Genomic DNA, 55,202 nt, shown 5'->3' with positions numbered 1-55,202 from the left:
ATCCGGTGGCGCAGGTCGGTGGCCTGCCGCCGAGCGAAGGTGAGCACCAGGATCCGCTCGGGGTCGACCCCCTCGGCCACTCGGGCGGCGACCGCCTCGACCAGGGTGCTGGTCTTACCGGTGCCCGGGCCGCCGATGACCAGCATCGGCCCGTCGGTGTGGCCGACGATCTCCGCCTGGAGCGGGTCGGTCAGCCGGGCACCGGGCTGCGCGCCATCGACCGCCGACCCCTCGGACCGCGGCTCCCCCTCGACGCCCGCGCCCGCCCGGCCGTGTCCCTGAATCGCTCCGCCGGCTGGCCGGTCCCCCCGAACCGTCGCGGCGGACCGCTCCGCCCCCGGGCCCGGTCCGGCAGGCCGGCGCACCAGCCGGTACCCCTGCACCCCCACATCCCACCACGCCCCTACGACACCCACCCCGCCCCCACCCCGCCGGACATTTGTCGATCATGAAGTTGTCGCCACGACACGCCGGCATCGAGGGCAACAACTTCATGATCAACGGGCGGACCCGGGATCAGGTGAGGTGGGATTCGAGGAGGTCGAGGGCGGCGGGGACGGTGTCGGCGACCAGGAGGAGGCCCAGGCCGGCGGGCTTGAGGAAGGTCTGGTCGGCGAGGGTGGCGAGCCAGTCCAGCAGCGGACGGTAGAAGCCGTCGATGTCGACCAGCACCATCGGCTTGGCGTGCAGGGCCAGCGTGGCGGTGGTCCAGACCTCGAAGAGCTCGTCCAGGGTGCCCAACCCGCCCGGCAGGGTGAGGAAGGCGTCCGACTTGTCGACCATCAGCGTCTTGCGGCTGGCCATGCCATCGGTGACCAGCAGCTCGTCGGAGGCCAGGTCGGCGACCTCCAGGTCGACCAGCGCCTGCGGGATCACCCCGACGGTGCGCCCGCCGGCCGCCCGCGCGCCGTCGGCCAGGGCACCCATCATCCCGACGCAGCCACCGCCGCTGACCAGGGTGTGTCCGCGCCGGGCGAGCTCCGCGCCCGTCTCGGCCGCCAACTCCAGCCAGCGCCGGTCGAGGGTACGGGAGGAGGCGCAGAAGACGCAGATCGCCGCCACGGCTCAGCCCTTCCGGCCCGCGCCCGACCCGGTCGGGCCGGCCGGCCCGCCGCCCTGTTCGCGGCTGCCCGCGCTGTCCGCGGCGGCCTGCTGGTCGGCGGCGGTCCGCGCGACGGCCTCCTCGCGTACGGCCTCCTGCTCGACGGAGAGGGCGGCCTCCGCCTCGACGATGTGCCGGACCGCGGCGTCCACGTCGTCGGTGAGGCAGATCAGGTCCAGGTCGACCGGCCCGATCTTGCCCTCGGCGGCCATGCTGTCCCGCAGCCAGTCCAGCAGCCCCCGCCAGTACGCGGTGCCCATCAGCACCACCGGGAACCGGGTGACCTTGCCGGTCTGCACCAGGGTGAGCGCCTCGAAGAGCTCGTCCATGGTGCCGAAGCCGCCGGGCAGCACCACGAACGCCTGGGCGTACTTGACGAACATGGTCTTGCGGGCGAAGAAGTACCGGAAGTCGATGGCCAGGTCGACCCAGTCGTTGAGCCCCTGCTCGAAGGGGAGTTCGATGCCGAGTCCGACGGAGAGTCCACCGGCGTCGCTGGCCCCCCGGTTCGCCGCCTCCATCACGCCCGGCCCGCCACCGGTGATCACGGCGTAGCCGGCGCGGGCCAGGGCGGCCCCGAGCTCCCGGGCCAGCCCGTACTCGGGGCTGTCCAGGGTGCTGCGGGCGGAGCCGAAGACGCTGACGGCGGGCGGCAGGTCGGCCAGGGTGTCGAAGCCCTCCACGAACTCGGAGAGGATCCGCAGCGCGCGCCAGGCGTCCTTGGTCTTCCAGTCGCCCCGGCCCCGGGAGTCGAGCAGCCGCTGGTCGGCGGTGCTGGTCGGGATCGCGCCGCGGCGCAGCGTGACCGCGCCCCGGTGCCGCTCCGGATCGCGGCCCGGCTGCCGCCCGTTGCTCTGGCTCATGGGAGCAACCGTAATGGAGCGGCACCGGCCGGGTGCGGTGCCAGGCGAGCCGGAGAAAAAGTTCGCGATCTTGGGCAACTAATTCTGTCGCCCGTACGTCTTACTATTCACATACCGGGTATGCCCCGGCGCGCGCCTTCGGGGGAGGAGCAAGCGTGATCAACAACAACGAGCGGATGCGGATCCGCCGGCAGATGCAGCGGCGCATCCGGGACGTGGTGGCCGAGCGCCGCCGTGCCCGACAGTTGGAGTCCCCGGCGGCACCGACCGCCGACCCCGAGACCACCGACTCCCCTGCCCTCACCACCGCCTGACCACCCACCGCACTCCGCACCCACTGCCGAGGCCCGGGCGCGCCTCGCCGGCCCGGGCCGCCCGGTGCTTGGTGGCGATCAAGAGGTTTGCGTCACCTGAAGGGCCTCTTTAGACGCAAACCTCTTGATCACCGAGGCGAGCGGACCGGGAGCGCGGGCCGAGCCGGACGAGAAGCGCGGGGTCAGGCGGAGGCGAGCCAGCGGTGCAGGGTGGCGGCACCGTCGCGGATCTTGGTGATCTCGACGTGCTCGTCCTTGTGGTGGGCCAGGTTGGGGTCGCCGGGGCCGAAGTTCAGCGCCGGGATGCCCATCGCCGCGAACCGCGCCACGTCCGTCCAGCCCAGCTTGCCGATCGGCGCGGCGCCGACGGCGGCGAGGAACTCCTGCGCCGCGGGCGACTCCAGGCCGGGGGCCGCGCCCGCCGCCGCGTCGGTCACCGTCAGGTCGAAGCCAGCGAAGACCTCCCGCAGGTGCGCCTCGGCGGCGGCCGGGTCACGGTCCGGGGCGTACCGGTAGTTGATCTCGATCTCGCAGCGGTCCGGGACGACGTTGCCGGCCACCCCGCCGGCGATCCGCACCGCGTTCAGTCCCTCGCGGTAGTCGCAGCCGTCGATGGTGACCCGTCGGGCCTCGTAGCCGCCCAGCCGGCGCAGCACCTCGCCCGCGCCGTGGATGGCGTTCACCCCGTGCCAGGACCGGGCGGCGTGGGCGCGCTCGCCGTACGTGGTGACGACCGCCCGCATGGTGCCCTGGCAGCCGGCCTCGACGATCCCGTACGTCGGCTCCAGCAGCACCGCGAAGTCGGCCTCCAGCCACTCCGGGTGCGCCTGCCCGACCAGGGTGAGCCCGTTGTACCTCGACTCGATCTCCTCGGCCTCGTAGAAGAAGTACGTGACGTCGTAGCGCGGGTCGGGCAGGGTCACCGCCAGGTGCAGCGCGAACGCCACCCCGGACTTCATGTCCGAGGTGCCGCAGCCGTACATCAGGTCGCCGCGCATCGTCGACGGGAAGTTGTCGTTCAGCGGCACCGTGTCCAGGTGGCCGGCGAGCACCACCCGGGACGCCCGGCCCAGGTCGGTACGGGCCATCACCGTGTTGTTGTGTCGGAACGTGGCCAGGTGCGGCACGCCCCGCAGCACCTCCTCGACGCAGTCGGCGATCGCCTTCTCGTTGAGGGAGACGGACTCTATGTCGACCAGGGCACGGGTCAGGGCCACCGGATCAGCCAAGACCTCGGGGGTCAGCGGGTTCTCCATGCTGGGCACGGTACCGTCAAATTCGGTGCACGCGGGCAGTGAGCCCGCCTGCCCCGCAGCCGCGAACGAGAGGTGTAACAGTGACGTCCGCAGTACCCGCCTGGGGCATCGGCCTGGCCACCGTCACCGCTGACGACCAGGTGCTCGACACCTGGTACCCGACCGGCAAGCTCGGACTCGGCGAGCTGCCGCTGGTCCCCGGCGAGGACCAGGGCGACGTGCTCGACCTGCCGCCGGGCGCGATCGGGGAGCGGGCGCTGCCGGGTCTGCGTACCGTCGAGGTCACCACCGTGCTCGGCTCGCTGGACGACCCGATCAAGGACGCCGCCGACGCGTACCTCCGGTTGCACCTGCTCTCCCACCGCCTGGTGCGGCCCAACGAGGTCAACCTGGACGGCATCTTCGGCAAGCTGGCGAACGTGGCCTGGACGTCCGCCGGGCCGTGCCCGCCGGAGCGGGTCGACGAGCTGCGGGTGATCGAGCGGGCTGCCGGCCGGTACCTGGCGGTGTACGGAGTGGACAAGTTCCCCCGGATGACCGACTACGTGGTCCCCTCCGGGGTCCGGATCGCCGACGCGGACCGGGTCCGGCTCGGCGCGCACCTGGCCGCCGGCACCACCGTGATGCACGAGGGCTTCGTCAACTTCAACGCCGGCACGCTGGGCACCTCGATGGTCGAGGGGCGGATCGTGCAGGGCGTGCTGGTCGGTGACGGCTCCGACATCGGCGGCGGGGCGTCGATCATGGGCACCCTCTCCGGCGGCGGCAAAGAGAAGGTCAGCATCGGCGAGCGGAGCCTGATCGGCGCGAACGCCGGCGTCGGCATCTCGCTCGGCGACGACTGCGTGGTCGAGGCGGGCTGCTACATCACCGCCGCGTCGAAGATCACCCTGCCGGACGGGCGGGTGGTCAAGGCCCGCGAGCTCTCCGGCGTGGACGGCCTCCTCTTCTGGCGCAACTCCGTCACCGGCGCGCTGGAGGCGAAGCAGCGCACCGGCAAGGGCATCGAGCTGAACGCCGCCCTGCACGCCAACGACTGACGGACCGGTCGGGGCCGGGGCGAACCGCCCCGACCCCGACCGGCGTCCCGGCCCACGGCGGTGAGACCGCGGGCCCGGCGTCGCTCACCGCAGGCGGTACGCCTGGACGATCCGCTCGGTCACCGTGTTGCCGGCGGTGTCCCGGGCGGTGGCCCGCAGGGACACGTGACCGGGGCCGGCCGGGTGCCGCAGCAGCGCGACCCAGCCCTTCCCGGGCACCCGCAGTACGGCGGCCTTGCGCCAGGTCTTCCCGCCGTCGTACGAGGCGTCGACGGTCAGCTTCTCCACCCCGGCGGCCGGCGCCCCGGGCTGCCGCTGCACCTGCACCGGCACGGCGAAGAGGCGGCCGGCCGGCGCGCTGTTGTCGACCCGCAGCGGCGGGGCGAAGCGCACCGCCATCAGCGGCAGCCGGGCCGGGGTGTCACCGGCGACGTGACCGGACCGGAAGGTCCACGTCGACTCCACCTCGGTGCTCAGGTCGGTGAAGCTCCGGGTGGCCGACACCGTCAGCTTGTAGTCGGCCGCCGCGGGCGGCACGGTGAACTCGCCGTAGCCGGCGTACTCGCTCTCGCCGACCAGCTTCCCGTTGCGCCACAGGGCGGTCCGGGCGGTGTCGGTGACCGACCCGCCGGGGTGCCCGGCGGCGTCGCTGTGCACCGGCAGGCCGACGAAGATGAGGTCACCGGTACGGCTGACGCTCTCCTCCGGCCAGCGCGGGGCCGGGAACGACGGCCCGTACGGAGCCTGGTTCCAGGTCTCGTGGACCGTCCGCCCCGCCTTGTACGCGGTCGGCACAGAGAACAGCGCCGCCTTCGGGTCCAGCCAGCCCTCCTCGTCGACCACCCCGAAGTCGATCTCGGACTCCCAGCGCACGCCCCTGGTGTTGTAGTGCTCCACCCGCTCACCGGGCACCTCGGTCGGCAGGATGATCGCCGAGGCACCGGTGTTGTACTCCAGCTCCGGCACGACGAACCGCTCGGCGACCATCCCCGGGTAGCCGCCCCGGAACCGGTGCACCACGGTGGCCAGGTCACCGGCCCGGTAGTGCCGGACGAAACCGGTCGGCATCCGGCCGGGGACCGCCTCGCTCAGCGCGTACAGGTAGGGGCTGCTGGCGGCCTCCCGGTCGGCCCACTGGCTGCTGACCGTCGAGACGAACCGGTCCGCGGAGACCGGGCTGCCGAGCTGGGCGGTGGTCAGGCCGGCGAAGCTGTCGGCCCAGAGCCCGAAGCCGTAGCTGCTGCCATCGTCGCCGAAAAAGACCGCGCTGACGTCGATCAGCAGCGGCGTCGCGTCCCGCTTCGGGATCGTGGTCAGGACCGGCTTGCCCCGCCGGGCGTCCACGGTGACCGAGAGGTCCCGGTCGACGGTCAGCTCGGGCTGGGCCAGCATGGTGAGCCCGCCGGCTTCGCCCTCGGGGGCGGGCTCGAAGATGAGCGTGCTCAGGCCGTAGCGCCCCTTGGGCAGCCGGACCTGGGCCACTCCGTCGGGGTCGTAGGCGTCCCGGACGTCGAAGCGGTCCAGGCTGGCCAGGCTGGTGTAGTAGTCCGCCGTCGTCGCGCCGGACCGGTCCAGGTGGGTCAGCGTCAGGGTGTAGCTCTCCACCTCCCGGTTCACCGCCACCGGGGTCACCGCGACGGTGGCGCCGGAGCGGGCGACGACCCGGCCGGTCCAGTAGCCGTCGGCGGCCCCGAGCCGGGTGTCGGCGGTGACGGTGGTCTCCGCCCGACCGCCCGCGGGCACGGTCACCCGGGTCGCGCCGAGGCGGAACATCCCGGCCGGCGCCGGCTGGCCGCCCGGACCGGTGATCTCGGTGCTCAGGTCGAGCGTGACGGCGGTCGGGCCGGCGTTGCGCCAGGCCACCGTGCGGGTGATCGGCGCGTCGTCGCCGTGCGGCCAGAGCGCACGGCCGAAGGAGACGCTCACCGGGTCACTGGTCACCTGCTGGCCGATCGCGCGGGTCAGGTCGACCCGGCCGGCCCCCTGCTCGTACGCGGTCTGCGCCGGGTGCGGCTTCGCGGCGGCCATCAGGGTCGCCTTGAACTGGCCGGCCTTCCAGTCCGGGTGCTGCTGGGCCAGCAGCGCCACCGAGCCGGCCACGTGCGGGGTGGCCATCGAGGTGCCGGAGAGCGCGACGTACTTCTCCCCCACCGGGTCGCCGATGCTGCCGCTGGCGGACCGGGCGGCGACGATGTCGACGCCGGGCGCGGTGATGTCGGGCTTCACCGCGTCGTCGCCCACCCGCGGGCCCCGGCTGGAGAACTCGGCAAGCTGGTCGTCGCGGTCCACCGCGCCGACGGCGAGCGCCGCGTCGGCGCTGGCCGGGGAGCCGACGGAGGCGTCCGACCCGGCGTTGCCGGCGGCGGTGACGAAGAGGGTGCCGGTCTGCGCGGTCAGCGTCTGCACCGCCTCCTCCAGCGGGTCGACCTCGGGGAAGTCCCAGCCGCTGAGGCTCATGTTGACCACGGCGGCCCGCTTGTCGACGGCGGCCCACTGCATCCCGGCCAGGATGGCCGAGTCGGTGCACCCGATGTCCTCGCAGACCTTGCCGTTGAGCAGCGTGGCGTCCGGCGCGACGCCCTTGTACCGGCCGCCGGAGGCGGCGCCGCTGCCCGCGATGGTGGAGGCGACGTGGGTGCCGTGGCCGACCGTGTCCCGGTCGTCGGTGACCTCGGTGAAGTTGCGCGACTCGGCCACCTTGCCGGCCAGGTCGGGGTGGCTCGTGTCGACGCCGGTGTCCAGCACCGCCACGCTGACGCCCTTGCCGGTGAAGCCGGCCGACCAGGCGGTGGGCGCCCCGATCTGGGGCACGCTGTGGTCCAGGGTGACCCGACGTCGGCCGTCGAGCCAGATCCGCTCGACGCCCCCCGCCGCGCCGAGCCGGGTGCCGGTGGAGCCGGTGGTGACCGCCGCCCACGCCTGACCGGCGGTGGACTTGCCGGTGGTGAGGGCGGCGCCGCGGATCGCCGGCAGGTCCCGGGTCACCCGGGCGCCGGGCAGCGCGGCCACGCCGCGCCGGGCCTCCCCGGAGGCGTACGACACCAGCAGCGGCAGGTCGTCGCGGCGGGCGTCGTCGTAGCCGGCGGAGATCAGCTCGGTGACGTCGAAGAGTCGGCGGTCGACCCGGCCGGCGCGGATCAGCGCCAGCGCATCCTGGGGCACCACGGTGAGGTGCCCGCGCTCCCGGCGTACCACGAATCGCACATCGCTCCGGCCGGCGGCGGGCCGGACGGCGGCGTCGCCGGAGCCGGTGACGGTGACCCGGTCCCCGGTGACCAGGGTGACGGTGGTCGACCCGCCGGTCGGGGCGGACGGTTTCCCGGCCGGCCGGGACGCCTCGGCGCCCGCCGGTGCGGTCGGTGCGGCGGCCGATGCGGTGGCCGGGGCGCCGAGCGCCAGGCCGAGCACCAGCCCGAGCGCGACGGTCTTCCTTCTGGTTCTGTGCAACGGATCCTCCTCGGGAAGCGTCTTCATAGACGGGAGTCGCATTGACGGGGACCAGAATTACATACCGGGTATGCACAAGGAAAGTCCGGAATATGACGGTCCCCGCCCCTGGCGGGGACCCGGCCAGCGATGATCGCCCGGTGACGTCCATGCGGGAACGAATGCTGGCCGGCGAGCCCTACATCGCCAACGAGCCCGAGATCATCGCCGACCTCGACCGCGCCGCCCAGCTGATGGAGCGCGTCAACACCACCGCCGCCACCGACCCGCAGGGCCGCCTGGCCGCGCTGCGCGAGCTGCTCGGCTCGCTCGGCGAGGGCACCTGGATCCGTCCACCCTTCTACTGCGACTACGGCTGGCAGATCCACCTCGGCCCGCGCTGCTTCGTGAACTTCAACGCGGTCTTCCTCGACGTCGCCCGGATCACCATCGGCGCCGACGTCCAGATCGGACCCAACGTGCAGCTGCTCACCCCCACCCACCCGATCGAGCCGGGTCCGCGCCGGGAGAAGTGGGAGGCGGCGAAGCGGATCACCATCGGCGACAACGTCTGGCTCGGCGGCGGGGCCATCGTGCTCGCCGGGGTGACCGTCGGCGCGAACACCGTGGTCGGCGCCGGCGCCGTCGTGACCAAGGATCTGCCACCGAACGTGGTCGCCGTCGGCAATCCCGCCCGCCCGGTGCGCACCCTCGAATAACCCGGTTGACCTGCTAAAACAGCAGACGTGCGGGTGGCCGGAACCGGGCACCAGGGTGCACTCTGGGTAGTGAGCGCGACACCAGGGGGCACGGATGGGCGATCGGGTGCTCGAACTACGGGTGCACGGGGTGTCCAACACTCCGCCCGACCAGCTCCTCGGGCTGCGGCCCGAACCCGCCGAGGCCGGCCCGCAACCCGCCCGGTCGTCGACCCGGAGGCGCTGCACCCCAGCGGCGGCGAGGTCGCCGACCCGCCCATCCGCAACCACAGCGGATACCCGGAGGCGGTGGAGTTCCAGCGGGAACGAGCCCTGGTCGCCCGGCTGCTGCGGCGCGGTGTCCCGTCACCCCGGCGGGGGGTCGGTTAGGCGTACCACCAGGTCGGCGTAGTTCGCGGTGTTGCGGACCAGGGCGGCGTTGGTCTCGTCGCTGCCGTACGCCCAGGCCGCCGCCTGCTCCGGCGTCCGCCCGTACGCCTCGTGCCGGGCGACGAGCCGGCGCAGCCGCGACTCCGCGTCCAGGTCGACGAACCACGCCTCGTGCAGCAGCGCCCGCACGTCGTCCCACGGCGGGTCGCTGAGCAGCAGGTAGTTGCCCTCGGTCACCACCAGCCGGACCGAGGGCGGCACCTCGATCGCCCCGGCCACCGGCTCCTCCAGATCCCGCCGGAACAGCGGCGCGTAGACCGCGGTCGGCTCCAGCCGTCGCAGTCGGCGCAGCAGCGAGACGTACCCGTTGGCGTCGAAGGTGTCCACCGCGCCCTTGCGGGCGGCGCGGCCCAGCCGCTCCAACTCGGCCTGGGCCAGGTGGAAGCCGTCCATCGGCACCAGCCGGGCGCTCGGGCCGATCGCCGCGACGATCCGCTCGGCGAGAGTGGACTTGCCCGCCCCGGGCGCCCCGGCGATGCCGAGCAACTGCCGGGGCCCCGCCTCGGCCAGGGCACGAGCCCGGGCCACCAGGTCGTCGAGCGGGAGCGGGGTGGCCTCGGGCATCAGGGCAGCACCGGGTCGCTGACCGTGAACCGGGCCCGCACCACGGCGTGCACGGTCTGCAGCTGCGGGTCGAGTTCCAGCTCCGGCGGCGCGCCCGTCTCCATGCGGTGGGAGAACGCCGCGCCGGCCATCGGGGCGAACCCCTCCTCCGCGTCGGCCAGCTCCAGCAGGGCGGTGACCCGGGCGCCCAACGCCTCGGCGTACTCCCGGGCCCGATGCAGCGCGTCGGCGATGGCGGCGTGCCGGGCCTCCCGGTGGGCCGGGCTGTCCGGCCGCAGCGACCACCAGGGGCCGGCCACCTCGACCTGCTCCTGGTCGGCCAGGCGGAGCATCAGTTCGGCGAGGACGGCGAAGTCGGTGACGGTGACGCTGGTGGTGACACTGCCGTGGTAGCCGACCACTCGCTCGCCGGAGCGGTTGGTCTCGGGGCGTACGCGCAGGTCGCCGGCCTCCCGGCGGTCGAGGGCGGCGGCGTGCTCGTCGAGCAGCACCCGCACCGCGGCGGCCCGCTCGGCGAGCCGGGTCAGGGTGACCTCCCGGTCCCGCTCGCGGGCCGTCGCGGTCACCTGGAAGCGGGCCAGCTCGGGCGCGACCTCCCGGTACGCCTCACCGCGTACCGCCACGACCGGTCCGTCCGTCACGCCCTCACCCTAGCGGCGGGCCCGGTGCGCCGTCCGGTTCCACGGCCAACCGACGGGCCAGGTACTCGACCTGGTCGCCGGTCGTCCGGCACCCGTCGAGGTACCCGCCGGCCGCGCCCAGTTCGAGCAGGAAGCGCAGCTCCGCGTCCCCGCTGCCGGCCAGCGGGAAGGCCCGACGCAGCTCGACCGTCGCGCGGCCGGCCAGCGCGGCCCGGGCGTCGCGGCCCTCGCCGTGTCGGGCGGTGAGCGCGGCCCGGTCGTCGTCACGCAGCGCGGCCGCCAGTTCGTCCAGGAAGGAGGTGACCGAGGTCAGCGCGGCCAGCACCGCCGCCCGGTTGGCGAGCAGCATGTTCGCCGTCCGCTCCGGTGGCGTGCCGGCGACCCGGGTGCCGTCGCGGAAGCTGCCGGCGGCGAGGCCGAGGACGGCGTCGCGCAGCGGGGAGCGCTCGGCCGCGCCGGCGAGGGCGCCGGCGAGCAGGTGCGGCACGTGCGAGGCGAGCGCGACGACCGAGTCGTGCCGATCGGCCGCCATCGGCACCACCCGGGCGGCGAACACCTCCATCACCAGCACGGTGAGCCGGCGGAAGGCGGCCAGGCCGGGACCGGGCGCGGGGCAGAGCACCCAGGCCGCGTCGTCGAAGAGCCCCGGCACCGCAGCGGTCAGGCCGGCCCGGTCGGTGCCCGCCATCGGGTGGCCGGGGACGAAGCGGTGGGTCAGCCCCTGCGCGGCGGCGAACGCGGCCAGCTCCGCCTTGGTGCTCCCGACGTCGGTGAGCAGGCAGTCCTCGGCGGTCACCGCGGCCACCTCGACCAGGGTCCGCGGCAGGGTGGGCAGCGGCCCGCAGAGGAAGACCACGTCCCGGTCGGCCACCGCGTCGACCAGACGCTCCGGTGCCGGTACGCCGGCCCGCCGGGCCTGCCGCCGGGTCGCCTCGTCCGGGTCCCAGCCGGCCACGTCCAGCCCGGCCGCGTGCAGCCGGAGCAGCACCGAACCGCCGATCAGCCCGGTGCCGACCACCGCCGCCCGGACCACCCCGCCGGCCCCGCCCATCGGCGCGTCAGGCCCGTGCGAGCCGCGCGGCGACCGCCGCGACGTGCGCGTCGGACTCGGTCAGCGCGGCCCGGACGTGCTGCGCCCCGCCGGGGCCGTAGAAGACGCCGGCGGCGACCAGGATGCCCCGGCGGGCCAGCCAGTCCACCGTTGCCCAGCAGTCCTCGCCCCGGGTCATCCACAGGTAGAGCCCGGCCTCCGAGTGCTCCACGGTGAAGCCCGCCCCGGTGAACGCGGCGAGCAGCGTCTCCCGCCGGGCCCGGTAGCGTTCCCGCTGCTCGTCGGCGTGCGCCTGGTCGGAGAGCGCGGCCACCATGGCGGCCTGCACCGGCGCGGGCACGATCATGCCGGCGTGCTTGCGGATCTTGAGCAGCTCGGCCACCGGCGCCGGGTCGCCGGCGACGAAACCGGCCCGGTAGCCGGCCAGGTTGGAGCGCTTGGAGAGCGAGTGCACCGCCAGCACCGAGTCGTACGACCCGCCGCAGACCTCGGGCGAGAGCACCGAGACCGGCTCGGCGTCGGCCGTCCAGCCCAGCGGCAGGTAGCACTCGTCGCTGGCCACCACGGCGCCCCGCTCGCGGGCCCAGTCGACCACCTTGCGCAGGTGGGCGGTGGGCAGCACCCGACCGGTCGGGTTGCCGGGCGAGTTGACCCAGACCAGGCGTACCCGGGAGGTCGGGCCGACCGCGGTCAGCGAGTCGGCGCGGACGGTGGTGGCGCCGGCGAGCCGGGCCCCGTCCTCGTACGTCGGGTAGGCGATCGACGGCACCACGACCACGTCACCGGGGCCGATCCCGAGCAGGGTGGGCAGCCAGGCGACCAGTTCCTTGGAGCCGATCGTGGGCAGGACGCCGAGCCCGTCGACCCCGGCCCCGCAGGTGCGGGCCACCCAGCCGGCGATGGCGTCGCGCAGCGCCGGGGTGCCCGCGGTCAGCGGGTATCCCGGGGCATCGGACGCGTCCGCCAGCGCCTGCCGGATCACCGGGGGCACCGGGTCGACCGGCGTGCCCATCGAGAGGTTGATCAGACCGTCCGGGTGCGCCGCGGCCACGGTGGCCGCGGCGTCCAGGGTGTCCCAGGTGAACTCGGGCAGCCGCGACGAGACCGGCGCGGGCCGGTTCAGTGGCCCTCTCCGCGCGGCGGCTGGGCGGCGACGAACGTCGCGTCCTTCTCCACCTTGCCGATCTTCGACGCGCCACCCGGCGAGCCGAGGTCCTCGAAGAACTCGTAGTTGGCCCCGGTGTAGTCCTTCCACTGCTCCGGGACGTCGTCTTCGTAGAAGATCGCTTCGACCGGGCAGACCGGCTCACAGGCACCACAGTCGACGCACTCGTCGGGGTGGATGTAGAGCATCCGATTGCCCTCGTAAATGCAGTCGACCGGGCACTCCTCGATGCATGCCTTGTCGAGCACATCCACGCACGGCTCGGCGATGATGTAGGTCACCGGTCTTCTCCTCCGCAAGACTCGCCGCGATCACCCGCGACGCTAAGAGCCTAGTATCTCGCCGGGGAGGAGGTCGATCGTGCTCCGACAGCAGGACGTGGGCCACCGGATCGTGGTGCGCCGCATTGTGGGGATTCGCGAGGGCCGCCCCCTCTTCTCGGACGCTCTCGGCGAGCTGGTCGAGCTGACCGAGACCCATCTCACTCTCGCCACCAGGCAGGGCCGGCTGCGGGTACCGGTGACCGAGGTGCACCGGGCCAAGCGCGTGCCGCCGACCCGCCGGCCGACCGCCTCGGCCGTGATCGAGCTGGAGCTGGCCTCCGACGAGGCGTGGCCCGCCGCCGTCCGGGACCGGCTGGGCGACTGGCTGCTGCGCTCCGCCGCCGGCTGGTCCGGCCGGGCCAACTCCGCGCTGCCGGTGGGCGACCCGGACCGGCCCCTGCCGGCCGCGCTGGACGCGGTGGAGCGCTGGTACGCCGACCAGGGGCAACCGGCCATGGTGAACACCCCGCTCCCGCTGGCCGCGCCGGTCGGCGCGGAGCTGGACGCCCGGGGCTGGGGCAGCCGGCCACCGGTGCTGGTGCAGACCGTCGCCCTCGCCGCGCTGCCGCCGGCCGCGTCGGCCCCGGCCGGCTCACCGCCGGTCGAGCTGGCCGCCGCGCCGTCGGACGACTGGCTCGCGATCGCCGCCGGCCGCAAGGGCGGCCTCCCGGACGCCGCCCGGCACGTGCTCACCGCCGTGGCCCGGGTCCGCTTCGCCCACGTGTACGCCGACGGCACGCTGGTCGCGATCGGCCGGGGCACCGTCACCGGGCGGGGACGCTGGCTCGGGCTCAGCCTGATCGAGGTGGTGCCCGAGGCCCGGCGGCGCGGGCTGGCCGGCCGGGTGGTCCGGGCCCTGGTCGACTGGGGCGTGGCGGAGGGAGCGACGCACGCCTTCCTCCAGGTGGAGCAGCGCAACACCGCCGCGGTGACGCTCTACCGGGGACTGGGGTTCACCACCCACCACACCTACCTGACCCGGGTCGCCCCGGACTGAGCACAGGGACGATTCCCGCAGGTCGTTCGGGGTACCGGAAGAACTGGACGCGGCACGACGCACGTCGTGACGCCTCCTTCGACCCCGGACCAGGAAGGACCTGCTCGATGGCCACGCGCAGCGGATCGGGACGCGCCAGCGCCTCGACGGCGACGAAGAACGCCCCCGGCAACCAGACTCCGAACACCCCCGACGTCAACGAGAGCGAGATCGCCCGCCTGAAGGTCGACCAGCTCCGCGACCGACTGCGCCGACGCGGCATCACCGGCACCGCCGACATGCGCAAGGACGAACTCGTCGACGCCCTGATCACAGCGCTGCGCGAGGGCCGGAAGACCACCCGCTCCCGCAACACCTCCGGCAGCGGCCCGGCGTCGCGCTCCGACGGCGGCTCGCGGGGGAACTCCCGCGACGGCGGCACCGCCCGCGGCCGGGGCGGGTCGCGCGGCGGCGGTTCGCGCGGGGCGCAGACCGGCGAGCAGCCGGGCAACCAGACCCCGAACACCCCCGACGTCAACGAGAGCGAGATCGCCCGCCTCAAGGTCGACCAGCTCCGCGACCGACTGCGCCGACGCGGCATCACCGGCACCGCCGACATGCGCAAGGACGAACTCGTCGACGCCCTGATCACGGCGCTGCGCGAGGGCCGGAAGACCAACGGCTCGGGCTCCGCCCGCTCGGCCAGCTCGGGCTCCGGCCGCTCGGATTCCGTGCGCTCGGCCGGCTCGGATTCCGGACGCACTGGCTCCGGACGCTCGACGACCGGCGGTAGGTCGGCCACCCCCGACCGCTCCAACCCGCGTCGGCCTCGGCCCGAGTCGCCGGAGGTGGAGCTGGCGGAGGTGGAGCGGCGGGCGGCGGAACTGGCGGACGTGACGCCGCTGGCCGTCGAGGTCGAGGAGGTCGAGCGGCGGGCGGCGGAGCTGGAGGAAGCGGTGTCCGAGTCGACGACGACCGCGCGCCCGAATGCCCGCGTCCCGCAGCCCCGGGCCGGAACGGACACCAGGGACCGGGCCTCCTCCCCCGCCAGCTAGGCGAGCAGCAGGGTCGGGGGCCGTCACCGGCCCTCGACCCGGCCCGGCCCTGCCCGGCTCGGGGCGCGCCCCGTCCGCCGAACCACGGATGCTCCGGACGCGACAGCGCGACCTCCCGCACCGGGGCCGGCCGGAGGACGACACCCGTACGAGCGATATGCCTGAGAGTCATAAATATGCCGCTCAGGCATATCGCTCACACCGACGTTGCCACCGACGCCACGACACGCCGGACCGACGAGTGGGCCGCGCCGATCGGGACCGGAGAACTCGACGCCTCAGCGGCGGACGACCCGGCGCGGCTTGGCAGACTTGATCTCGGCGTACCGCTTGAGCTGCTGCGAGCGGTGGTCGAGGCCGAGCGCGGTGAGCAGCAGGTAGCCGACCGCCACGCCGGCCCCGGCGGCCAGCAGGTAGAGCCAGATCTGGGCGAAGAACAGCCCGGCGCCCCCGCCGAACGGGTTGTTGCCGACCAGCAGCGGCCCGACCAGCACGGTCAGCAGCAGCGCCACCAGCACCGCCGCGCCGACATCGGTGCCCCAGGCGCCCGCCGGACGGGTACGGCCCTGCACGAAGACCACCCCTGCGAGGATCAGCCCGATCACCACGAACATGCCCAGCGAGACCCGGTCGGCGGCGGTGTCGTTCCCGTCGAAGCCGAGCTTGATGATCACCCGAGCCACCACGTTGACCGCGAACAGCGCCCCCGCGAGCACGCCGACCGCGCGCCACCGATTCCCCATCGCACGCCTCCCGCCGTACCGCCCGCCCCACTGGCGAGCCTTCTGGCAGGAATGTCTACCACCACAGGCTGTGCGGCGTCATCACCCGTCGTGACGTCGTTGCGGCGGGCCGAGGATCTGCCGGAACGCCATCACCGCGAAGGTCATCGCCCCGGCGGTGATCATGCCCAGCCCCACCCAGTTGTCGCCGGCGACGAGCAGGTCGCCCTCGGTGGTGCGGACCGCCGCCACGGCCATCAGCACGAACCACGGCAACGCCGGCAGCGCCACCGCCCACTTTCGGCCGACCGTGGCGTACGCGAACCAGCTCACCGCGACCGCCGCGCCGATGGTGACCAGCACCGACACCCCGATCAGGTGACCGCCCACCCGGACGGTGGACAGCAGCAGCCCGAGCAGCGCCACCAGCACCCCGCCGACCACCGAGACCAGCCCGCCGGCGATCCGCAGGGCGACGTCGAGCAGCCGCGTGGACCGGCCCGGGGGCGGCGGTGTGACCTGCTCCTCGACCACCGTCATCGGCGCGGCGGGCAGGGTCACCGGAGCCCGGCCACCGCGACCGGGGAGCGGTCGGTGCCGTCCGCGGCCAGCCCGGCGAAGAGGTCGTCCTCCCAGCCGTACGGGCCCTTGCCGGGGCCCTTCTCGCCCACCGCGAGGGTGAAGTACTCCACGCCCATGAACTCGGCGCCGAAGTTGCCGGCGATCGAGTACAGCCACGAGGTGGCCGGGATCTGGGTGGCGTGCGCGCGCATCGCCGCCTCCTTGGCGGCATGCTGGTCGGTGGCGTCGATCCGCGCGGCGATCTGCGGATCGGGCGTGCCGAAGGGCAGCTCGTCTGCGCTGTCGATGCCGTCGAAGGGGTTGTCGGACGCCTCGGTGAAGGCGGTCAGGCCGGCCTCCAGCACGCTGCGCGGCATGGCCGTCCAGTAGACCTTGGCCGGGGCGAAGCCCTCGGCGGCGGCCAGCTCGTGCGCGCGCATCGCCACCCGGTGGGCCTGGATGTGGTCGGGGTGGCCGTAGAAGCCGTTCGGGTCGTACGTGATCATGACCTGCGGGCGGACCTCGCGCATGATCTCCACCAGGTGCCCGGCGGCCTCGTCGAGGTCGGCCTGCCAGAAGGCCCGGGGGTGCTCGTTGGTGGCGAGCCCCATCATGCCGGAGTCGCGGTAGCGGCCGGCGCCGCCGAGGAAGCGGTGGTCGGTGACGCCGAGCGCGGCACAGGCGGCCGCCAGCTCGCCGATCCGGTAGCCGCCGAGCTGGTCGGCCTCGGCGGCGGCGAGCTGCGCCAGCTCCGGCACGTGGATCTCGCCCTCCTCGCCGAGAGTGCAGGTGACCAGCGTGACGTGAGCGCCGCTGGCGGCGTACCAGGCCATCGTCGACCCGGTGCCGATGGACTCGTCGTCGGGGTGCGCGTGAACCAGCAGAAGGCGTCGATTGGGCAGCGTCGTCACGTCCGTCACTCTAACCGGCGGTCTCCGTCCGCCGAGCCTGACGCGTCCGCCCAGGTCGGCCACATCACGTCGCGAGCCGCCCTACGATCTGGAGCTGTGGACTTTCCCGAGCTGGCCGCCCGCACCCGTCGGTTCAGCCACGGGGCGCCGCGCGCCGTTTCCGTGGCCGACGACGGCTCCCGGGTGGTCTTCCTCCGCTCGGGCGGTCCCGAGGACCCGGCCGAGCAACTCTGGTCGCTGGAGGTCGCCAGCGGCGAGGAGCGGCTGATCGCCGACCCGGCCGCGCTGCTCGGCGCCGACACCGAACCGGGCGCGCTCGCCCCGGGCGAGCGGGCACTGCGCGAACGGCTGCGGCTCAGCAGCGCCGGCATCGGCTCGTACGCCCTGGACGCCGCCGGCCGGGTGGCGGTCTTCGCGCTGGCCGGGCGGCTGTTCCGGGCCGACCTGGTGCACGGCGACGTGGTCGAGGTGGAGACCGTCGGGCCGGTGATCGACCCGCGGCCGGACCCGACCGGCGAGCGGCTGGCGTACGTCACCGACGCCGCCGAGGGCGTCCGCCGGGGCCAGCTGCGGGTGGTCGAGTCCGACGGCACCGACACCCTGCTGGCCGGCGAGGACTCCGGCGTGACCTGGGGGCTGGCCGAGCACGTCGCGGCCGAGGAGTTCGACCGGTTCCGCGGCTACTGGTGGGCGCCCGACGGCCGGTCGGTGCTGGCCGCCCGGGTGGACGAGTCCCGGCTGCCGCGCTGGCACCTGCACGACCCGGCCGACCCGACGAGCCCGCCGACCACGGTCGCGTACCCCCGGGCGGGCGGGCCGAACGCCGAGGTCAGCCTGCACCTGCTCGACCTCGACGGCGGCTGGGTCGACGTGCACTGGGACCGCGAGACCTACCCGTACCTGGCCTCGGTGGGCTGGGCCGACGGCGGGCCGCTGATCACGGTGCTGCGCCGCTCGCAGCAGCACGGCCTGGTGCTGGCCGTGGACCCGCGCACCGGGGAGACCCAGGTGCACGCCGAGCTGGCCGACCCGCGCTGGGTGGAGCCGATCCCGGGCACCCCGGCGCACCTGCCGGACGGCCGGGTCCTGGTGGGCGGGGAGCTGGCCCACGACGGGTACGACGCCCGCTGCCTCTTCGCCGACGGCACCCTGCTCACCCCGCCCTCGCTATACGTCCGCCGGGTGGTGGGGCGGCTGCCCACCGGCGGCGGCCCGGCGGACCTGCTGGTCGAGGCGAGCGAGGGCGAGCCGAGCCAGCGCCACCTGTACCGGGTCCGCACGGTGATCGGCGGCGGCGTGGACGCCCGCCGGATGAGCGGCACCCCCGGCTGGCACACCGCCGCGGTGGGCGGGGACGTGCTGGTGGTGGGCACCGCCTCGCTGGACGACGCGGGGACGAGCTGGTTGGTCTGGCGCGGCGACCGGGAGGTGGCCCAGTTGCGCTCGCTGGCCGCCACCCCGCCGTACGCCCCGCGACCGATGCTGGTCCGGGTGACCGACCGGCGGCTGCCGTCCGGCGTGCTCTACCCGAGCGACCACGTCAAGGGCACCCGGTTGCCGGTGCTGCTGGACGTGTACGGCGGTCCGGGGCACCAGGAGGTGGTGGCCGCGCGGGCGGCCTGGCTGGAACGGCAGTGGTGGGCCGACTCCGGCTTCGCGGTGGTGACCGTCGACAACCGGGGCACCCCGGGGGTGGCGCCCTCGTTCGAGAAGGCGGTGCACCGCCGGCTGGCCGACGTGATCCTGGCCGACCAGGTGGACGCGCTGACCGCGCTGGCCGGCAAGCACCCGGACCTGGACCTGGGCCGGGTGGCGATCCGGGGCTGGTCGTTCGGCGGCTGGCTGGCCGGGCTGGCCGTGCTGCGGCACCCGGAGCTGTTCCGCTGCGGCATCGCCGGCGCCCCGGTCACCGACTGGCACCTGTACGACACCGCCTACACCGAGCGCTACCTGGGCCTGCCGGACGACGGGATCGACGTGTACGGCCACCACTCGCTGGTGGAGCTGGCCGCCGAGCCGCTGCTCGAGTCGGAGCAGGCCCGGCCGCTGCTGCTGGTGCACGGCCTGGCCGACGACAACGTGGTGGCCGCACACACGCTGCGGCTGTCGGCGGCGCTGCTGGCCACCGGGCGCCCGCACGCGGTGCTGCCGCTGACCGGGGCCAGCCACCTGGCCGCCGACGGGCTGTCCGAGCGGCTGCTCCGGCTGGAGCTGGACTTCCTGCGTACGCACCTCTGAGACGCGGAAGGCCCCGGCCGACACCGTTGTCGACCGGGGCCCGTCCCTACCGCGAGTTACTGCTTGACGTGCGCGTTGACGAAGGACGGGTAGCCGAAGACGCTGGAGATGAAGACCCCGCCGGCCTTGGAGCCGTGCACGACGTAGGCCACGTCGACGTAGAGCGGCACCACCGGGGCGTGCTCCTTCATGATCCGCTCATCGAGCTTGCCCCACTCCGGGCCCTGGTCGGCCGGGGCCATGGCCAGGATCCGGTCGAACTCGGCGTTGATGGCCGGGTCGTTGAAGTAGGACTGGTTGCTGTTGCCCTCGGCCTTGATCGACCGGCCGTCGTAGAGCACCGGCAGGATGGACGCGCCGCTCGGCCAGTCCGCCGCCCAGTTGCCGATGTACAGGTCCCAGGGGTTGTTCTTCTTCTTGATCTCGTCGAGCTTGGCGTCGTCCGGGATGTTCCGGATCGTGATCTTGAAGCCGGCCTTCTCCAGGTTGCTCTTGATCTGGGTGGCCATCTCCTGCTCCTCCGAGTCGTCGGAGGCGCCGAGGACGAGCTGCGGGGTCTGGCCGCCGAGCAGCTCCTTGGCCTTGTCGATGTCGCCGCTGGCGCCCGCCGGGTACGCGTCGTACGCCTTGTAGCCGATCGTCGCCGGCGGCATCAGCGTGGTCAGCGGGGCCGCCACGGTGGAGCCACCGATGGTCTTGATCAGGCCGTCCCGGTCGATGGCGTAGTTGAGCGCCTGCCGGACCTTGAGGTCGGTGACCCGCTGGGTGTTGATGACCAGCTGGTTGGCGCTCGGCGTCGGGGAGAGGATGGTCCGCGACTTCAGGTTGGCGTCACCGGCGACCTTGGCCACCAGCGAGGCGGGCACGAAGTTCCACGCGAGCGCGCTCTGGTCGGCGCCGTTGTCGGCGATCACCCGGTTGTTCGCGGCGTCGGCGGTCGGGCCGAACGTCCAGACGAACTGGTCCGGGTACTGGTGCCGCACCGGGTCGGTCTTCGGGTCCCAGTTCGGGTTGCGGTCCAGGGTCAGCTGCACGCCGACCTGGTGCTTGGCGACCTTGTACGGGCCCGACGAGAACGGCTTCTGGTCGAGGTTGACGCCGGTGTCCATCTCCGGCTTGAGCGGCGCGGTGGTCGGCAGCGAGACGGCGAACGGCAGGTCGCAGCGGGGCTTGGCGAACTCGAAGCGCAGCGTCTTCGCATCCGGCGTGGTCAGGCCCGGGGGCAGCCCGGTCTTGTTCTTCGTGAAGTCCCACTTGGTGTCGAACTGCGGGCTGTCGGCCAGCCACTCCTGGATGTAGGTCGGGCCGCCGGGCAGGTCCGGGTCGAAGGAGCGGGCGATGCCGTACGCGATCTCCTTGGCGGTGATCGCGCTGCCGTCCTCGAACTTCACCCCGTCCTTGATCTTGAATTCCCAGACCTTGCAGTCGTTGTTGACGTTGGTGCCGGGCGTCTCGGCCAGGTCACCCACCAGCACCAGGCCGCCCTTGCCGTCGTCCTTCCAGGTGGTCAGGTAGCGGGCGAAGAGCGGGTTGGCCATCAGGCCGGCGAACGAGTACGTCCGCTGCGGGTCCAGGTGGGAGATCGGCGTCTCCCGGATGATGCTGAAGGTGCCGCCCTTCTGGGCCCCCTCGACCTCGGCCGCCGGCCCCTGGGAGTCCTTCGGGTCGGTCGCGATCACCCCGGTCTGCTTCCGGTTGTTGTCCACCACCGGGCCGTCGTCCGTGTTCTTCGTGCACGCGCCCAACGCCACAACCAGTGCGATAGCGCCGGATGCGGCTGCCGCCACCCGTGGTCGCATGTCGTACCTCCTCCACCGTGTGCTCTGCGGGCGCCGGGCGGGGACCCGCCGACGTCCCGAGGATCGTAAAGAAGAAAACCTTCAAGTTGTGTAACAGTTGTCGCTAAATTTCAACGACGCGTACATCGGGTGTCCGCTCCCGACCCGCGACGGCGTCAGCCAAGCCGGACCCGCGGGTCGATCGCGGCGTAGAGCAGGTCCACCACCAGGTTGGCGACCACCACGAAGAAGGCCGCGATCAGCACGGTGGCCATGATGGTGGGCAGGTCACCGCCCTTGACCGCGTCCACGGCGGTACGCCCCAGCCCGGTCAGGCCGAAGGTCAGCTCGGTGATCACCGTGCCGCCCAGCGCTCCGCCGACGTCCAGCCCGGCGATGGTGACCACCGGGGTGATCGCCGCGCGCAGCGCGTGCCGCCCGTACACCTGGGGTTTGGCCAGGCCCTTGGCGCGCGCGGTCCGGACGAAGTCCTCCGACAGCGTCTCCAGCATCTGTGCCCGGGACAGCCGCGCGTAGATGGCGGAGAAGAGGAAGGCCAGCGCGACCCAGGCGAGCACCAGCCCGCTCGCCCACTTCAGCGGATTGTCGAGGATCGACGTGTAGCCGGGCACCGGCAGCAGCCGCGTGGTGTAGACGAAGACCAGCAGCAGCACCGCGCCGACGAAGTAGAGCTGCAACGAGGCGCCGGTCAGCGAGAAGCCGATCGCGGCCCGGTCCACCCAGGTGCCCCGACGCAGCGCGGAGATCATGCCGAGACCCACCCCGAGCAGCAACCAGAGGATCGCCGCCGGGATCACGATGCTCAGCGTCACCGGCAGCACCCGGGCGATGGTGTCGGAGACCGCCTCGTTGGCCACGTAGGACCAGCCCAGGCAGGGGGCTTCACACCGACCGCCCTGGGCGCTGCCCAGGTCCCGGCCGGTGAAGATGCCCTTCATGTAGCCGGCGTACTGGGTGACGAGCGGATCGCGCAGCCCCAACTCCTGGCGTACCCGCTCCAACCGCTCCGGGTTGCAGTTCTTCGGGCACATGCCGCTGACCGGGTCCCGGGGCAGCGCGAAGAACATCAGGAAGGTCAGCACGCTCACCACGAAGAGGGTGAGGGCGGCGGAGAAGATCCGCTTGATCAGGAAACGGGCCATGTCGGCACCCCTACCGCGACGACTTCGGGTCGAGCGCGTCGCGCAGCGCGTCCCCGAAGAGGTTGAAGGCCAGCACCAGCAGGAAGATCGTGACGCCGGGGAAGAAGACGTACATCGGGTCGGTCTCCAGGTACCGCAGGCTCCGGAAGATCATCCGGCCGAAGCTCGGCGTCTCCTCGGAGAGCCCGACGCCGATGAAGGCGAGCGCCGCCTCGCTGGTGATGAACTGCGGCACCGCCAGCGAGAAGGCCACCAGGACCGGCGCCCAGATGTTCGGCAGCAGCTGCCGGAAGAGCATGTGCCCCAGGCCGGCGCCGCTGGCCCGGGCCGCCTCCACGAACTCCCGCTCGCGCAGCGCGATCACCTGCCCGCGGACCAGCCGCGCGGTGCTGGTCCAGCCGAAGACCGCGAAGATCCCGATCAGCATCGCCACGCCGAACGCCTCGGGCACCGCGGCGCGCTGGCCGTAGAAGCGCAACACCAGCGTCGGCGTCAGGGCCAGCGCGATGATCAGGAACGGCATGGCCAGCACCAGGTCGGTGATCCAGGTGATCACCGCGTCGACCCAGCCGCCCAGGTAGCCGGCGACGACACCGAGCGTCACGCCGAGCGCGGTGCTGAGCACCGCCGCCGAGAAGGCGATCAGCAGGGAGGTCCGCAGCCCGTACACCATCCGGATGAAGATGTCCCGGCCGGTGCCGGGCTCCAGCCCGAACCAGTGCTCGCCGGAGATGCCGCCCAGGTAGCCCAGCGGCATGCCGCAGCACGAGTCCAGCTTGTCCTTGAAGTCCTCGCCTGGACCGACGCCGTACACCATCGACAGCAGCGGGGCGACCAGCGCGACCACCACGAAGAAGACCAGCAGGGCGGCACTGACCCGGGCGGTCCGGTCCCGGCGCAGCCGGGCCAGCGCGAGCTGACCGGGTGACCGGCCGACGACGCTTCTGCTCCGCGGCGCGTCGCCGTCGCCGCCGGACTCGATCTCCGCCAGCGCCACGCCCTCGATCGGGGACAGACTCACCTCGCCACCTCCTCGCCGCTCGCGCCCACCGACCCGGCCGGGGGCGTCGACCCGGCCGGAGCCGTCGACTCCGCCGACTCCACCGACTCCGCCGGCTGCACCGGCCGCACCGGCCGCACCGGAACCACCGGGCCGGCTGCGGCCACCGGGCCGGCCTCCGGGCTCGTGCCGGCCGGTTCCCCTTCGGGGCTCGTGCCAGCCGGTTCCCCTTCGGGGCTCGTGCCAGCCGGTTCCCCTTCGGGGAAGTGGCAGGCGGTGGCCTGCCGGCCGCCGTCCCGGGGCACCAGGGCCGGTTCCTCGGTGGCGCAGACGTCCTGCGCCTTCCAGCAGCGGGTCCGGAACCGGCAGCCCGAGGGCGGGTCCAGCGGCGTCGGGACGTCGCCGGCCAGCCGGATCCGCCCGGCCGGGCCGAGCGCCGTCACGTCCGGGATCGCCGACAGCAGGGCCCGGGTGTACGGATGCTGCGGCCGTTCGTAGATGTCGGCCCGGTCGCCGATCTCGACGATCCGGCCGAGGTACATGACGGCGACCCGCTGGCAGAAGTGCCGCACCACGGCCAGGTCGTGGGCGATGAACACGAACGCCAGGTCGAGGTCGCGTTGCAGGTCCCGGAGCAGGTTGATCACCTGCGCCTGGATCGAGACGTCCAGCGCGGAGACCGGCTCGTCGGCGACGATCAGCTTGGGCCGCAGCGCCAGCGCCCGGGCGATGCCGATGCGCTGCCGCTGCCCGCCGGAGAACTCGTGCGGGTAGCGGTTGTAGTGCTCCGGGTTCAGCCCGACCAGCTCCAGCAGTTCCTGCACCCGCTTGCGCACCCCGCCGGGCGGGTCGATGCCGTTGACCTGCAACGGCATCGCCACGATCCGGCCCACGGTGTGCCGGGGGTTCAGCGAGGCGTACGGGTCCTGGAAGATGATCTGAAGGTCCTGCCGCAGCGGCCGCAGCTCCCGCCGCCGGGCGTGGGTGATGTCCCGGCCGGCGAACTCGATGGTCCCGGCGCTGGGCTCCAGCAGCCGCACCAGCATCCGGCCGGTGGTGGTCTTGCCGCAGCCGGACTCCCCGACCAGGCCCAGGGTCTCCCCCGGCCGCACGTCGAAGTCCAACCCGTCGACCGCCCGCACCAGCCCCCGGCTGCGTAGTCCGGTGCGCACCGGGAAGTGCTTGGTCAGCCCGCGTACCCGCAGCAGGGGTTCGGTCTCACTCATCGGGCCACCCCCACCTGTGCCACGTCCTCCTGGTAGAGCCGGGTGCGCTCCTGCGCCGACAGGTGACAGGCGACCAGGTGGCCGGCCTCGCCCGCCGGGCCCAGCTCGGGCACCTCGGCGCGCGAGCGGTCACCGTTGCGGCCGGCGTACCGGCAGCGCGGGTGGAACGCGCAGCCCGACGGCAGGTTGATCAGCGAGGGCGGCGTGCCGGGGATCGGCACCAGGTCCGCGTCCGCGTCGCCGTGCAGCGAGGGCACGCTCGACAGCAACCCCCAGGTGTACGGGTGCTGCGGGCGCCGCAGCACCTGCTCGACCGTGCCCCGTTCGACCGCCCGGCCCCCGTACATCACCAGCACGTCGTCGGCGACCTGGGAGACCACGCCCAGGTCGTGGGTGATCAGGATGATCGCCGAGTGGAACTCGGCCTGCAGGTCGGTGAGCAGGTCCAGGATCTGCGCCTGCACGGTCACGTCGAGGGCGGTGGTCGGCTCGTCGGCGATCAGCAGGTCCGGGTTGTTGACCAGCGCCATCGCGATCATCGCCCGCTGCCGCATGCCGCCGGAGAACTCGTGCGGGTACTGGTCGAAGCGGCGCGCCGGCTGCGGGATGCCGACCCGGCCGAGCATGTCGACCGCCCGGGTACGCGCCTCCCGCCGGCCCGCCCCCGGGTGGTGCACCCGGTACGCCTCGGCGATCTGCCGGCCCACCGTGTAGTAGGGGTGCAGTGCCGACAGCGGGTCCTGGAAGATCATCGCCATGTCCCGGCCGCGCAGCCGGCGCACCTCCTCGTCGGGAAGGCCGACCAGTTGACGACCGCCGAGGGTGATCTCCCCGGTGATGGTGGTCCGCTTGGCGTCGTGCAGGCCCAGGATGGCCAGCGAGGTGACGCTCTTGCCCGAGCCGGACTCGCCGACGATGCCGAGCGTGCGCCCGCGCGCCACCGAGAAGGACACCCCGTCGACCGCGCGTACCACCCCGTCGGTGGTGTCGAACCGGACCCGCAGGTCGTCGACCCGCAGGTGGGGCGCCTCGACAGCGCGCTGCTCCGGCACGCCGGGGCGGTCGTCCGACTGCCCGGACGGCACGGGTTCCGGACTGTCCACGACCGCCTCCCTCAAGTTGTAGAGAACCTACAACAAAGCTTCGAGGGTGAAAATAAGCTACAAGCCGCGGAGCTGTCAGCGGCCCACAGCGTAACGAGTCGACAACGGGCGTGAACAGCCCTCACCAGGACATCCACCGCGGCAACTCGATGTCGTCGGCCCACGCTCGCACGTCGGGTGCGACGATGGTCGTGGCGGCCACGGAAGGATTCGACGCCAGAGAGGTGGAGGTGACGATGACCGCGGCGGTGTTCGACCACGACGGCCCGTGGACCGAAGAGGAGTACCTCGCCCTCGGCGAGACGCAGCAACGCGTCGAACTCTTCGACGGGAGCCTCCACGTGACCCCAGCCCCCACTCCACGCCACCAGCGCATCTCGCGCAAACTGGGCAACATCCTCGAAGCCGCGGCCGAGACCGCCGGGCTGGAACTCCTGGAGGCGGTGAACGTCCGGCTCCGACCGGGCCGGATCCCCATTCCCGATCTCGTCATCACCGGACCGGTCGACCTGGACGAACTCATCATCGACGCGGTCGACGTCCGGCTCATCTGCGAGATCATCTCGCCGAGCAACGCGGCCACCGACAAGGTGCTCAAGATGCACTACTACGCCGCCGCCGGCATCGAGTGGTACCTCCTCGTCGAGCAGGATACCGGCACGTTGCACCTCTACCGGCGGCAGGGCAGCCACTACGTCGAGCAGTCGGTGACCAAGCCAGGTGACACGTTGGAGCTGAGCGAGCCGGTGAAGGCCGCCATCCGGCCGGAGGAGCTCGTCCCCTGACGAACGTCGGCCGGCTCGCCTAGGGTCGGGCGCATGACCGAGTTCGACGCGGCCTCCGCCGCCGTCCAGGCCGCCCTCGACGCGGGCGCCCGGTACGCGGACGCCCGGGTGATGCACCGCCGCTACGAGTCGATGTCGGCCCGCAACGGCGCCATCGAGGAGCTGACCCAGGACGAGAGCATCGGCCTGGGGGTGCGGGCGCTGGTCGGGTCGAGCTGGGGCTTCCACGCCGTACCCGAGCTGTCCGACGCCGCGGCCCGCGATGCCGGCCGGCGCGCCGCGGCGATCGCCGCCGCGAGCGCGCGGGTGCCCGGCCCGCCGATCGACCTGGTGCAGGCCGGAGCGGCCGTGGCGAGCTGGGCCTCGTCGTGCCGGGTCGACCCGCTCGGGGTCGCCCTCTCCGACAAGGGCGACCTGCTGGTCGGGGCCACCGCGACGATGCGGGAGCACGGCGCCGACCTGGCCGAGGGGCTCTACCAGATCTGGGACACCGCCAAGTGGTTCGTCTCCAGTGAGGGGCACCGGATCGACCAGCGCATCCGCGAGTGCGGCGGCGGCATCTCGGCCACCTCCATCGGCGACGGCGAGACCCAGCGCCGCTCCTACCCCAGCTACCGGGGCCAGTACGGCACCACCGGTTGGGAGCTGGTCGAGTCGCTGGACCTCACCGCGCACGCCGCGCGCATCGCCGAGGAGTCCCGGGCGCTGCTCACCGCGCCCGAGTGCCCGGCCGGCGAGACCGACCTCATCCTCGGCGGCGAACAGCTCGCGTTGCAGATCCACGAGTCGGTCGGCCACGCCATCGAGCTGGACCGCATCCTCGGCTGGGAGGCCGCCTTCGCCGGCACGTCCTGGTTGGACCTGGCCCAGCTCGGCTCGCTGCGCTACGGCTCCGAGCTGATGAACGTCACCATCGACCCGACCATCCCGGGCGCACTGGGCAGCTTCGGCTTCGACGACGAGGGCTCCCCGGCGGTCCGCCGGGACGCGGTCCGCGAGGGGCGCTGGGTGGGCGTGCTCGCCGGTCGGGACTCGGCCGCCGTCGCCGGTCTCGACCACGGCGGCAGCGTACGGGCCGACGGCTGGGCCCGGCTGCCGATGGTCCGGATGACCAACGTGGGCCTGGAGCCCGGCCCGCACACCCTCGACGAGATCATCGCCGCCACCGACGACGGGGTGCTGATGGACGTCAACCGCTCCTGGTCGATCGACGACAAGCGGCTCAACTTCCAGTTCGGCTGCGAGATCGGCTGGGAGGTGAAGAACGGCCGGCGCGGGCGGATGCTGCGCAACCCCACCTACACCGGCATCGGCCCGCTCTTCTGGCGCTCGATGGACATGCTCTCCTCCGAGACCGTCGCCTGGGGCACACCCAACTGCGGGAAGGGCCAGCCCGGCCAGGTCGGCCACACCGGCCACCCGGCCGCCCCGGCCCGCTTCCGGGACGTCCGAGTGGGGGTACGCGCATGACCGAGCTGGACGTCGCCGGTCAGGTGGTGGAGCTGGTCCGCCGGCTGGCCGGCCCCGACGCGCAGGCCGAGGTGGCGGTGACCCGGCACGACCTGGCGCTGACCCGATTCGCCAACTCCTTCATCCACCAGAACGTGGCCGAGTCCGGGGTCTCGGTGCGGCTGCGGCTGCACGTCGACGGCCGGACCGCCGCCGGCGGTGGCAGCCTGGTCGACGCCGACGGCCTGCACGCGCTGGTCGAGCGCACGGTGGCGGCGGCGCGGCTCTGCCCGCCGGACCCGGCCTGGCCGGGGTTGACCCCGCCCACGGCGGTGCGCTCCAGCGGCCTGCTCGACGAGGACACCGCCTACGCCGAGCCGGGCGCGCGGGCGGACCGGGTGCGCACCTTCGTCGACGCGGTGGGCGGCCTGGAGGCGGCCGGCTACTGCCGGACGTCGTACCGGTCCGGGGCGTTCGCCAACTCCGCCGGCCACACCGCGCAGGGCCGCACCACCGAGGCGGCGATGGACGGCATCGCCCGGGCCGGCGGCGCGGACGGGGTGGCCCGGCTCTGCGCCGACCGCCTGGCCGACCTCGACGGGGCGGCGCTGGGCACCCGGGCCGCCGGCAAGGCGCGCGCCGCCGCCGACCCGGTGGAGCTGCCCCCGGGCCGGTACGAGGTGGTGCTGGAGCCGGCCGCGGTGGGCGACCTGCTGCAGAACTTCTCCTGGTACGGCTTCAACGGCAAGCGGTACGCCGAGCGGCAGTCCTTCGCCGAGCCGGGCAGCGCCCAGTTCGACCCGTCGGTCACCCTGGTCGACGACCCGCTGCACGCCTCCGCCCTCCCGTACGACCTGGAGGGCACCGCCCGGCGGGCGCTGACGCTGGTCGAGGCCGGGGTGACCAGCGCGGTGGCACACGACCGGCGCAGCGGCGCCGAGGTGGGCACCGGGTCCACCGGCCACGGCATGGTCGGCGCGTCCACCTTCGGCCCGATCCCGCGCAACCTCCGCCTGCTCGCCGCGGCCGGCCCCGGCAGCGGCGCCGAGTTCACGCCCGGGGCGGTGGCGGACGGGGACACGGCCGCGCTGGTCGCCGGGATGGAGCGCGGGCTGCTGGTCAGCGACTTCTGGTACACCCGGGTGCTCGATCCGAAGAGCCTGGTGATCACGGGGCTGACCCGCAACGGGGTGTGGCTGGTCGAGGACGGGGTGCCGACCCGGGCGGTCCGCGACTTCCGGTTCACCGAGTCGTACCCGCGGGCGCTGGCGCCGGGCGCGGTGCTCGGCCTCGGCCGACGGCCGGTCCGCCAGCCGGACCGGCTGGACGGGGTCTGGTGGGAGGCGCCGGCGCTGCGCCTGGCGGCCTGGAACTTCACCGGCGGCGCCTCCGGCTGACCTCGGGTACCGTGGTCGCCGGCACGCTCGCGTGCCGGACCTCCTGACCTGGCGCCCACGCCGCCGGGCCGAGCGGGGGCGAAGGTGGCCCGTTGCGATCGCGAGTGACGCGTGTCGTTCGGGCCGATCCGCCGGATGGACGCGACGCTGGCGTGGGGTACGGCGGTCGCGCTGTCCAGAAGGCGTAGCTCATGACCGAACAGAAGAAGCTCAAGCAGCGGGTACGGGCCCGCATGGCGGCCACCGGCGAGAGCTGGACCACCGCCCGCCGTCAGGTGCTGGCCCACGCCGAGCCGTCGGCGGACCGGGTGCTCCCGCCGGGCCTCGTGCCCGGCTACCGCACCTTCGGTCCCCGCCAGCACCGCGAGTCGGGGCTGCTCGCCCACGTGCTGGCGGCACAGGGGGTGCGCGCGCCGCACACCGACGCCCCGTACACCGAGGCCATGCTCGCCGGGCTCGGCGGCGGTGTGGGATTCATGTACGCGGTGTTCGAGTACCGCGACCTGCCCCCGTTGCTGACCATCGTGGCCCAGCACCATCCACAGCCCTGGGTACCGGCCGCGCTGGACCGGCTGGGCCTGCCGTACGTCGAGGAACACAGCTCGAAGGCGGGACCGGCGATCGAACGGCTCCGGACGGCGCTGGGCGCAGGCCGACCTGTCTTCGCCACCGTGGACCGCAGTCGGCTCCCGTGGCACGGACTGGAACCGGGGCCCGGCAACGACCCCTATCCGGTGGTGGTCGCCGGCGTCGACGGGGATGTCCTCCACCTGGACGACGAGGGGCCGCACCCCCGCCAGCTCCCGGTGCAGACGTTCGCCGCCGCCTGGTCGGCCCACCGCAAGGGGCGCCACCAGGCCGTCACGGTCACCGCCACCCGCCAGCGGACCGACCTGCCGACCGCGATCCGCGACGCCGTCGCCACCACCGTCGCACACCTGACCGGTCCGGTCCTCCACAACAGCTTCGACACCAACTTCGGCTTCAGCGGCATGGCGAAGCTCGCCCACCAGTTGCGCGACACCCGCACCAGAACCGGTTGGGCCCGGCGCTTCGGGGCCCCGGTGCCCTTCTTCCACGGCGTGCGCCGGTTGTACGAGTGCCTGGAGGTGGAGTACACCGCGCCCGGCGCCACCCGGCCGGTCTACGCCGACTTCCTCGACGAGGCCGCACCCCTGGTCGGCGACCGGCTCACCGAGGCCGCAGCGCTGTTTCGCCACTCCGGTGAACAGTGGTCGCGCCTCGCGGCACTCGCCCTGGACACGGTGCAGGGACTCGGCGCGTACACCGAGGTGGCCGAGCAGCGCATGGCGCTGGTCTTCAGCCGGGGGCGCGACGCCGAGGCCGAGATCCGGGAGCTGACCCGACGCCTGGCCGAACTCACCGAGGAGTTCACCGCCGAGGACCAGCTCGGGGCGGTCGGCCGGCAGGATCTCTTCGCCGCCATGGCGGATCTGGTGGAATCCTGCCTGGAGTCGGAGCGGCACGCGGTGACCGCGCTGGCCGGCAGGACCATCGGCGGGGTCGTCGGCTGACCGTCCGGCGTCAACCGAAGACGATCTTTTCCGGCTGACGGACATTGATCATGCTCCGGGTCTTTCCAACCTGCGGGACACACGGGACACTGCGTTGCGCGGCCGGGCCGTGGAGATCGGCGTAACGTGTGTCACTTAGCTGCGCCGTCATGCCGGTGCGGTCGTTGGTGTGCGCAAAGACGTGGCAGTGGACCCCCAGTCCCACCGGTCCGCTGACCGAACGGAACGTGATCCGCCGCCCGCGAGGGCCCCGTCAGGGAGACGACTCGAATGACATCAACGGCAACGAAGCCGCTGCGGGCGCGGGCGCGCGCCGCCATCGCGGCGAAGACGTTGCGGACCGACCGATGGTGGCTCGCCCCACTGCTCACCTTCCTCGGGCTCAGCGCCTGGGTCGCGTACGCGACGGTCCGGGTCTTCATGCACAAGTGGTACTGGGTCGACGCGTACCACTACCTGACCCCGTTCTACTCCCCGTGCGTGACCGACCGGTGCGTCGAGGGTGCCTCGCACTTCGGCCGGTTCCTGCCCGGCTGGTGGATCGTCCCGGACGCCGCGCTGACCCTGCCGTTCCTGCTGTTGTTCCGGTTGACCTGCTACTACTACCGCAAGGCGTACTACCGCTCGTTCTGGCTGTCGCCGCCGGCGTGCGCGGTGCCGGACGGGCACAAGGCGTACAGCGGCGAGACCCGGTTCCCGCTGCTCGGGCAGAACCTGCACCGCTACTTCTTCTACGCCGCCGCGATCATCTCGCTGATCAACACCTGGGACGCGATCCTGGCCTTCCACTCGCCGAAGGGCTTCGGCTTCGGGCTGGGCAACATCATCCTGCTCGGCAACGTGGTGATGCTGTGGGCGTACACCGTCTCCTGCCACTCCTGCCGGCACATCATCGGCGGGCGGCTCAAGCACTTCTCGAAGGCTCCGATGCGTTACAAGGCCTGGACCTTCGTCTCCGCCCTGAACGTCCGGCACATGCAGCTCGCCTGGATCACCCTCGGCACCCTCGCCCTGACGGACTTCTACGTCATGGCGGTCGCGGCCGGCTGGTTCAACGACCTGCGGTTCATCAACTAGAGGGCGCCTGGACATGACGACTACCACTCGCATCGAACGACACCACTACGACGTCGTCGTGATCGGGGCCGGCGGCGCCGGCCTGCGCGCGGCGATCGAGGCCCGGCTGGCGGGCAAGAAGACGGCGATCATCTCCAAGTCGCTCTTCGGCAAGGCGCACACCGTGATGGCCGAGGGCGGCGCGGCGGCCGCCATGGGGAACGTGAACAACCGGGACAACTGGCAGGTCCACTTCCGCGACACCATGCGCGGCGGCAAGTTCCTCAACAACTTCCGGATGGCCGAGCTGCACGCGAAGGAGTCGCCGCAGCGGATCTGGGAGCTGGAGACCTACGGGGCGCTCTTCGACCGCACCAAGGACGGGAAGATCTCCCAGCGCAACTTCGGCGGTCACGAGTACCCGCGGCTGGCGCACGTCGGCGACCGCACCGGCCTGGAGCTGATCCGCACCCTCCAGCAGAAGATCGTCTCCCTCCAGCAGGAGGACAAGCGCGACCACGGCGACTACGAGGCCCGGATCAAGGTCTTCTCCGAGACCACGATCACCGAGCTGCTGCTCGACGGTGACCGGGTCGCCGGCGCGTTCGGCTACTACCGGGAGTCCGGCGAGTTCGTCCTCTTCGAGGCGCCGGCGGTGGTGCTGGCCACCGGCGGCGTCGGCCGGTCCTACAAGGTCACCTCGAACTCCTGGGAGTACACCGGGGACGGTCACGCGTTGGCGCTGCGCGCCGGGGCGACGCTGATCAACATGGAGTTCCTCCAGTTCCACCCCACCGGCATGGTCTGGCCGCCCTCGGTGAAGGGCATCCTGGTCACCGAGTCGGTGCGCGGCGACGGCGGCGTGCTGAAGAATTCCGAGGGCAAGCGGTTCATGTTCGACTACGTCCCCGACGTCTTCCGCAAGCAGTACGCGGAGACCGAGGAGGAGGCGGACCGCTGGTACACCGACCCGGACAACAACCGGCGCCCGCCGGAGCTGCTCCCCCGCGACGAGGTCGCCCGCGCGATCAACAGCGAGGTCAAAGCCGGCCGGGGTACGCCCGCGGGCGGCGTCTACCTGGACATCGCCTCCCGCCGCTCGGCGGAGGAGATCCGTCGCCGGCTGCCGTCGATGTACCACCAGTTCAAGGAGCTGGCCGACGTCGACATCACCGCCGAGCCGATGGAGGTCGGCCCGACCTGCCACTACGTGATGGGTGGCGTGGAGGTGGACCCGGACTCGGGCGCCGCGTACGGCACCGTGCAGGGGCTCTTCGCTGCGGGTGAGGTCTCCGGGGGCATGCACGGCTCCAACCGCCTCGGCGGCAACTCCCTGTCCGACCTGCTGGTCTTCGGCAAGCGGGCCGGCGGGCACGCGGCGTCGTACGCCGACCAGCTCGGCGCGCGGCCGAAGGTGTCGATCGGCGCGGTGGAGGCGGCGGTGGAGACGGCGCTGGCGCCCCTGCAGCGGGACACCGGTGAGAGCCCGTACACCCTCCAGCAGGACCTCCAGGCGGTCATGGGAGACCTGGTCGGGATCATCCGGCGTGAGGGTGAGCTGGTCGACGCGCTGCGCCGGCTGGCGGAGCTGCGTGAGCGGGTCGCCAAGGTCAGCGCCAGCGGCGGCCGGCGCTACAACCCGGGCTGGCACCTGGCCCTGGACCTGCGCAACATGCTGGTGGTGTCGGAGTGCACCGCGAAGGCCGCGCTGGAACGGCAGGAGTCCCGCGGCGGGCACACCCGGGAGGACTTCCCGGCGATGGAGCCGAAGTGGCGGCGGGTCAACCTGGTCTGCTCCCTGGACGGCGACACCGTACGCCTGGACCACAAGCCGCTGCCGACGATGCGGCCGGAGCTGATCGGCCTCTTCGACCGTGCCGAGCTGGCCAAGTACCTGACCGACGAGGAGCTCGCGGAGTTCGACGCCCTCGCTGAGGAGGCGGGCAAGTAATGGGCAACAAGCGACAGTTCCGGATCTGGCGGGGCGACGAGACCGGCGGCGACCTGCAGGACTACACGGTCGAGGTGAACGAGGGCGAGGTGGTCCTCGACGTCATCCACCGGCTCCAGGCCACCGACGCGCCCGACCTCGCCTGCCGGTGGAACTGCAAGGCGGGCAAGTGCGGCTCGTGCTCGATGGAGATCAACGGCAAGCCGCGGCTGAGCTGCATGACCCGGATGTCGACCTTCGAGGAGGGCGCGACGGTCACGGTCACCCCGCTGCGTACCTTCCCGGTCATCCGGGACCTGGTCACCGACGTCTCGTTCAACTACGAGAAGGCCCGGGAGACGCCGGCCTTCGCGCCGCCGGCCGACGTGGCGCCCGGGGACTACCGGATGCAGCAGGTCGACGTGGAGCGCTCGCAGGAGTTCCGCAAGTGCATCGAGTGCTTCCTGTGCCAGAACGTCTGCCACGTGATCCGCGACCACGAGGAGAACAAGCAGGCCTTCGCCGGCCCCCGGTTCTTCATCCGGGCGGCGGAGCTGGACATGCACCCGCTGGACGCGAAGACGGACCGCAAGGATTACGCGCAGGCCGAGCAGGGCCTCGGCTTCTGCAACATCACCAAGTGCTGCACCGAGGTCTGCCCCGAGCACATCAAGATCACCGACAACGGGATCATCCCCATGAAGGAGCGGGTCGTCGACCGCAGGTACGATCCCCTCGTGTGGCTTGGTAGCAAGATCTTCCGTCGGGGTGACACGCCCCAGAGCACCGCGGGCAGCGCGGGGAAGGAGTCCGCGGTGCACAGCGGCGCTCGTCAGGCTGGGGTCCACTCGCACGCGGGGGGTTCGCACGATCCGCTCGCCGAGGTGCAGGCCCAGCAGGGTGTGAACTGGCACCGCGAGGTCCCGCACCCGACCGCCCCGGCGGTCGACGCCACCGGCCGGCTGCCGCTGACGGAGCTGACCTTCGACCGGGCGGCGGCACCGTCGCCGTTCGGCGACGACGTCACCTTCCCGCTGCCGCCGGAGCACCTCAACTTCGCTCACCCGAGCCAGGACGAGAAGCACTGATCACGACAAGCATCGACGGGGGCCGCGGCGACAGCCGCCGGCCCCCGTCCCCTTTTCGCCCCCCTGTCGCTTTCCCCCGGGCCGCCCAGCTCGTCGATCATGAACTTGTTGCCCGCCGGGCCGGCGTGTCGGGGCGACAACTTCATGATCGCCGGGCGGACACCGGGGGTCAGGGGGCGGTCAGCAGGAGGGGGCGGAGGGCGGCCACGATGGGAACGTCGGCGGGGAGCCAGGTGACGGTGTCCAGTTCGGCGGCGGAGAGCCAGCGCATGGCCTGGTGCTCCAGCGCCTTCGGCTGGTCGTCGTGCAGGAGCCGGGCCGCGTACACCTTGAGCACCGAGCGGCCGTGGGCCATCCGGACGTCGCGGCCCACGCGGTCGCCGATCTCGACGCGTACGGCCAGCTCCTCGGCGCACTCACGGGCCAGCGCGGCGGTCTCGCTCTCGCCCGGCTCGACCTTGCCGCCGGGGAACTCGTACATCCCGGCCACCTCCGGCGGCGCGGACCGCGCGCAGGCCAGCACCCGCCCGTCGCGGATGATTGCCGCCCCGACGACCACCTTCGGCTCGCGCCGCTCGGCCTGTCCGCTTCCGCCTACCCGTTCGGTCCGCACGGGCGTCCAGCGTGCCAGATCAATCGTCGGTTTGGGTACCGTCCCCGACCAGTAGGTCAGCAGAACACGGAAGTGTGGGCGTGGACACACCGTCCCACTGACGACAGACTAGTGAACATCGCGAGGACACGGGACGGCGACGATTTGGCCACAAGCCGGCAACGACGCCTGGGAGGTGCGGTGATGCGCGGGCTGTTCAACAGCCGGTCGAAGCACGACTACCTCAGCGACGCGCTGACGCTCCTCACCGGGTGGACCCGCGAGGGTGAGCAGATCCGGCGGACCCTCGTGATGGACGACACCCAGCACGCGGCGCTGACCGAACGCGTCAAGGTGGTCGCGGACGCGCTCCGGCTACGTCCCGAGATCAGTCGCCGGGACGAGGAGACCCAGATCCGGGTCGGGCACGGCGACGGTGAGCCGCTGACCGAGGGCGAGGTCCTGCTGGCGGCCCGCATCGAGGACGCGTACCGGGCGGTCACCGCCTCCTGAGCGGCACCCGTCGAGGCCGCAGCCTGGTGGCCCGTCTCCATCGTCGGCCCCCGTCCCCCACCGCCGGGGTGATCGGCGGCGTCGCTCCCAGCCTAGGGCTCGCCGGTGCCGCCCGGCCTCGCCGGAACGTGCGGGACCGGGCCGGCCGAGTGGCCGGTCGGCGACGGTCCGTCGCCCCCTCCTGAGACTTTCCTGAAAATCTGTCGTTTCCGTGAAGTCGCCCAGGGTAGAAGCTTCGGCACGGGCCGACTGAAAAGGCCCGTAGAGGACTAACCCACACGAAGTTATCCCCTTTGGAGCTGACATGACCACGCCCACCGGCACCAACGTCACCACCCACGGCGTCGACCACCACGGCGACCACCTCGGCCACCACGACGTGCGGATCGCCCGTCGGCACGGCGACGAGACCAAGCCCTCGTGGAAGACCACCGAGCTCGCCGTCTACCTGCTCTCCGTGATCGGCGTGCTGATCGCCTCGAACGCCGTCGGCGACGGCGCCGCCAACAACGGCGGGGACTACTTCGCCGCCGACAAGGCCTGGTGGTACATCACCCTGCTGACCATCGGTTACCTGGTCAGCCGGGGCCTGGCGAAGTCGGGCAGCCGCAGCCGCGACGACGACCCGCGCACCAACCACTGACGACCGCACCTCCGCAGCCCTGCCGCGCCGCGTCCCCCGACGCGACCGGTGGGGCTCGCGGGTGTCAGCGCGCCGGTTCGCCCTGCACGGTGGACAGACCCAGGGCCCGGCGTACGGCCAGCTCCGTCTGCGGCTCGCGACGCTGCTCGGCCTGCGCCACCAGCCGGAGCGTCTGGTCACGGTCGGCGGCCTTCTCGGCGTCCCGCCAGTACGCCGCGGCCTCCTGCGCCTCGGCGATCAGCTTCTCCATCGGCTCCTTGACCTGCGCCGGCCACGTCTGGGCGCTGAGCGCGAGCCAGAACCGGCCGTTGGCCGTCGCCGTCCGGGCCACCATGGCGCGCAGCTCGCCCGGCGCGGCGGTCGGGCCCTGGGCGGCGAGGACGGCCCGGGCCTCGTCGAGCTCGCGGGTCGCCATCAGGTAGGCCAACTGCTCGGGGCGGACCACCGTGGCGTCCTGGCGCAGCTGCCGCGTCAACGGCGTCGAACCGGCGGCCAGATAGCAGGTGATCTGCGGATAGGTCGGCCACTCGACCCGCGACGGGACGTACCAGCGCAGCCGCACGTCCGGCGGGAGCGAGAGCGGGTCGAGGACGTAGCTGCGCTGCTGCTGCCGGCAGGCCGTCTCGGCCCGCGCCGACAGCGCGGCCGTGCCCGGGTACGCCTCACCGGCGTGCCGAACGTAGGCGGGCAGGCGGTCGACCAGCTCCGCGTCGTGCGGCGCGGTGCAGGGCACCGTGGTGACCTCCTCCGGCGCGGTGCGCGTACCCGTGGGGGTGTCGTCGACGCGGAAGCAGTCACCCGCCCGCAGCCCCCGGACGCCGACCGGCGGGTCGGGCCGGGACACCACCCCGGTGAGGACCAGTACCAGCGCCAGCGCCCAGACGCCGCAGAGCACCAGGCCGGCGACCGCCAGACCCCGGCCCCGCTCCCCGGTCCGCCTGATCCGGCGCAGCGCGACCACCCCGGCCACCGCCCCCAGCACGCCGCCGAGCAGTCCGAGGACGAAGGCGGCGATCGCCAGGCGGTTCAGCCGCCCGTGCGACGGCCGGGGCCCCGCCCACGGCTCCCACTCGCCCCCGGCCGCCTCGACGAGGCCGGGCGACGCCGGTTGCCTCGACCTGGTCTCGTCCGTGGTCATGTCGCGTTCCTTCCCCCGTGTCCCCGGTGCGGCGTGCAGACTAGTCGACCGGGCCGGCTGGCGTCCGCTTCCTACCGTGGGATCCATGGCCAATGCGACGTACGACCGCAAGGAGCAGTTCCAGCAGATCCAGAGTGGACTGCTCGACGGAGAGCAGATCATCGCCGTCTACGACGCCGTCGGCACCGGCACCGGGTTCATCGGGCTCACCGACCGGCGCGTGATCATCCAGGACCGGTCGTTCATCGGCAAGCGGTACGCCATCACCAGCATCCCGTACTCGAAGATCACCAGCGTGAGCGTGGTGAGCAACAAGTCGTGGGGCGGCTCGTTCTTCTCCACCGGAGCGATCGCCGTCCACGTCGGCACGCACACCTACGAGGTGGAGTTCCGGGGCGCGCAGAAGAGCCACCACGTGCACAACGTGATCCTGCACTACATCTCCTGACCCCCCGGCTGTCGTAGCTTCCGGCTAGCGTCGCCGGCATCGCATGAAACCGACGGGGAGTGGTGGATGGGTGCCAAGACCGGATTGCTGGCCTTCGCCGACGGGGACGTGCCGACCGCACTCCGGCGCGGCGGCACACCCGACGCTCGCCGCACGGCCGAACTGGTCCGCCGCGCGCACCCGGGTTTCGAGGTGAGCGCCACCGACGGCAGCACCCTCGCCGACGGCAGCTACCCGCCGGACGACGTCACCTACGCGGCGAGCCTGCCCGGCGTCGACGTCCTCTGCGACCGACGGTTCATGGTGGACCGTCCATCCGAGCTGCCGGCTCACCTGCTGGGGCTGGCCGCCGGCCGGCGGGTCGTCCTGCACGCGATGCACTCGGTCGTCGACTGGCTGGCCTTCGCCGTCTGGGAGGACGGGGAGCTGGTCCGCTCACTGAGCGTCTCCCCCGGTGGCGGTGTCGGCGAGGACATCGGCACGCCGTACGCCTTCGAGCTGCCGTACCGGGCGGGCGAGCACCCGGTGCGGCCCGTGCCCGGGTGGAGCGACGACGAGCCGTACCCGCTGCCCTACCACCCGCTGACGCTGGGCGAGGAGGCGCTGCGCCACCTGTTCGGCTTCGTCCTGGAGGGTCGCCGGCAGCCCGACGATCTGGACGCGGACAGCATCGCCCTGCTCGGCTTCCGGGTGGTGGACCCGACCGGCCGTGAGGCCGCCGAGCGTGCCGCCATGTTGGAGCTGGTACGGACGATGTGGCCGCCCCGCCGGTTCCGTTACGAGAACGGCCGGATGGTCGAGGTCGTGGACCGGTGATCGCCCCGGACGGTTCCGACGGCGTGCCCCGCGCGACCGACCACGACCGGGTACGCCGGAGCTACGACACGGTGGCCGAGACGTACTGGGAACGCATCGGCGACGAACTGGCCGGCAAGCCCCTCGACCGGGCGCTGCTCGCGGCCCTCGTCGAGCGGGCCGGCGCCGGGCCGGTGGCCGACCTGGGGTGCGGGCCCGGGCACGTGGCGGCCTGGCTGGCGGAGCGCGGCGTCGTCGCCGTCGGCGTCGACCTCTCCCCCGCGATGGTCGCCGCCGGCCGGCGCAGGTACCCGGAGGTGGAGTTCCGCCAGGGTGACCTGCTGAGCCTGCCGGCGGCGGACGGCGAGTTCGGCGCGGCGGTGGCGCTCTACTCGGTCATCCACCTGCGCCCGGCGGAGCTGCGGCCGGCGTTCGCCGAGATGCGGCGGGTGCTGCGGCCCGGCGGCCCGCTGCTGGTGGCGTTCCACGTGGGCGCCGAGGTGCAGCGGCTGACCGACTGGTGGGGCCACCACGTCGATGTCGACTTCCACTACCACGAGGTGGAGACCGTCGCCGGAGCACTGCGCGAGGCCGGCTTCACCCAGGAGGCTCGGCTGGAACGGGCACACCACCCGCAGGAGGGCGAGACGCAACGCTGCTACCTGCTGGTCCGGCGCCCGGACGAGGGACCGAGCTGAGCGGACGTGTCGGGGGCCGCCGCTAGGGTGCGGCGGTGACCGGAGGACAACTCACGCTCCCCGCCCCGCTGCGGGAGGCCCACGACGGTGGCTTCGACTACGACGGCGGCGACGGCATCGATTTCGAGCCGTACGACGCCTTCCTCACCCTCCCCGAGACCGCCGAGTGGTGGCAGGCGTGGAGCGGCAACCCCTCGATGGACGGGGTCGACTTCCGGATCTTCGGCCAGGACGGCACGGGCGGGCTGGCGGCCTGCTGGCTGGTCCGCCCCGGCGAGCCGATCGAGCGCCAGCCGGTGGTGTTCCTCGGCTCCGAGGGTGAGATGTCCGTGATCGCCCGCGACCTGGCGGCCTACCTCTGGCTGCTCGCGGGCGGTTTCGGCCCGATGGAGGCGACGATGTGGCCGCAGCACGAGCACCAGCCCCGCCCGGACGCCCGTCGCACGACGATCGCCGAGCGGTACGCGCCGCAGGCGCGACAGACCGCGCCCGAGGTGATCGAGGCGGCGCGGGCCGAGTTCCCCGACTTCGAGCCGTTCATCGAGTCCCTCTGCCACTGAGGGGCCGGGCCGGTGCAGGGGGCGTAACCGGACGCCACGCGACGGCATTCGGCACAACCGTCAGCAGTGGTCGAGGCGGCGGAACTCGCCGACGGAGACGACCTCCCCCGCGCGCCAGGTCCGCACCATCCCCGAGCGGAGCTGCGGGTCGGCCAGCACCTGCTCGGGTACGAAGCTGACGCCGTCCAGCTTCCCGTCGCCGGAGCCCGTGCCGGCCAGGAGGCCGGCCAGGACGTACTCGTGGTCGGCGGTCAACGCCCGCGGGTCCTGCCCCGGCGTGGGCTGCTGCGGCCAATCGTCCATCCAGGCGTCCCCCGGATCGCTCAACACGATGCTGTCGGGGCGCGCGTCGCCCGCCGGCCGGAGCGACACCCGTACCCCGCCCTGCGAGACGTCGGTCAGGGTCAGGTGGTCCAACTGGGCATCCGGGCAGACCGCGATCAGGCCGACGACGCGTCCCTGCGGGTCGACGGTCACGCCCAGCTCGCCGCGCAGGCGCGGGGTGCAGCCCGCGAGACCCCACACGACCAAAATCAGGGCCGTCGTGACGGCCACCGGGCGCATCCACATCTCGTCCCCCCACGGGTACGGCTCTCCTCAGCCTAGAGACGCCCGGCCACGGGTGGGTCACAGTGGAGCGACGCTGCGGCCGCCGCCGGCACCTGGCTGCTCGCGGACGACGAGCGATGGGTACGGCTCGACCTCGGCGTCCGCGCGGCCGCCCCCGGCCGGGACCAGGGGTCCCCCGAGCGGTACGAGTTCGGCGACTTCCTGCTGGTCGACCACGACGGACGCGGCTTCGCGCTGCTGGCGTTCGACGGCTCGCCCGATGAGGGGTGGGCGAACCGCTTTGACCGCTGCGCATCCTGACCGACGGAGATCGACTCGGTTTGCGGCGTGTCGCGGTGACACAGCACCACGGACACCGCGACACGCCGCAACCGGAGTCGATCGGCCGCCCGGACCAGATCCACTTCACCGGGTTCTCCGGGGCGACTGACCGCATCGTCTCCCTGCGGCAGCCGGGGGATTCAGCCGTCAGCCAGCCCTAGGGCAGCCGTGGATCGGCCAGGAGCACGACACGATCTGCTGCCACGTACCCGAGCACCGGATGGTGGTAGTCGCTCTCGGGAGGCATCAACACGGGCCTGCTGAGCCTGCGCCCGATCAGCGCAAGAAGGCCGCACAGCAGGTCCAGCCGCTCCTGGCCCTGCAACTCCCGCAGATTGATGTCGAAATCGATCTCGACCGCCGCATACAGCCAGAAGATCACCATGACCGCAGGCACCGGCCGACGACCGGGGAGGACACAGCCCCTCGCCACCGGCCGGGCGGCCGTTCAGCCCCCGGCCGGTCGCGCTCTCACTGGAAACGCCTGCCGGGCCTTCTGGCGCCGGTCGGCTTGCTGATCACGGAATCCTTGGCTCGGCGGCGCACCACGATCGCGCTCGCCCTCTTCCGCAACCCCTTCAGGATCCTGTCCTTCATCGCCGGCATCCCCTCTCGCGTACGTCAGATCAGTCGTGCGCGTTTCCGCACCGGCCAATTGATCCTTCGCGTACCGCAGTCCGCGTACCCGATGGGACAGCAGCCATTCATCAGCGTCGGGCCACGCTGCCGGGCCGACGTCGGCTGGCAGACCGGCCACCCCGCCCACCGTGCCCGACCAGGGGGCAGAGGCCGGAATCGGACGTTGAGGCGGAACTTGGGCGGCCCTCCCGTCACCTGTGCCGACCTGAGGGCTGGGTCGCGCGGAAAGTCCGGGCATTGACGGCGTGCTGGAGCAGGCCGGCACCGCGCTATCCGCAGGGCAACAGGGGTGCGTGTGACGGCGCGCACGGCGGGAAGGTCAGTCGGATGACTGACCCAGGGGAGCTGGCGCGAAGCGCGCTCCAGCGAATCCACAAGGCTGCCGTGAGACATCGGGACCTTGAGCTGCACCGAGCGGCCGATGACATCGTCCGAGCGGCCCAGGCGAGGGGCCTCGATCCGGGGTCCGTCGAGTCGTACCGCCCCTGTCCGGTGTGCGGTGCTGAGCCGGGACAGTTGTGCATGAGCGTCCCTGGCCGCCCAGTGACGCCGGGCGACATGCACCCTGAGCGCACGCAATAGGGGCCGCTTTCCGATCCCGTCAGCCCTCGAAACGGAGGTAGCCAACCGCCTGACCTGCGGGAAGGGGCCGGAATCAGACGTTGTGTGGGCCAGTGTCGACCGCTGCACCGGGCACGCGGCGGGCATGGCCCGACCCGCCGGCCTGCGTTCGAGACCTAGCCGTGTGCCTTACGTTGAAGCGCGTGGAGATCCCCCTGTTGCGCTCCGGCTGGATATCGCACGTCAGCGGGGCATTTGTTGCCGCGCTTCCCCACGCTTTGTCGCTGTGGAGACTCGGGTGGGGGCCGGTAGGACACGACAACGTTGGGGAGTGGTTTTTCGCCCTGGCGTTCGTCGGTTTCTGTCCAGCGGTTGTCACCGTTGTGGTGGCAATGCTTCTACTACGCACCAGATTTCGCGGCGCTGGCGTCGGAGCGCTGAGTGGAATCGCCGTCCTGATTCTGCTGTGGATGGTCGGCGTAACGTCCTACGCCGCCGGCGTCGTGCCACCAGGGATGATGGACGCTCCCCGCATGCGCTGAGGCTACGTCTTGCCTTTTCGATGCTCACTCCCATGGCGGTCAACCTCCGCCGGCCACCCCGCTGACGGAGGTTGGCCCCTTTCGCCCCGAAAAGACCACCAGCAGTCAATGAACTGCTTGAGCCTTGGGACTCGCCTGTCCGAGGTCCACCAGCGTCCGACATTGCTCGCGCCCGTGGTCACCCAGAAAGTCACTCAGCATCGGTCGATGCGTCCCTCCTTGGCTGCCATGTCATTGGTACGGTTGGCGCGGGAGGCTCCGCGAATGTCCGGATCAGACCAGCATTGGCACTGGTTCGTGCCCACAGCCGGAAACCAGGCGGCACCGGTGCCGACACCTCCGCGCCCAACCGTGGCAGCGGTGGTGCCGAGCCTGATCGGGGCTGTTCCCGGAGTGGCACTGTCGCTTGCTCCGCTGGCACTCATTCATCAGTACGTGGAGGTGTTCGCGGCCACCGCCACACCGGACAGCGGGTTCAACATCTACACCCTCGGGGCGCTGGCCTGCTTGGCGCTCGGCGGCTTCCTGCTGGTGAGCGCACTTGTGTCGTTGTTCTTCCGGCAGACACGGGCGCTCGGTATCGGGTACCTGTCTGGGCTCGTAGTCGGGCCTGTCTCCTTCATGTTTGTCCTTGGGGTCACGAGGCTGGCCGCATAGGGCCGTCAGAGCGGCATCATCAGACACAGGTGCTGCTCGGCTCGCCCGGGTACGCCCGTCGTCATCGCCGAGGCGCTTCGTCCGAATCAGTTACTTGGACGACCACGTATGGAAGTGGGCCGGCGGTTCGACCTTCACTGGCGTGCCGTAGTCGGACAGTTCGGTGACCACGTGCAGGTGGTAGGTGAAGACCTTACCCCTGGTGACGGAAACCTTACGGTCGTAGGCCACCTTCGCGATTCGTTTGTCCGCGCCGAGCGTCACCTCGCCCACGAGACGGTCGACGGCGCCCCGCGAGGGAACGTCCTTCACCTGGACCTCGAAGTGGTAGGCGCCATCGGGGGTCTCGGTGACCTTGGCCCCGGCCCGCCGCAGGGCACCGAACAGCCCCTGCGGATCCGCCGAAGCGGCCAGGCCACCGCCCAACACGAGGTCGTAGTCCAGGTTGGCCTGCTGGCCCGGGTATCGGCTCCAAACGATCTTGCCGTTGTCAGGCGCGGAGCCGTCCCGGGTACCGATGTACCGGACGCCGTTGACCAGCCGCTCATGTTCGAAGCCTGCGGCGACCATGGGACGCAGACCCGTGTACGGCGAGTCCAGGTAGCCGGTGGCCGTCGCCGGATCGAAGGCTCCCTTGGTGACCCAGCTCGGGCTCACCGGCTCGGGCAGTTCATTCTTCGGCGGGAGCTTGTCCTTCACGGTGGTCGTGACCCTCACCCGGTAACTGATGTTCTCGCTGGCCGCGGCAGCTGCGGCCAGCCGCAGCTGCGGCGTGTCGGCCGTCGTCGCCGTGGGCCGCTCGGCAACCGGCCCGGGCGAGACTGCCGTGCCGCCGCCCACGGTCATGGCCGCGGCAAGCGCCCCGGCCACACCGACGACGCCAACGGCGTACGCGGTGCGGTGCAAGGCGGTGCGCCGCTGGTGCCGTCGAGTGGCTTCCCCCAGTACGTCACGGGTGAACGCCAAGCCGGCGACCTCGTCCCGCATCCCGACGGTCAGCTGATCTTCCAGGTCAGTGGTCATCTACCCACTCCGTTCATGCCTGCGTCTTCGAGCACCCAGGCGGCCGTGAGCTCGCGTAGCCGGGCCAGCCCCCGGGAGGCGGTCGACTTGACGGTGCCAACCGAGCAGCCGAGCAGCTCGGCGGCTTCGGATTCGCTGAACTGCTCCCAGTAGCGGAGCACCAGCACGGCCCGTTGCCGCGGCGGCAGCATGGCCAGCGCCTGGATGAGTGCCTGCCGGAGGTGCAGCGCCTCGGTACCGTCCGCCTGGCCCGGCGGCTCGATCTCGGCCAACACCTCCGGCCGGCGCCCGCGGAGCCGCCACCGGTCAACCGCAAGGTGGTACAGCGTGCGACGCAGGTACCCCTCCTTGTCCCCCTGTACCCGGCTCCAGTTCCGCATCAGCCGTTCCAGCGCCACCTGCAACAGGTCCTCCCCAGCGACCCGGCTGCCGGTCAGCAGGACCGCCGTCGCGAGGAGCGCACCGCCGCGTTCGGCGACGAGGACGTCCAACCCGTCGAAGCGTTTCTTCCGCCGCACCCGATCTCCTTCCGTCCACACCAAGGACGACGGGTACAGCCCGAAGGTTGACTGGCAGGCGAAACTCGCCTGCGTTGCCGAATCACCTGAGCGTCGCCGCGAGTTCGGCGGCGTTCTGGAACGCAGAGGCCGCCCGTTCTGATTCATCCGCGTTCAGCACGACGCGTTCGACACGGGCCAGCATCTCGGTCGCGGTATCAAGGTCGTGCAGCACCACCGCGAGTTCGGCGCGGTACACGAGGACCTCTATCTGTGCGACCGGATCGTCCCCGGCCTGGGGGCGGGCCAGTGCGCTGTCGAGGATCCGGACGGCCTGCCGGACATCGCCCCTGGAATCGGCCTGCACGACAGCGTTCGCCAGAGCCTTGGCCAGGCGCCCCGCTGGCGTGGGTTCAGGGGCGGCGGCCTGGTGGACGACGCGGATCCAGTTGCCGCCGGGGTCGATGACGCTGAACCCGCTCACCCCGTCAGAGTTCTTCCGCGCCCGAGGCCGGGTCATGCGCGGCGTTCCGGACACCAGAACCTTCCCGTACGTGGCCCGCATGCCTGCGGCGAACGCCCGGTGCAGTCCTTCGATGTCCGAGGTCAGAACCAGGCAGGAGCCGTAGGACTGCTCCGGGTCGAAGCCGGCGATCTCGAAGAAGTGAAGGTGCAGGTCTTCACGCTGCAATGCCACGTACGGGTTGGGCTTGCGCTGCCGGTAGGTCGTACGAAAACCGAGAACCTCGTAAAAATCGACCATGTCGTCGATGGAGGCGCAGGGCAGCAGCGGAACGGTCACCTCGTTGGCCATGCCCCCTTCCTACGCAGGTCGGGGAGCCCGTCGCACATGGAAATAGCCGTTCGCCGTCTCCAGCCACCTGATCGTCGACCACGCCACCCGGACGGTTCGGATCGAATGGCAGTTCGCGCCGCAGTCAAGGTGCGCATCGAGCCGAAGACTCGCCGGTGACGCCGGAGCGGGCCGGATTCAGACGTTGAAGCGGAACTCCACCACGTCGCCGTCCTGCATGACGTACTCCTTGCCCTCGATCCGGACCTTGCCGGCGGCCTTGGCCGCCGCCATCGATCCGGCCTCGACCAGGTCGGCGTAGGAGACGACCTCGGCCTTGATGAAGCCGCGCTGGAAGTCGCTGTGGATGACGCCCGCGGCCTCCGGCGCGGTCGCGCCGACCGGGACGGTCCAGGCGCGCGCCTCCTTGGGGCCCGCCGTCAGGTACGTCTGGAGCCCGAGCGTGCGGAAGCCGACCCGGACGAGCTGGTTGAGGCCGGGCTCGTTCTGCCCGATCGACTCCAGCAGCTCGCGGGCCTCCTCCTCGGGCAGGTCCACCAGTTCGGACTCGATCTTCGCGTCCATGAAGACCGCCTCGGCGGGCGCGACCAGCGCGCGCAGCTCGTCGAGGAACTCGGCGTTGGCCAGCTCGGCCTCGTCGACGTTGAAGACGTACAGGAAGGGCTTGGTGGTGAGCAGGTGCAGCTCGCGCAGGTGCTCCAGCTCGATCTTCGCGGCGGCGGCGCCGGCGTAGAGCGTGGTACCGCCGTCGAGCACGTCGACGGCGGCCTTGGCGGCGGCGACCGCGGCGGCCCGGTCCTTGCGGAGCTTGGCCTCCTTCTCCAGCCGCGGCAGCGCCTTCTCCAGGGTCTGGAGGTCGGCGAGGATCAGCTCGGTGTTGATCGTCTCGATGTCGTCGGCCGGGGAGATCTTCCCGTCGACGTGCACCACGTTCGGGTCGGAGAACGCGCGCACCACCTGGCAGATCGCCGAGGCGTCGCGGATGTTGGCCAGGAAGGCGTTGCCCCGGCCCTGCCCCTTGGAGGCGCCCCGCACCAGGCCGGCGATGTCGACGAACGACACCGGCGCCGGCAGCACCTTCTGCGAGGCGAAGATCTCCGCGAGCGTGGCCAGCCGCTCGTCCGGCAGCCCGACGACGCCGACGTTGGGCTCGATCGTGGCGAACGGGTAGTTCGCGGCGAGCACGTCGTTCTTGGTGAGCGCGTTGAACAGGGTGCTCTTGCCGACGTTGGGCAGGCCGACGATGCCGATGGAGAGACTCACGACGAGCCAGCTTACGCCGGTGTCCGCCGACACCCGGCAGGTAGGCCCACCAGCCGGGGGAAAAGACGTCCCGGGTACGCCAACAGCGTTGCTAGCCTGCCCGGATGACGAGCGGGGCGGACGAGCGGCTGCCGGAGCTGTACGTGGCGGTGGACGTCGAGGCGGACGGCCCGATCCCCGGCCCGTACAGCATGATCTCGCTGGGCATGGCGGTGGCCGGGCGACCCGATCTCACCTTCTACACCGAGCTGAAGCCGATCTCCGAGGAGTTCGTGCCGGCCGCCCTCGCGGTCTCCGGGCTCGACCGGGACCGGCTGCTGCGGGAGGCGCCGACCGCCGAGGACGCGATGGCCGCCGCCGCGAGCTGGGTCAACGGGCTGCGCCGGATCGGCCGGCCGGTCTTCCTGGCCGCGCCCGCCGTCTGGGACGGCATGTTCGTGCACTGGTACTTCGTCCGGTTCACCGGCCGCAGCCCGTTCGGCGCGACCGGCTCCGGCGTGGACCTGCGTAGCTGGTGGATGGGGCGGACCGGCTGCGAGTGGGTGCGGACCCGCAAGGGGATCATCAAGCACGAGCTGGGCCTGACCGACGTGCCGCACACCCACCACGCCGGGGAGGACGCGGCCGAGCTGGCCCAGGTCTTCGACGCCGCGCTCCGGCACCGCCCCGGGCGGGCCGAGACGGGCTGAACCGGGCCCCCACCGTCCGCGTACCCGAAGGGGCCGGCGACCGGCGCTCAGGCGGTGAGCAGCCGGGGTTCGATCCGGGTCTCCCGGGCGCCGCCCGCGCCGTCCGGGGTCAGCTCGTACGCGGCGACGCCCTCGCGGTCGGCGACCGCCTCGGCCAGCCGGGTACCCCGGTAGACCAGCCCCACCCCGTCGTCGGTGCAGTGGCTGACCGGCAGGGTGCCGTCGCCGACCAGCCGGTGCATCAGCGGGCGGCGCTGCTCCTCGCTGTCGTAGTGCACCCCGTTGCCGTACGGCAGCCACCCGAGGCCGTCGGTGAAGGCGCGCAGCGTGCGGCCGAAGCTGTCGGTGGCACCGCCGACGTGCCAGCAGATCGAACCGGCGGAGACGCCGCCGAGCACCACGCCGGCTTCCCAGCACTCACGCAGGATCTTCGGCAGGCCGTGCACCCGCCAGACGGCGCAGAGGTTGGCGACGCTGCCGCCACCGACCCAGATGATGTCCTGGGCGAGCAGGTGGTCCCGGATGTCGTCGACCGTCGGCATCGGGAACAGCGCCAGGTGGGAGGGGCGGAACCGGGTGCCGGCGAAGGCGCCGTAGAAAACGGTGAACGCGGTGGGCTGGTCGCCGACCGCCTGGTTGAGGTAGCAGATCTTCGGCTCGTCGGCCCCGGCCAGCTCGGCCATCAGGTCGAAGACCGGCCCGGGCTTCGCGTCCCAGGGGCCGCGGTCCCGGCTGCTGAAGCCCATGCTGGTCGCGACGATGGTGGGTTCGCTGGCGGGCACGGATGATCCTTCCGTCGGGCGGGGTGACGGCCTCATCCTGCGTCATGGCCGGCCCGGCCGTCGTACCTGGTCAGCCCGCCTCGGCGGCGGCGAGCAGCGCGCGCAGCAGGTCACCCAGGCGGGTCTGGTCCGCCGGGGGCAGGGCGTCGAGGATCCTCCGCTGCACCGCCAGCCCCGCCTCGGCGGCCTCCTCGACCGCCCGGCGGCCGGCGTCGGTCAGCGTGACCCGCAGCCCGCGCCGGTCGGCGGGGTCGGGCCCGCGGCGGACCAGCCCTGCCCGTTCCAGCCGGTCGAGCCGGCCGGTCATCCCGCCGGAGGTGAGCATCAGCGCGGCGGTCAGTTCCTTCGGCGCCAGCGTGTACGGCTCGCCGCTGCGGCGCAGCGCGGCCAGCACGTCGAACTCGCCACGGCCGATGCCCCAGTCGGCGTAGACCCGCTCCTGCGCGTCGCCGACGATCCGGGCCAGCCGGTAGATCCGGCCGAAGACCGCCATCGGCTCGGGCCGCATCCCGGCGCGCTCGCGGCGCCACTGCTCGACGATGAGGTCGACGTCGTCCCGGTCGGTCACCCCCGGATTGTGCCCCACGTCGCCCTTCCGCTTTTCGCTCACGGGTGATTAGCTTAGCACTAAGCTACTTACTGCAAAGAGAATCGAGTGCCCGATGAGCCGTCGCCGCACCGACATCGCGTTGACCGCCCTCGCGCCCACCGTCTGGGGCACCACCTACCTGGTCACCTCCGAGCTGCTGCCGCCGGACCGGCCGCTCTGGTCCGGCGCGCTGCGGGCCCTGCCCGCCGGGCTGCTGCTGCTCGCGCTGACCCGTCGCCGGCCGCACGGCTCCTGGTGGTGGCGGGCCGCCCTGCTCGGGGCGCTGAACATCGGCGCGTTCTTCCCGCTGCTCTTCCTCGCGGCGTACCGGCTGCCGGGCGGCACCGCCGCCGTGCTCGGCGCCGCCCAGCCGCTGCTCGTCGCCGGCCTCACCGTGCTGGTGCTGCGGGACCGGCCGCACCGGCTCGCCCTGCTGGCCGCCGTGGCCGCCCCGCTGGGCGTCGCGCTGGTCGTGCTCCGGCCGGATGCCGGCACCGACCCGCTCGGCGTGGCCGCCGGCCTGGCCGGCACCGCCGCGATGGCCACCGGGCTGGTGCTCACCCGCCGCTGGGGCCGCCCGGCCGGAATCAGCACCCTGGCCGCGACGAGCTGGCAGCTCACCGCCGGCGGCCTGCTGGTCACGCCGGTCGCCGTCGCGGTCGAGGGCGCGCCGCCGGCCCCGGACGGCCCGGCCCTGCTCGGGTACGCCTGGCTCGGGCTGGTCGGCACCGCGCTGGCGTACGTGCTGTGGTTCCGGGGCGCGGCGCGGCTGCCGTTGACGCAGGTCTCCGTGCTCGGCGCGCTGAGCCCGCTGACCGCCGCGGCGCTGGGCTGGATCGTGCTGGACCAGGCGCTGAGCCCGACCGCGCTCACCGGCTTCGCGCTGGCGGTGGCGGCGATGGTGGTGGCGCAACTGCCCGCCCGCCCCGGTGGCGCGGCGCCCGGACCCGTCGGCCGCCTCGGCGGGGCGGGTCAGCCGGCCAGGCGCCAGTCCGCCCCGAGGGCGTCGGCCTCCGGCAGCGCCCCGGCGGGCAGCTCGGCCGCCGCGGCCAGCGGCAGGGTGAACCGGTGCGCGGCGGACGGGCCGGCCGCGTACGACTCGCCGAGCATCCAGCGCACCTCGTCGGCCGTCCAGCCCAGCCCGCGCCGGCCGGCGATCTCGCGGACCAGCCGCAGCCCCGGGCGGGTGTCGTCGTCGTAGAAGCGCATGCACCAGTGGTGCGCCCACATGCCCAGCGCCCGCACGCCGGCTGGATCCAGCGACGCGGCGAGCCGGCCGCACGCCGTCTCCCCGAAGGGGCGCCCCGGCTCACCGACCCGGTCCCGCTCGATCGCCCCGTACGCCGCCGGCGCCACCGCCCGCATCCGGTCGTAGAAGCCCTGCACCACCGCGCGGTCGAGCCGTGCCCGCCCCGACCGCATCAGCGGGCACCCCGGCCGGCCACGCTCGCCATCGCCCCCGCACCCTTCTTGAGTTGGTGGCCGGACCGTACCGACCACTACCGACAATTTCTCGCGTCAGATTCCTTGCCCCGCAACGGATAGCTGGCCCGAGCTGCGGCGTCTGTATCGGTAGGAGCGGACCGGGGAGGATGCGTGGACGGGGACGAACGGGCCCGGCTGGCCGAGTTCGTGGCGAGCCGTACGCCGGCGCTGATGCGGGTCGCGTACCTGCTCACCGGCGACCGGCACGCGGCGGAGGATCTGGTCCAGTCGGCGCTGGCGCGGACGATCCCGCGCTGGCGGACGCTGCGCAACGCCGACCCCGAGGGCTACCTGCGCACGGTCATGTACCGGGAGCAGGTGAGCTGGTGGCGGCGGCTGCGCCGGTACCGGGAGTCGCTGCTCACCGGCGCGCACGAGGTGCCCGCCGCCGATCCCAGCGGCGGCACCGACCTGCGGCTGGCCATGCGGGCGGCGCTGCGGCACCTGCCGCCGGCGCAGCGGACCGTGGTGGTCCTGCGCTACTACGAGGACCTCACCGAGACCCAGGTGGCCCAGGTGCTGGGCTGCTCGGTCGGCACCGTCCGCAGCCGTACCCATCGCGCCGTCTCCCGGCTGCGCGAGCTCCTGCCGGATGTCGAACTCCTGGAGGTACGGCGATGACGTCCCCCCTCGAAGACCTGATCCGCGACACCCTGACCGACCTAGCCGAGGAGGCCCCGACAGTGCAGGACCAGTTTCCGCCGGCGGAACGACGAGCCCGGACCCGACGCCGCGCCACGGTGACCATGGGCGCGGTGGGCACGCTCGCCGCCGTCCTGATCGCCGCCCCGCTCGCCATCGCCCAGGCCGGCTCGGACGCCCCCCGCCCGGCCGCCCCCACCGCCCCGACCCCGTCGCCGCGCTCGGCCGAGCCGGTCCCCTCCCCCAGCTCCGACCCGACCCCCGCGCCCCGACCCCCGCTGCCCAGCCCGACCGCTCCGCAGACGCCCCCGCCGCCGGGCGTCCCCAGCCCCGCCAGAGTCGTGCCGTCGGAACCGCCGGCGGCCAGCCCGGCGCACCCCGGCGCGCCCCGGCCGCCGGGGGTGCCGAGCCCGATCGGCACCCGGACGCCGGGCCCCGCCCCGTCCCCGCGCTGACCCGCGAGGGCGCTCCCGGTCGCACCTGCGCCGGGGCGCGAACGGGATGCGCCAGGCGCCCCGGCCGACTCCCGGCCGGGGTGTCGGGCGTCGCCACGCCCAGGTCCGATTCCCGCGAGCCATCGGCCTGACCAGCGGGCATCATCGGTGGCGTGGAGTTGGACTTCGAACGGTGCTACCGGGCCGTGGACAGCCGTGACCAGCGCTTCGACGGCTGGTTCTACACCGGCGTGACGTCGACCGGGATCTACTGCCGGCCGTCCTGCCCGGCGATGACGCCGAAGCGGCAGAACGTCCGGTTCTTCCCGTCGGCCGCCGCTGCGCAGGGCGCCGGACTGCGTGCCTGCCGCCGCTGCCGCCCGGACGCGGCGCCCGGCTCGCCGCAGTGGGACGTCCGGGCCGACGTGGTGGGCCGCGCCGTCCGGCTGATCGCCGACGGGGTGGTCGACCGGGACGGCGTACCGGGGCTGGCCACCCGGCTCGGCTACACCGAGCGGCACCTGCACCGGATGCTCCGCGCCGAGCTGGGCGCCGGCCCGCTGGCGCTGGCCCGGGCCCAGCGGGCGCAGACCGCCCGCACCCTGATCGAGACGACCGGGCTGGGCATGGCGGAGATCGCCTTCGCGGCCGGGTTCGGCAGCGTCCGGCAGTTCAACGACACGGTCCGCGAGGTCTTCGGCACCGCCCCGTCGGAGCTGCGGGTGGCGCGGGGCGGCCGGCCGGTGGCGGGCGGCGCGGGGACGATCACGCTGCGGCTGGCGTACCGGCCACCGCTGCACGCCGCCGCGCTGCTGGACTTCCTCGCGCTCCGCGCGCTGCCGGGCGTGGAGGAGGTACGCGACGGGACGTACCGCCGGGGGTTGCGACTGCCGCACGGCGCCGCGGAGGTGACGCTGACCCCGGCGGCCGGCCACGTCTCGGCGACCCTGCGCCTGGCCGACATGCGCGACCTGGCCCCCGCGGTGGCCCGCTGCCGCCGCCTGCTCGACCTCGACGCGGACCCGCAGGCCATCGACGAGACCCTCGCCGCCGATCCGGCCCTGGCCGCCGCGGTGGCGGCCGAGCCCGGCATCCGCCTGCCCCGCGCGGTGGACGGATTCGAGGCGGCCCTGCGCGCCGTGGTCGGCCAGCAGGTCTCCGTCCGCTCCGCCCGCACCACCCTCACCCGCCTCCTCCAGGCCGCCCGCCCCCTGACCATCCCCGGTGATCATGAAGTTGTTGCCCCCGACGACGGCGTGTCGCGACAACAACTTCATGATCACGGCGCGGGCACGGCGGGCGGGCTGCGGGGGTTTCTTCGGGCGGAGGAGGTGGCGGGGTTGCCGGACTCGGCGTTCGGGATGCCGGCGGGGCGGCGGGAGACGGTGCGGGCGCTGGCCCGGGCCGTCGCCTCCGGCGAGATCGACCTCGACCCGGGCGGGGACCGGGAGGAGGTGGTCCGGCGGCTGACCGCCGTGCCCGGGATCGGGCCGTGGACCGCCGGCTACGTGGCCATGCGCGCCCTCGGCGACCCGGACGTCCTGCTCCCCACCGACCTCGCGGTAGGCCGGGGCGCCGCCGCCCTCGGCCTGCCCATCGACCCGAAGACCCTCGACACCCACGCCGAACGCTGGCGCCCCTGGCGCTCGTACGCGGTGATCCGACTCTGGAGAGCAGCATGAGCATCGACAGCACCGTCATCGACACTCCCGCCGGCCCGCTGAGCGTCCTGGCCGGCCCGGACGGGGCCGTCCGGGCGGCCGGCTTCACCCCGGCCCCGGAGAACCTGCTCCCGCTGGTGCACCCGAGCCTGCGCGGGGCGCTGCGGCACCGCACCGACCTCGGCCCCGTCACCGTCGCCGTCCGGTCCTACCTGGACGGTGACCTGACCGCCATCGACGGGGTGCCGGTGCGGCAGCACAGCGGCGGGGCGTTCATGACCCACGCCTGGGAGGTGCTGCGCGAGGTGAAGCCGGGCGATCCGGTGACGTACACCGGGTTCGCCGGGCTGGCCGGCCGGCCGGCCGCCGTACGGGCGGCGGCCGCCGCCTGCGCCCGCAACGCCGCCGCCCTCTTCGTCCCCTGCCACCGGGTGCTGCGCACCGACGGGACGCTCGGCGGCTACCGCTGGGGGCTGGACGTGAAGGAATGGCTGCTCGGTCATGAGCGGCGAGTGACGGCAAGCTGACAGCGGTGAGGCCGTCATCTGACGCTACCGTCGGGTAGTGCCCGCGCAGCGCGACGGCGACCCGACCCACCGGGTGGACGCCCGGCCGCGCCCGCTGCACAACCTCCGGCGACTGGGCCCCTACCTGCGCCCGTACGCGGGCGAGTACTGCTGGCTGCTGCTCGCGGCGCTGGCCGCCACCGCGGCCAGCCTGGCGGTGCCGCTGGTGGTGCAGCGGGTGGTCGACGGCCCGATCGCCCGGCACGACGCCGACGGGCTGCTCCGCCTCGGCGGCCTGGCCCTGCTGCTCGGGCTCGCCGAGGCGGTGCTGATTTTCATCCGGCGGTGGACCCAGTCTTCCTCCTCGGTGGGCATGGAGTCGGCGATCCGCGCCGACCTCTACGCCCACCTGCAACGGCTCCCGGCGGGCTTCCACGACCGGTGGCAGTCCGGCCAGCTGCTCTCCCGGATCACCAGCGACCTGTCGGTGATCCGCCGGTTCCTCTCCTTCGGCCTGCTCTTCCTGGTGCTCAACCTGATCACCTACCTCGCGGTGGTGGCCCTGCTGTTTCGGCTGCACGGCCCGCTGGGCCTGCTGGTGGCGGCCAGCGCGGTGCCGCTGTTCCTGATCAGTCGACGGTTCGCCCGGCACTACCACGCCGCGTCCCGACGGATGCAGGACCAGCAGGGCGACGTGGCCACCCTGGTCGAGGAGACCGCGCAGGGCCTGCGCACGATGAAGGCGTACGGGCGGGGGCCGGAACTGGTCGCCCGGTTCGGCGAGCGGGCCCGGGCGCTGCACGACACCGGCGTCGACAAGGCCCGGCTGCTGGCCCGTACCTCCGCGCTGTTCGACCTGGTGCCCAACCTGACCCTGGGCGTGGTGCTGGTCTGCGGGGCGGCGCTCGCCGCCCGGGGCACCCTCACCATCGGCGAGCTGGTCGCCTTCGTCAGTCTGCAACTGATGCTGATCTGGCCGGTGCAGTCGCTGGGCTGGATCATCGCGAACGCCCAGGAGGCGGCGACCGCGGCCGACCGGATCCAGGAGGTGCTGGACACGTCGCCGTCCATCGTGGACGCTCCACACGCGGTCACGCTCGCCCCGGCGGCGGTGCGGGGCCGGCTGCGCTTCGAGGGCGTCTCGTTCCGCTATCCCGGCGCGCCCGAGCCGGTGCTGCGGGAGGTCGAGCTGACCGTGGAGCCGGGCGAGACGCTGGCGCTGGTGGGCGCCACCGGCACCGGCAAGAGCACGCTGCTCTCCCTGGTGCCCCGGC

At 72.8% G+C, this 55,202-nt stretch carries 56 protein-coding genes and 2 pseudogenes (2 of these 58 only partly in view); 29 read left to right on the top strand and 29 right to left on the bottom strand.

The annotated features are described in order from the left end of the window. From ACTMTB_RS03865 to ACTMTB_RS03855, 3 genes are all read right to left on the bottom strand, one after another. Positions 1-383, bottom strand: the beginning of a protein-coding gene (locus ACTMTB_RS03865; RefSeq protein WP_441142459.1) for an ATP-dependent helicase. Its footprint begins 3,469 nt before the window's first position; only the first 383 of its 3,852 coding nucleotides appear in the window; the start codon lies at positions 381-383; its stop codon lies off the left edge, out of view. Between the two features lie 133 nt (positions 384-516). Continuing rightward, positions 517-1,062, bottom strand: a complete 546-nt coding sequence (locus tag ACTMTB_RS03860) for a TIGR00730 family Rossman fold protein (RefSeq protein ID WP_441142458.1) — start codon at positions 1,060-1,062, stop codon at positions 517-519. A gap of 3 nt (positions 1,063-1,065) precedes the next feature. Next, the gene (locus tag ACTMTB_RS03855; RefSeq protein WP_441142457.1) at positions 1,066-1,965 is read right to left on the bottom strand and encodes a TIGR00730 family Rossman fold protein; all 900 of its coding nucleotides are present in this window, start codon (positions 1,963-1,965) and stop codon (positions 1,066-1,068) included. A gap of 155 nt (positions 1,966-2,120) precedes the next feature. On the opposite strand from ACTMTB_RS03855, the gene ACTMTB_RS03850 reads away from it, so the two are divergent. Beyond that, positions 2,121-2,279, top strand: a complete 159-nt coding sequence (locus ACTMTB_RS03850) for a hypothetical protein (RefSeq protein ID WP_441142456.1) — start codon at positions 2,121-2,123, stop codon at positions 2,277-2,279. A 182-nt stretch (positions 2,280-2,461) separates the two neighbouring features. On the opposite strand, the gene dapE is transcribed toward ACTMTB_RS03850, so the two are convergent. Next, positions 2,462-3,535, bottom strand: a complete 1,074-nt coding sequence (dapE, locus tag ACTMTB_RS03845; RefSeq protein WP_441142455.1) for a succinyl-diaminopimelate desuccinylase — start codon at positions 3,533-3,535, stop codon at positions 2,462-2,464. Between the two features lie 80 nt (positions 3,536-3,615). On the opposite strand from dapE, the gene dapD reads away from it, so the two are divergent. After that, entirely contained in the window at positions 3,616-4,575 is a 960-nt protein-coding gene (gene dapD, locus ACTMTB_RS03840) for a 2,3,4,5-tetrahydropyridine-2,6-dicarboxylate N-succinyltransferase (protein WP_441142454.1), read from the top strand. Positions 4,576-4,659: 84 nt separating this feature from the next. On the opposite strand, the gene ACTMTB_RS03835 is transcribed toward dapD, so the two are convergent. After that, positions 4,660-8,049 carry a S8 family serine peptidase gene (locus ACTMTB_RS03835; protein WP_441142453.1) on the bottom strand — a complete coding sequence of 1,130 codons (3,390 nt, stop codon included), beginning with the start codon at positions 8,047-8,049 and terminating at the stop codon, positions 4,660-4,662. A gap of 113 nt (positions 8,050-8,162) precedes the next feature. On the opposite strand from ACTMTB_RS03835, the gene ACTMTB_RS03830 reads away from it, so the two are divergent. Continuing rightward, entirely contained in the window at positions 8,163-8,720 is a 558-nt protein-coding gene (locus ACTMTB_RS03830) for a sugar O-acetyltransferase (protein ID WP_441142452.1), read from the top strand. 345 nt (positions 8,721-9,065) lie between these two features. On the opposite strand, the gene ACTMTB_RS03825 is transcribed toward ACTMTB_RS03830, so the two are convergent. From ACTMTB_RS03825 to fdxA, 5 genes are read right to left on the bottom strand one after another with little or no spacing between them, the layout of a single operon-like run. Then, positions 9,066-9,713, bottom strand: a complete 648-nt coding sequence (locus ACTMTB_RS03825; RefSeq protein ID WP_441142451.1) for a nucleoside/nucleotide kinase family protein — start codon at positions 9,711-9,713, stop codon at positions 9,066-9,068. Beyond that, entirely contained in the window at positions 9,713-10,354 is a 642-nt protein-coding gene (locus tag ACTMTB_RS03820; protein ID WP_441142450.1) for an SIMPL domain-containing protein, read from the bottom strand. Before ACTMTB_RS03820 ends, ACTMTB_RS03825 begins: the two co-directional genes overlap by 1 nt. A 4-nt stretch (positions 10,355-10,358) precedes the next feature. After that, positions 10,359-11,405 carry a prephenate dehydrogenase gene (locus ACTMTB_RS03815; RefSeq protein WP_441142449.1) on the bottom strand — a complete coding sequence of 349 codons (1,047 nt, stop codon included), beginning with the start codon at positions 11,403-11,405 and terminating at the stop codon, positions 10,359-10,361. 7 nt (positions 11,406-11,412) lie between these two features. Beyond that, positions 11,413-12,528, bottom strand: a complete 1,116-nt coding sequence (dapC, locus tag ACTMTB_RS03810) for a succinyldiaminopimelate transaminase (protein ID WP_441142639.1) — start codon at positions 12,526-12,528, stop codon at positions 11,413-11,415. Beyond that, a complete protein-coding gene (fdxA, locus tag ACTMTB_RS03805) occupies positions 12,525-12,851 on the bottom strand; it encodes a ferredoxin (RefSeq protein WP_007464872.1) in 327 nt (108 codons plus the stop codon). Before fdxA ends, dapC begins: the two co-directional genes overlap by 4 nt. A gap of 79 nt (positions 12,852-12,930) precedes the next feature. Here fdxA and ACTMTB_RS03800 point away from each other — a divergent pair, with 79 nt between their 5' ends. After that, positions 12,931-13,890, top strand: coding sequence for a GNAT family N-acetyltransferase (locus tag ACTMTB_RS03800; protein WP_441142448.1), 960 nt, complete (start codon positions 12,931-12,933; stop codon positions 13,888-13,890). Positions 13,891-13,997: 107 nt separating this feature from the next. Then, positions 13,998-14,924: a hypothetical protein gene (locus ACTMTB_RS03795; RefSeq protein ID WP_441142447.1), complete on the top strand. Its 927-nt coding sequence runs from the start codon at positions 13,998-14,000 to the stop codon at positions 14,922-14,924. A gap of 278 nt (positions 14,925-15,202) precedes the next feature. Here ACTMTB_RS03795 and ACTMTB_RS03790 read toward each other — a convergent pair whose 3' ends face one another. The 3 genes from ACTMTB_RS03790 to mshB all read right to left on the bottom strand — a co-directional run bounded on the left by ACTMTB_RS03790 (position 15,203) and on the right by mshB (position 17,127). Next, a complete protein-coding gene (locus ACTMTB_RS03790) occupies positions 15,203-15,667 on the bottom strand; it encodes a hypothetical protein (RefSeq protein ID WP_441142446.1) in 465 nt (154 codons plus the stop codon). A gap of 81 nt (positions 15,668-15,748) precedes the next feature. Continuing rightward, positions 15,749-16,186, bottom strand: a complete 438-nt coding sequence (locus ACTMTB_RS03785; protein WP_441142637.1) for a hypothetical protein — start codon at positions 16,184-16,186, stop codon at positions 15,749-15,751. Positions 16,187-16,203: 17 nt separating this feature from the next. After that, entirely contained in the window at positions 16,204-17,127 is a 924-nt protein-coding gene (mshB, locus tag ACTMTB_RS03780) for an N-acetyl-1-D-myo-inositol-2-amino-2-deoxy-alpha-D-glucopyranoside deacetylase (protein WP_441142445.1), read from the bottom strand. 87 nt (positions 17,128-17,214) lie between these two features. On the opposite strand from mshB, the gene ACTMTB_RS03775 reads away from it, so the two are divergent. Continuing rightward, positions 17,215-19,356 (top strand): prolyl oligopeptidase family serine peptidase, encoded by a 2,142-nt coding sequence (locus ACTMTB_RS03775; RefSeq protein WP_441142444.1) that lies wholly within the window; start codon positions 17,215-17,217, stop codon positions 19,354-19,356. A gap of 56 nt (positions 19,357-19,412) precedes the next feature. Here the strand turns inward: ACTMTB_RS03775 and ACTMTB_RS03770 are convergent, their stop codons facing one another. From ACTMTB_RS03770 to ACTMTB_RS03750, 5 genes and pseudogenes are all read right to left on the bottom strand, one after another. After that, the gene (locus ACTMTB_RS03770; protein WP_441142443.1) at positions 19,413-21,107 is read right to left on the bottom strand and encodes an ABC transporter substrate-binding protein; all 1,695 of its coding nucleotides are present in this window, start codon (positions 21,105-21,107) and stop codon (positions 19,413-19,415) included. A gap of 203 nt (positions 21,108-21,310) precedes the next feature. Continuing rightward, positions 21,311-22,297, bottom strand: a complete 987-nt coding sequence (locus ACTMTB_RS03765) for an ABC transporter permease (protein WP_441142442.1) — start codon at positions 22,295-22,297, stop codon at positions 21,311-21,313. A 10-nt stretch (positions 22,298-22,307) separates the two neighbouring features. Next, positions 22,308-23,318 (bottom strand): ABC transporter permease, encoded by a 1,011-nt coding sequence (locus ACTMTB_RS03760; RefSeq protein WP_441142441.1) that lies wholly within the window; start codon positions 23,316-23,318, stop codon positions 22,308-22,310. A gap of 185 nt (positions 23,319-23,503) precedes the next feature. Then, positions 23,504-24,523, bottom strand: a pseudogene (locus tag ACTMTB_RS03755) (ABC transporter ATP-binding protein); the annotation flags it as partial. Further along, positions 24,520-25,575: an ABC transporter ATP-binding protein gene (locus ACTMTB_RS03750; protein WP_441142635.1), complete on the bottom strand. Its 1,056-nt coding sequence runs from the start codon at positions 25,573-25,575 to the stop codon at positions 24,520-24,522. The gene ACTMTB_RS03750 and the pseudogene ACTMTB_RS03755, both read right to left, overlap by 4 nt. 287 nt (positions 25,576-25,862) lie before the next feature. Between ACTMTB_RS03750 and ACTMTB_RS03745 the strand changes: the two genes are divergently transcribed. From ACTMTB_RS03745 to ACTMTB_RS03715, 7 genes are all read left to right on the top strand, one after another. Beyond that, on the top strand, positions 25,863-26,411 hold the full coding sequence (locus ACTMTB_RS03745) for a Uma2 family endonuclease (RefSeq protein ID WP_441142633.1): 549 nt from the start codon (positions 25,863-25,865) through the stop codon (positions 26,409-26,411). A 33-nt stretch (positions 26,412-26,444) separates the two neighbouring features. After that, positions 26,445-27,881: a TldD/PmbA family protein gene (locus tag ACTMTB_RS03740; RefSeq protein WP_441142440.1), complete on the top strand. Its 1,437-nt coding sequence runs from the start codon at positions 26,445-26,447 to the stop codon at positions 27,879-27,881. Beyond that, on the top strand, positions 27,878-29,257 hold the full coding sequence (locus ACTMTB_RS03735) for a TldD/PmbA family protein (protein ID WP_441142439.1): 1,380 nt from the start codon (positions 27,878-27,880) through the stop codon (positions 29,255-29,257). The genes ACTMTB_RS03740 and ACTMTB_RS03735 overlap by 4 nt, the downstream gene beginning before the upstream one ends. 191 nt (positions 29,258-29,448) lie before the next feature. Next, positions 29,449-30,792 (top strand): BtrH N-terminal domain-containing protein, encoded by a 1,344-nt coding sequence (locus ACTMTB_RS03730; RefSeq protein ID WP_441142438.1) that lies wholly within the window; start codon positions 29,449-29,451, stop codon positions 30,790-30,792. A gap of 270 nt (positions 30,793-31,062) precedes the next feature. After that, entirely contained in the window at positions 31,063-31,869 is an 807-nt protein-coding gene (locus ACTMTB_RS03725; RefSeq protein WP_441142437.1) for a hypothetical protein, read from the top strand. Between the two features lie 13 nt (positions 31,870-31,882). Beyond that, on the top strand, positions 31,883-33,799 hold the full coding sequence (locus ACTMTB_RS03720; RefSeq protein WP_441142436.1) for a fumarate reductase/succinate dehydrogenase flavoprotein subunit: 1,917 nt from the start codon (positions 31,883-31,885) through the stop codon (positions 33,797-33,799). Beyond that, positions 33,799-34,866, top strand: a complete 1,068-nt coding sequence (locus ACTMTB_RS03715) for a succinate dehydrogenase/fumarate reductase iron-sulfur subunit (protein WP_441142435.1) — start codon at positions 33,799-33,801, stop codon at positions 34,864-34,866. Before ACTMTB_RS03720 ends, ACTMTB_RS03715 begins: the two co-directional genes overlap by 1 nt. Positions 34,867-35,035: 169 nt before the next feature. Here ACTMTB_RS03715 and ACTMTB_RS03710 read toward each other — a convergent pair whose 3' ends face one another. Beyond that, positions 35,036-35,425, bottom strand: coding sequence for a (deoxy)nucleoside triphosphate pyrophosphohydrolase (locus tag ACTMTB_RS03710; RefSeq protein ID WP_374103781.1), 390 nt, complete (start codon positions 35,423-35,425; stop codon positions 35,036-35,038). Between the two features lie 237 nt (positions 35,426-35,662). Here ACTMTB_RS03710 and ACTMTB_RS03705 point away from each other — a divergent pair, with 237 nt between their 5' ends. Beyond that, entirely contained in the window at positions 35,663-35,971 is a 309-nt protein-coding gene (locus tag ACTMTB_RS03705) for a 4a-hydroxytetrahydrobiopterin dehydratase (RefSeq protein ID WP_154942109.1), read from the top strand. A gap of 304 nt (positions 35,972-36,275) precedes the next feature. Further along, positions 36,276-36,614, top strand: coding sequence for a hypothetical protein (locus ACTMTB_RS03700; protein ID WP_441142434.1), 339 nt, complete (start codon positions 36,276-36,278; stop codon positions 36,612-36,614). Between the two features lie 64 nt (positions 36,615-36,678). Here ACTMTB_RS03700 and ACTMTB_RS03695 read toward each other — a convergent pair whose 3' ends face one another. Next, positions 36,679-37,752, bottom strand: coding sequence for a DUF4190 domain-containing protein (locus tag ACTMTB_RS03695; RefSeq protein WP_441142433.1), 1,074 nt, complete (start codon positions 37,750-37,752; stop codon positions 36,679-36,681). A gap of 85 nt (positions 37,753-37,837) precedes the next feature. Between ACTMTB_RS03695 and ACTMTB_RS03690 the strand changes: the two genes are divergently transcribed. The 4 genes from ACTMTB_RS03690 to ACTMTB_RS03675 all read left to right on the top strand — a co-directional run bounded on the left by ACTMTB_RS03690 (position 37,838) and on the right by ACTMTB_RS03675 (position 40,253). Then, complete coding sequence (locus ACTMTB_RS03690; protein WP_088960401.1) at positions 37,838-38,200, top strand: PH domain-containing protein; 363 nt, start codon at positions 37,838-37,840, stop codon at positions 38,198-38,200. 66 nt (positions 38,201-38,266) lie between these two features. Beyond that, the gene (locus ACTMTB_RS03685) at positions 38,267-39,016 is read left to right on the top strand and encodes a DUF6928 family protein (protein ID WP_441142432.1); all 750 of its coding nucleotides are present in this window, start codon (positions 38,267-38,269) and stop codon (positions 39,014-39,016) included. Continuing rightward, positions 39,013-39,693, top strand: a complete 681-nt coding sequence (locus tag ACTMTB_RS03680; RefSeq protein ID WP_441142431.1) for a class I SAM-dependent methyltransferase — start codon at positions 39,013-39,015, stop codon at positions 39,691-39,693. The genes ACTMTB_RS03685 and ACTMTB_RS03680 overlap by 4 nt, the downstream gene beginning before the upstream one ends. Positions 39,694-39,728: 35 nt before the next feature. Beyond that, positions 39,729-40,253 carry an SMI1/KNR4 family protein gene (locus ACTMTB_RS03675; protein ID WP_441142430.1) on the top strand — a complete coding sequence of 175 codons (525 nt, stop codon included), beginning with the start codon at positions 39,729-39,731 and terminating at the stop codon, positions 40,251-40,253. Between the two features lie 60 nt (positions 40,254-40,313). Here the strand turns inward: ACTMTB_RS03675 and ACTMTB_RS03670 are convergent, their stop codons facing one another. Continuing rightward, positions 40,314-40,808 (bottom strand): hypothetical protein, encoded by a 495-nt coding sequence (locus ACTMTB_RS03670; RefSeq protein WP_441142429.1) that lies wholly within the window; start codon positions 40,806-40,808, stop codon positions 40,314-40,316. Positions 40,809-41,301: 493 nt separating this feature from the next. Next, a complete protein-coding gene (locus ACTMTB_RS03665) occupies positions 41,302-41,529 on the bottom strand; it encodes a hypothetical protein (RefSeq protein WP_441142428.1) in 228 nt (75 codons plus the stop codon). A gap of 581 nt (positions 41,530-42,110) precedes the next feature. Here ACTMTB_RS03665 and ACTMTB_RS03660 point away from each other — a divergent pair. From ACTMTB_RS03660 to ACTMTB_RS03650, 3 genes are all read left to right on the top strand, one after another. Next, complete coding sequence (locus tag ACTMTB_RS03660) at positions 42,111-42,365, top strand: zinc finger domain-containing protein (protein ID WP_441142427.1); 255 nt, start codon at positions 42,111-42,113, stop codon at positions 42,363-42,365. A gap of 182 nt (positions 42,366-42,547) precedes the next feature. After that, the gene (locus ACTMTB_RS03655; RefSeq protein WP_441142426.1) at positions 42,548-42,886 is read left to right on the top strand and encodes a hypothetical protein; all 339 of its coding nucleotides are present in this window, start codon (positions 42,548-42,550) and stop codon (positions 42,884-42,886) included. Between the two features lie 264 nt (positions 42,887-43,150). Next, positions 43,151-43,543, top strand: coding sequence for a hypothetical protein (locus ACTMTB_RS03650; protein ID WP_441142425.1), 393 nt, complete (start codon positions 43,151-43,153; stop codon positions 43,541-43,543). Positions 43,544-43,633: 90 nt separating this feature from the next. Here the strand turns inward: ACTMTB_RS03650 and ACTMTB_RS03645 are convergent, their stop codons facing one another. The 4 genes from ACTMTB_RS03645 to ychF form a co-directional block, all read right to left on the bottom strand. Continuing rightward, positions 43,634-44,566, bottom strand: coding sequence for a hypothetical protein (locus tag ACTMTB_RS03645; RefSeq protein ID WP_441142424.1), 933 nt, complete (start codon positions 44,564-44,566; stop codon positions 43,634-43,636). Beyond that, entirely contained in the window at positions 44,563-45,084 is a 522-nt protein-coding gene (locus ACTMTB_RS03640; RefSeq protein ID WP_441142423.1) for a SigE family RNA polymerase sigma factor, read from the bottom strand. Before ACTMTB_RS03640 ends, ACTMTB_RS03645 begins: the two co-directional genes overlap by 4 nt. A gap of 82 nt (positions 45,085-45,166) precedes the next feature. Beyond that, complete coding sequence (locus ACTMTB_RS03635) at positions 45,167-45,877, bottom strand: VOC family protein (RefSeq protein WP_441142422.1); 711 nt, start codon at positions 45,875-45,877, stop codon at positions 45,167-45,169. 177 nt (positions 45,878-46,054) lie between these two features. After that, a complete protein-coding gene (gene ychF, locus ACTMTB_RS03630) occupies positions 46,055-47,140 on the bottom strand; it encodes a redox-regulated ATPase YchF (protein ID WP_441142421.1) in 1,086 nt (361 codons plus the stop codon). A 104-nt stretch (positions 47,141-47,244) separates the two neighbouring features. Between ychF and ACTMTB_RS03625 the strand changes: the two genes are divergently transcribed. After that, positions 47,245-47,829: an exonuclease gene (locus tag ACTMTB_RS03625; RefSeq protein ID WP_441142420.1), complete on the top strand. Its 585-nt coding sequence runs from the start codon at positions 47,245-47,247 to the stop codon at positions 47,827-47,829. A 47-nt stretch (positions 47,830-47,876) separates the two neighbouring features. Here the strand turns inward: ACTMTB_RS03625 and ACTMTB_RS03620 are convergent, their stop codons facing one another. Together ACTMTB_RS03620 and ACTMTB_RS03615 are read right to left on the bottom strand one after the other, a co-directional pair. Continuing rightward, positions 47,877-48,611 carry a Type 1 glutamine amidotransferase-like domain-containing protein gene (locus ACTMTB_RS03620; protein WP_441142419.1) on the bottom strand — a complete coding sequence of 245 codons (735 nt, stop codon included), beginning with the start codon at positions 48,609-48,611 and terminating at the stop codon, positions 47,877-47,879. 70 nt (positions 48,612-48,681) lie between these two features. Next, on the bottom strand, positions 48,682-49,221 hold the full coding sequence (locus ACTMTB_RS03615) for a MarR family winged helix-turn-helix transcriptional regulator (protein WP_441142418.1): 540 nt from the start codon (positions 49,219-49,221) through the stop codon (positions 48,682-48,684). A 52-nt stretch (positions 49,222-49,273) separates the two neighbouring features. Between ACTMTB_RS03615 and ACTMTB_RS03610 the strand changes: the two are divergent. Further along, positions 49,274-50,095, top strand: a pseudogene (locus ACTMTB_RS03610) (EamA family transporter); the annotation flags it as partial. 77 nt (positions 50,096-50,172) lie between these two features. Here ACTMTB_RS03610 and ACTMTB_RS03605 read toward each other — a convergent pair. After that, the gene (locus ACTMTB_RS03605; RefSeq protein WP_257028147.1) at positions 50,173-50,622 is read right to left on the bottom strand and encodes a hypothetical protein; all 450 of its coding nucleotides are present in this window, start codon (positions 50,620-50,622) and stop codon (positions 50,173-50,175) included. A 174-nt stretch (positions 50,623-50,796) separates the two neighbouring features. Between ACTMTB_RS03605 and ACTMTB_RS03600 the strand changes: the two genes are divergently transcribed. From ACTMTB_RS03600 to ACTMTB_RS03580, 5 genes are all read left to right on the top strand, one after another. After that, a complete protein-coding gene (locus tag ACTMTB_RS03600) occupies positions 50,797-51,306 on the top strand; it encodes a SigE family RNA polymerase sigma factor (protein WP_441142417.1) in 510 nt (169 codons plus the stop codon). Then, positions 51,303-51,782, top strand: a complete 480-nt coding sequence (locus ACTMTB_RS03595) for a hypothetical protein (protein WP_441142416.1) — start codon at positions 51,303-51,305, stop codon at positions 51,780-51,782. Before ACTMTB_RS03600 ends, ACTMTB_RS03595 begins: the two co-directional genes overlap by 4 nt. A gap of 152 nt (positions 51,783-51,934) precedes the next feature. Then, a complete protein-coding gene (locus ACTMTB_RS03590; protein WP_441142415.1) occupies positions 51,935-53,443 on the top strand; it encodes a DNA-3-methyladenine glycosylase 2 family protein in 1,509 nt (502 codons plus the stop codon). Continuing rightward, positions 53,440-53,949 carry a methylated-DNA--[protein]-cysteine S-methyltransferase gene (locus ACTMTB_RS03585; protein WP_441142414.1) on the top strand — a complete coding sequence of 170 codons (510 nt, stop codon included), beginning with the start codon at positions 53,440-53,442 and terminating at the stop codon, positions 53,947-53,949. The genes ACTMTB_RS03590 and ACTMTB_RS03585 overlap by 4 nt, the downstream gene beginning before the upstream one ends. A gap of 37 nt (positions 53,950-53,986) precedes the next feature. Next, a protein-coding gene (locus ACTMTB_RS03580; RefSeq protein WP_441142413.1) for an ABC transporter ATP-binding protein crosses the window boundary here: on the top strand, positions 53,987-55,202 show its 5' portion. It continues 590 nt past the right edge of the window; the window shows 1,216 of its 1,806 coding nt (coding positions 1-1,216); the start codon lies at positions 53,987-53,989; its stop codon lies beyond the right edge, outside the window.

It is taken from the genome of Micromonospora sp. L32 (genome assembly GCF_052068055.1).
Lineage (GTDB): Bacteria > Actinomycetota > Actinomycetes > Mycobacteriales > Micromonosporaceae > Micromonospora > Micromonospora purpureochromogenes.
The sequence above is the reverse complement of the archived record's forward strand: the minus strand, read 5'-3'. Positions and strand labels throughout refer to the sequence as shown.

What these genes read in the sequence shown, in the direction of transcription:
- ACTMTB_RS03695 (WP_441142433.1), bottom strand. Translation starts at nt 37,752, where the DNA reads ATGACCACGGACGAGACCAGGTCGAGGCAACCGGCGTCGCCCGGCCTC.
- dapE (WP_441142455.1), bottom strand. Translation starts at nt 3,535, where the DNA reads ATGGAGAACCCGCTGACCCCCGAGGTCTTGGCTGATCCGGTGGCCCTG.
- ACTMTB_RS03825 (WP_441142451.1), bottom strand. Translation starts at nt 9,713, where the DNA reads ATGCCCGAGGCCACCCCGCTCCCGCTCGACGACCTGGTGGCCCGGGCT.
- ACTMTB_RS03705 (WP_154942109.1), top strand. Translation starts at nt 35,663, where the DNA reads ATGCGCGGGCTGTTCAACAGCCGGTCGAAGCACGACTACCTCAGCGAC.
- ACTMTB_RS03625 (WP_441142420.1), top strand. Translation starts at nt 47,245, where the DNA reads ATGACGAGCGGGGCGGACGAGCGGCTGCCGGAGCTGTACGTGGCGGTG.
- ACTMTB_RS03735 (WP_441142439.1), top strand. Translation starts at nt 27,878, where the DNA reads ATGACCGAGCTGGACGTCGCCGGTCAGGTGGTGGAGCTGGTCCGCCGG.
- ACTMTB_RS03585 (WP_441142414.1), top strand. Translation starts at nt 53,440, where the DNA reads ATGAGCATCGACAGCACCGTCATCGACACTCCCGCCGGCCCGCTGAGC.
- ACTMTB_RS03785 (WP_441142637.1), bottom strand. Translation starts at nt 16,186, where the DNA reads ATGACGGTGGTCGAGGAGCAGGTCACACCGCCGCCCCCGGGCCGGTCC.
- ACTMTB_RS03795 (WP_441142447.1), top strand. Translation starts at nt 13,998, where the DNA reads ATGGCCACGCGCAGCGGATCGGGACGCGCCAGCGCCTCGACGGCGACG.
- ACTMTB_RS03740 (WP_441142440.1), top strand. Translation starts at nt 26,445, where the DNA reads ATGACCGAGTTCGACGCGGCCTCCGCCGCCGTCCAGGCCGCCCTCGAC.
- ACTMTB_RS03645 (WP_441142424.1), bottom strand. Translation starts at nt 44,566, where the DNA reads ATGACCACTGACCTGGAAGATCAGCTGACCGTCGGGATGCGGGACGAG.
- ACTMTB_RS03765 (WP_441142442.1), bottom strand. Translation starts at nt 22,297, where the DNA reads ATGGCCCGTTTCCTGATCAAGCGGATCTTCTCCGCCGCCCTCACCCTC.
- ACTMTB_RS03855 (WP_441142457.1), bottom strand. Translation starts at nt 1,965, where the DNA reads ATGAGCCAGAGCAACGGGCGGCAGCCGGGCCGCGATCCGGAGCGGCAC.
- ACTMTB_RS03690 (WP_088960401.1), top strand. Translation starts at nt 37,838, where the DNA reads ATGGCCAATGCGACGTACGACCGCAAGGAGCAGTTCCAGCAGATCCAG.
- ACTMTB_RS03725 (WP_441142437.1), top strand. Translation starts at nt 31,063, where the DNA reads ATGACATCAACGGCAACGAAGCCGCTGCGGGCGCGGGCGCGCGCCGCC.
- ACTMTB_RS03635 (WP_441142422.1), bottom strand. Translation starts at nt 45,877, where the DNA reads ATGGCCAACGAGGTGACCGTTCCGCTGCTGCCCTGCGCCTCCATCGAC.
- ACTMTB_RS03790 (WP_441142446.1), bottom strand. Translation starts at nt 15,667, where the DNA reads ATGGGGAATCGGTGGCGCGCGGTCGGCGTGCTCGCGGGGGCGCTGTTC.
- ACTMTB_RS03835 (WP_441142453.1), bottom strand. Translation starts at nt 8,049, where the DNA reads ATGAAGACGCTTCCCGAGGAGGATCCGTTGCACAGAACCAGAAGGAAG.
- ACTMTB_RS03595 (WP_441142416.1), top strand. Translation starts at nt 51,303, where the DNA reads ATGACGTCCCCCCTCGAAGACCTGATCCGCGACACCCTGACCGACCTA.
- ACTMTB_RS03665 (WP_441142428.1), bottom strand. Translation starts at nt 41,529, where the DNA reads ATGGTGATCTTCTGGCTGTATGCGGCGGTCGAGATCGATTTCGACATC.
- ACTMTB_RS03700 (WP_441142434.1), top strand. Translation starts at nt 36,276, where the DNA reads ATGACCACGCCCACCGGCACCAACGTCACCACCCACGGCGTCGACCAC.
- ACTMTB_RS03815 (WP_441142449.1), bottom strand. Translation starts at nt 11,405, where the DNA reads ATGGGCGGGGCCGGCGGGGTGGTCCGGGCGGCGGTGGTCGGCACCGGG.
- ACTMTB_RS03720 (WP_441142436.1), top strand. Translation starts at nt 31,883, where the DNA reads ATGACGACTACCACTCGCATCGAACGACACCACTACGACGTCGTCGTG.
- ACTMTB_RS03605 (WP_257028147.1), bottom strand. Translation starts at nt 50,622, where the DNA reads ATGCGGTCGGGGCGGGCACGGCTCGACCGCGCGGTGGTGCAGGGCTTC.
- ACTMTB_RS03685 (WP_441142432.1), top strand. Translation starts at nt 38,267, where the DNA reads ATGGGTGCCAAGACCGGATTGCTGGCCTTCGCCGACGGGGACGTGCCG.
- ACTMTB_RS03660 (WP_441142427.1), top strand. Translation starts at nt 42,111, where the DNA reads ATGACTGACCCAGGGGAGCTGGCGCGAAGCGCGCTCCAGCGAATCCAC.
- ACTMTB_RS03650 (WP_441142425.1), top strand. Translation starts at nt 43,151, where the DNA reads ATGTCCGGATCAGACCAGCATTGGCACTGGTTCGTGCCCACAGCCGGA.
- ACTMTB_RS03715 (WP_441142435.1), top strand. Translation starts at nt 33,799, where the DNA reads ATGGGCAACAAGCGACAGTTCCGGATCTGGCGGGGCGACGAGACCGGC.
- ACTMTB_RS03745 (WP_441142633.1), top strand. Translation starts at nt 25,863, where the DNA reads ATGACCGCGGCGGTGTTCGACCACGACGGCCCGTGGACCGAAGAGGAG.
- ACTMTB_RS03730 (WP_441142438.1), top strand. Translation starts at nt 29,449, where the DNA reads ATGACCGAACAGAAGAAGCTCAAGCAGCGGGTACGGGCCCGCATGGCG.